This is a genomic window from Agrobacterium sp. NPDC090283, from assembly GCF_044769685.1.
In the GTDB taxonomy this organism is placed as follows: domain Bacteria; phylum Pseudomonadota; class Alphaproteobacteria; order Rhizobiales; family Rhizobiaceae; genus Agrobacterium.
Map to the genome: position 1 here is coordinate 228,425 of NZ_JBIVYG010000006.1, position 55,817 is coordinate 284,241.

Below are 55,817 nucleotides of genomic sequence, written 5' to 3' on the forward strand. Positions count from 1 at the left end.
TAAGCGGTAGATTTCATCACCATTTTCGTGGTTCTTGAGATAGAGCCACAGCGGGTCCAGCAAATAGTAGCCCGACAGATACTCATCCGTCCACTCGTAGACATTCGGACGACCGTCATGAAGGACAAGCGGGGCGCCGTTGTCCCGATACTTCAGTATATGCCCGTTGCTGAATGGTATGTACTTGGAAAGAAAAGAGAAAACGGTCACATAGAAATTTTCTCCAGGTGCGCTGGAGATGATATCCCCGATCTCGTGCGTTAATGCCCAAGGCGTGGGCATATCTAGGATGTCCAACGGGCTCCCTCCTTAGGCATACCCCATCCGAAAGATGTTGTCCGCCAATCCAATGCAATAGCCTCCCCCAAATACACATAGCGCGGGGCTGATATCAACTGCCTTGACCGTTGAAATGCCACTAAGCGTCGGTTTTGCAGGGAGGACGGGTTGACTGAGAGCACACCCAATCGTTGGAAGCGTTTCGATGTATGGGACGACCGTCCACTTCGACTCGACCGTTTTGCGGTGGAGGATCCGGAAAACGGCTTCTCCGCGACAAAGAGCCCTGCCGACCCAAAGCCTTCACTAGTTGTAAGCAATGGTCGCGTGGTCGAGCTTGATGGTGTTCTGGAAGCTGATTTCGATCTTATAGACGAATTCATTGCGCGTCATCACATAGATATCACCATCGCCGAAGAGGCCATGGCGACAGATAGTCTAGCTTTCGCAAGACGGCTTGTTGATATCAATGTCTCGCGCTCTGACCTTGTCCGCCTTTCACGTGGGATGACGCCAGCGAAGCTTGTTGATGTAGTTCAGTACCTGAGCACTGTCGAGCTAATGTTTGCTCAGACCAAGCTACGTGCACGTAAAACGCCGGGCAATCAGGCTCACGTCACCAATGCCAAGGACGATCCGCTTCAGCTTGCCGCTGATTCGGCTACGGCGGTGGCACTAGGTTTCGATGAAATTGAAACCACGATGCGCGTTGCCAGCAACGCTTGGGCAAACGCGCTCGCATGTACCATTGGTGCCGCAGTCGGGCGCGGCGGCGTGCTTTTTCAGTGCTCGATCGAAGAAGCGGAAGAACTGGCGATCGGTATGGCCGGCTTCACCTCCTATGCAGAGACAGTATCTGTCTACGGGACTGAGGGTTCGTTTATCGACGGCGATGACACGCCCTGGTCGAAGGCGTTCCTAACGACAGCCTATGCATCTCGGGGGATCAAGGCACGTTGCACTTCAGGCGGCGGCTCGGAGCTCTTGATGGGCTACCATGATGCCAAGTCTATTCTTTACCTCGAGGCGCGTTGCCTATGCATGCAGCGAGGAATGGGCGTTCAGGGCACACAGAACGGTGGCATTGACGGCGCTCCCCTCGCATATTCCGTTCCAGGCGGCGGCCGGGAGATCTTTGCTGAGAACGTACTTGCGGCCCTTCTCGATCTCGAATGTGCAAGCGGCAATGATACGCGTGCCACGTCATCCGAGATTCGAGTCGGTGCAAAGATCATGCCCGCGCTCGTATCGGGAACGGATTTTATCTCGTCGGGCTTCGGCTCGATCATGTCGTATGACAATGCTTTTGCCGCCTCTCTTTTTAACGGGGAGGAGATCGAAGATTATCTCACGCTTCAACGCGACTATGTGGTTGAAGGGGGGTTGACCCCAATCGAAGAGGGACCGGCACTTGACATCCGCCGGCGAGCGGTCGAAGCGGTTAGCGCCGTTCTCGATGAGCTCGGTCTTGCATCTCCGACAGATGCACAAAAGACAAGTGTGGTCTTTGCAGCGGGGTCTATCGATACGGACACCCTCTCCTCCGGTTTAGTGCTGGAAATCAGCAACGCGATCAAGGAAAGCATTACGGGCGTCGATGTCGTGCGAGCTCTTTACAAGCGGGGCTTCCATCACGAAGCCGAGAACGTGCTCATGATGCTTCGGTTGCGGGTGTCCGGCGACTATCTACAAACATCGGCGATCGTTCAGGACGGCAAGATCGTCAGCGCCGTCAATTCGCCTAACGATTATGCCGGCCCAGGAACCGGTCATCGGATATCGGATGAGCGGTGGGCGCAGATCGCAGCGATGCGTGGAAGCCTTGCGAGATATGATGTCATCGGCGGAAAGGGTCGTCATGACGGCAACTCTCCGTACGCGTTGACCGTGCTTGGAACTGCGGTAGTTGGCGCCGATCCATGCGAAGTTGTGATCGGGATCAGTCCAAGCTGGGGGGTGGAGATCCATCAAACGACGGCGGGGCACCACTTGTCGGACGTTATGGATGCGCTCATTTCTGGCATCACGGGTGTAGGAGGACGCTATCGCATCGTGCGTATTCGACATACTGCCGACACTTCGTTCTTGGGGCTTACCGCAGCGCGATTGTCAGGGTCTGGTTATGGGATTGGTATTCAGGCGAAGGGCACTGCCGTCATTCATCAGAAGGACCGGCTTCCCCACATGAATGTGGAGCTGTTTTCGACAGCACCCATCACCACGCTCGAACACTATCGCCGTCTTGGAGAAAATGCGGCGCGATTGGCTGCGGGAGAAGCGCCTGAGCCGGTTCTGGTCGAATACAACGGGGAGGCATTGCTGGCGAAATACCATGTCAGAACTGCCATGTTGTTCTCGATCGAAACTGCAGCGACTGATCCTAAAGCGCTGCCAGAAGAAATTCGATTGGAGCAGAAAAGATGAAGAAGTTTGCCTACCCCCTTTCCGAGGAGGCACCGGAAAACGTTCGTACCGCTCAGGGTAAGACGTTGGCTGAACTTACGTTGGAAAGCATACTGTCCGGTGAAGTCAAGCAACAGGACTTTGCGATCACGCCGGAGGTATTGTTCCATCAAGCCAACGTTGCCCGCGCAAGCGGTCGTGAGCGGCTTGCTGAAAACTTCGAACGTGCCGCGGAAATGATCAACGTCCCAAATGGGATGCTGATTGAGACCTATGAACTGCTAAGGCCTGGCCGCGCCTCAACCGCTGAGGTTTTGTTTGAGCGGGCGAGGCTTTTCCGAGAGCAGTTCGGAGCCGAGCGCATGGCCGCGTTTATCGAAGAGGCTGCGCGCGCTTATGAACGTCGCTCACTCTTTCGGGCACGATACTGAAATGGGCCCGAATTTCGACGGTAAAGCCGTCCTAGTTACTGGCGCAACGTCCGGGATTGGTATTGCCATTGCCACCGAATTTGCTGCACGAGGCGCGTCCCTTTTAATCACGGGTCGCAACAGCAAAGCAGGCGCAGAACTTCAGCAGAAGCTATCCAACACTAATGCAGCTGTAGAATTTCTAGCAGATGACGTCACTAAGCCTGGCGCTTCCGAGCGTTTGGTAGATCACGCCGCTCGTCGCTTTGGAAAACTGGACGTTCTCGTCAATAACGCCGGTATTTTGTATCGCGGAGATGCAGTCGCTTGCAGTGATGAGGAATGGGATCAGACGTTCCAGACAAATGTGACCGCTGTGTTCAAGATGTCTCGCGCTGCCGTGCGCTCGATGATGATCAGTGGTGGAGGTGCGATCGTGAACATTGCTTCAGATTGGGGACTCGTGGGAGCAAAAGGAGCGGTTGCTTACGGTGCCAGCAAGGGTGCGATTGTTCAACTGACGCGGTCAATGGCTATTGACCATGCTCGCCAAGGGATTCGTGTGAATGCGGTGTGCCCGGGAGACACTGATACCCAGATGCTTGATAGCGTGGTGGGAGGGCTAACCCGAGCCGAAGGTCTCTCAGAACTAGGTGCCCAAATACCTTTGGGACGTGTTGCGCGACCGGAGGAAGTTGCCCGCGTCGTATGCTTCGTCGCGTCAGATGACGCATCTTTCATGACCGGTTCGGCTATAGCGGTCGACGGCGGAAATAGTGCTGGTTAGGAAATATGATGACAGGAATTCTAAAAGGCAAGGTGGCACTAATTACTGCTGCCGGAATGGGAATTGGCCGAGCGGCGGCTATCAAGTTGGCAAGTGAGGGTGCGACGGTATACGTCACGGACAGAGATGGTGCCGCCGCTGCAGAAACCATTGATCTTGTCCGCCGCGGTGGATGGAATGGCGACGGCGAAGCACTCGACGTAGCAGATTTCCCGCAGGTTCAGAGCGTAGTAGCGCGATGTCATGCACTTCACGGGAAGGTTGACATACTGCACAGCCATGCGGGGATTCAACTTGCCGGAGGTGCAGAGGAGCTAACAGTTGCGGACTTCGAACGGTCTGTCGCGGTGAATGTAACCGCACAGATCGTCGCTGCTAAGGCTGTGATCCCAATTATGACAAAGCAGCGAAATGGCGGTGTCATCCTTAATACGGCGTCAAATGCGGGTGTGTTCGTCGATCGAGGAATGCTTGCTTACAACACTACCAAGGCAGCTGTTGTCACAATGACGCGGCAACTGGCGCTCGATTATGGCGCTTCAGGAATTCGAGTAAATGCTCTTTGCCCGGGATGGGTCGATACACCGTTCAACCGTCCTTATCAGGATCACTTAGGTGGTAGGGAGGCACTAGAGTCTGTCGTCCGCGACAAGGTTCCTTTGGGCCGCTTCGGAACCGTCGAAGAGATCGCGGATGCTATTCTATTCCTCGTTTCACCTATGTCCTCTTACATCACCGGACAAGCACTGGTTGTCGATGGTGGTGAATCGATTGCCGCTATTGCGCAGGTCTAGTTTTGTTAAACGCGCTCAAAGGACGAGCCGAACGAGTTTCCCCTAGCAGAAAGCATCTCCAATGAATGACGGGGCGATAAGCTTCACGAACGTAACGAAGAAGTTCGGAGACTTCGTCGCCGTACAGGACCTCACGTTCAATATTGAAGGAGGAGATTTCGTCTCGATCGTGGGTCCGTCGGGATGCGGAAAGACAACGACCCTTCGCATGATTGCCGGATTTGAATTTCCGACAGACGGCGACATATCGATTGGTGGCAGGTCCGTCGATCGTTTGGAGGCCTGCGACCGTCCGATCAATATGGTTTTTCAGAACTATGCCCTCTTTCCGCATCTGAATGTATTCGACAACATTGCCTATGGGCTGCGAAGCCGCCGAAATAAAAGGCCGGCCGATGACATCCGCAAGCGCGTTGCGGATGTCATCGGGAAAATGCAGTTGATCGGCAAGGAGCGGCACCGAATCTGGGAACTGTCGGGTGGTCAGCAGCAACGAGTGGCGCTAGCGCGTGCAATCGTCAACAACCCCAAGATTCTCATCCTTGATGAACCAATGGCCGCTTTGGACAAGAAGCTTCGGCGAGATGTTCAATTCGAGTTGCAAACCCTCCAGCGAGAACTCGGTATCACCTTTATCATGGTAACCCACGATCAACACGAAGCGCTTTCGCTAAGTGACCGAATTATCGTGATGAACAGGGGCCGCATCGAGCAGCTGGGGTCACCGGAGGACCTTTTCCACCGCCCCGCAACCCAGTTCGTTGCGTCCTTCATTGGTGATTTCAATATTCATTCGGGCTTGAAAACAGATGGCCGTGAAGCTGAGTTGGCTGGTCATACCCTCAAGTTGTTGGGCCACCGAGGTTCGCTTCCAGCCCAGGTGTCGGTGGGCTATCGACCCGATGCGTTAAAGCTAGTTCCCGCAGGGACGACGAAATGGGCCGCAACAATCTCAAACATAATCTTTCTCGGCGACAAGGCTGAGATCAAGCTCGAGGCTCCTGGCCTTGGGACACTGCTATCGCGGGTGGATATCAATGAACTGAAACAACGCCGGAACCACGTAGGCGAGGCCGTTGGCTTGAAAGTATCTGACAGCGATTTTCATGTTTTCACAAAATAGAGGGGAATAACAACATGGAACGTAAGGAATTAAGCAACTGGCTCGAACACTACAGGCTCGGCCGCATTTCAAGGCGGGGCTTTCTTGCAGTAACTGGTATTGGAAGTACCATCGCTGCACTTGGGCTTGAGCCGCGCAGCGCTGACGCACAGGCGCTCTCCGGGACGGTAACGCTGGCGACCTGGCCTAACTACCAAAACCAGAAGAACCTCGATGCGTTTACAGAAAAGACCGGGGTGACGGTAAATGTCGCAATCTTCGGATCAAATGAAGAAATGATGGCGAAGATGCAAGCGGGAGATGCGGGCTTCGACGTCGTGGTGCCGACCAACTACGCAATACAGCCGTACGCCGCCTCTGAACTGATCGAGGAACTCGATCTTAGCCTCATCCCAAATTATGATGCGAGCAGTGTTGACCCACGATTTGTCGAGCAGGGGAAAATCAACGGAACCACCTTCGCAGTCCATAAGAATTGGGGCACCAGCGGGTTTGTAATCAATACATCTTCAATCAAGACACCGTTTGCAACCGTAAGGGACTACTTTGACGGTGTTCGCGGCCCCTATTCCGGTTACGGCGTCGCGTTGGACCATCCTCTAGATACGGTAGGGTTTGCCCTCAAGTACTTCGGGTACTCGTTCAATTCGATCAATGAGAGTGAATTGAAAAAGGCTGAAGAGCTGCTTCTCGATACAAAGCCTCACCTCTATGCAATCTCGTCCGATTTCCAGGCCATGATCCGCAGTGGTGACGCTCACCTTGCTATGTGCTGGAGTTTCGACGCGAGACAGCTCAGGCGGGATATGCCAGAAGTCGAATATATCATCGCAAAGGAAGGTGGTGAAATCTGGAGCGATTTTTATGTGGTAACAAAAACTGCGCCAAATAAGGCGGCCGCGTATGCACTGATCAACCATTTGTTGGAACCGGACAACAACGTACTTGAGTTCGAGGCTCATGCCTCGGCGATCGCTGACGCGCGAGTAATAAGGCTTCTGCCTGCGGAGGCACAGACTGATCCTATTCTATATCCGGCAAAGGATCTGCTTACGCCGTTGGAATTCGGCCTCGCCGAAGCAATGTCCAATCCTCTCCGCAACGAGATCATGGCTCGTTTTAAGTCGGCGTGAGCTGCGAAACTGAGGGCGACGAGGGTCGCCCGCTTTCTCCGAGGAGACAATGGTTCAAAAACGACTAGCGCATCTACTGTTGCTGCCTGGGTACATTCTGCTTGTGGCGACACTGCTCGGCCCATTGGTGACAACGCTCGTCATTTCCTTGGGCAATCGGGCGGCAAACGGGGGCTATGATCCATCGTTCACTCTAAGCAATTTTGCAGCAGTGAACTCACGATTCAGCGCTTTTCTGAACACTATACAACTGTCGGCTCTCGGAGCCGCTGTCTGCATTACAATAGGGATCCCAGTTGCGTTTTACATAGCCAAGAAACTTACTGTATCGCGGAGATATACCGCGCTGTTCCTAGTCGTATCGCCGTTCTTTACGAGTTTTGTCGCTCGAACATATGCTTGGTACTTCGCATTGGGCGGTCGTGGCCTGCCTTCCATTGCGCAATGGCTGGGGCTTGGTCAGTTTAGAATATTGAACACCGATTTCGCGGTAATCATCGGAATCGTTTACGCTTACTTGCCTATCGTAATACTGACACTTTTTATAGCGTTCGATCGGATCAGCGATGATCTGCTTGAGGCCTCCAGTGACCTCGGCCGGAAACCGTTTGAGACATTCTTCTCCGTGGTAATTCCGCTAGCCATGCCAGGTATTATCTCTGGTTATACGCTTGTATTCATTCTGTTGTCGGGGGAATACCTGATACCTATGCTCTTGGGTGGCGGAAAAGTCTACTTCATTGGCAATGCGATCGTTGATCTGTTTCTCCAGTCGCGAAACTGGCCACTTGGTTCTGCCGTTGCAGTCGTTTTGATGCTGCTGATGATAGCCGCGGCCGTCCTTAGCCAACTCGCCCAGCACGCCTTGAACACTGACAAACGGTCCCGCTAATGCGCTCTTTTTCCCTCCTCATTTTTCTATTCTTATACATCCCGGTCGTTGTTATCGTGGTGTTTTCGTTCAATGCAGCTCCAAATGTCAGCTCATTCACGGGCTTCTCCTTGTCATGGTACCTGAAGGCTTACTCGAATCCCTTGGCGATGGAAGCACTGTTAAACAGCACAATTATTGCTGTATCGACTGCCTTGATCTCTACCGGAGTCGGGTCGGCAGTCGCTATTGGTTTATTGGGTGTTTCGAAGACAACCCGTGCAATTGTGCAAGGATCGATGATGATCGGTTTGGCGATACCGGGCATCGTCATTGGCCTGGCATCATTGGTGTTCTTCTCTAGTACATTCTCTGGAGGAGAGAGGCTGATTGCGTATTTGGCTGGGTGGCCAGAAGCGACAAAGCTCTTTAGTTTCGGAAAGCCAACGGTAATTGCTGCTCATTCGCTTTTTTGCACCGCGCTTGTCGTGGAGATCGTTCTCTTGCGGTTGCGTCAGTTGAACCCGACCTGGCTAGAAGCTTCGAGCGATCTCTACGCCACGCGCTCTGAATCCTTACGCCGAGTTGTCCTTCCTTTCCTGACGCCAGCGATGATGGCAGGTGGTTTGCTATCCTTCGTCCTCAGTTTTGATGAGTTCATTATCGCGTTCTTCGTGTCCGGCGCGAAACCAACGCTGCCCGTCTACATGTTTGCGTCGGTCAAACGCGGTGTCACTCCAGAGTTGAATGCAATTGCGACCACAACGCTCACCGTTTCGATCTTGGTCTCCGTGCTGGCCTACGTGATGATAAAGCGCTCCCAATACAAGGCCTGACGAAACCAGCTTGACCGCCAGTGAAGATCACCGCCGTATCCCTTGATGAGTCAGATAATGCAAACGCACAAAGTAGTGGTTGTCGGAGCCGGTTTCGGAGGTCTCCAGCTTGTTCACGCTCTCAAAGGTTTGCCGGTGGACATTACTCTGGTTGACCGAAGGAATCATCACCTCTTCCAACCTCTCCTCTATCAGGTCGCCACAACAATTCTCGCGACCTCCGAGATCGCATGGCCGATACGCAATCTCTTTCGTGAAAGGGAAGAGGTGAAAGTGCTACTCGATGAAGTTACCGGTGTTGATCGGGGGTCGAAGGCTGTGGTGCTCGCGTCGGGGAAGCGCCTTACCTACGACACGCTTGTAGTGGCTACGGGCGCAAGGCACGCTTATTTCGGCCACGATGAGTGGGAGAGACTGGCGCCCGGGCTTAAAACCCTCGAGGATGCAACCACGATACGCCGACGAGTGCTTCTGGCGTTTGAGCGAGCGGAGTTGGCCGAGAACGAACAGGAGAAGGCGGCTCAGTTGACGTTTGCTGTCATCGGTGGGGGGCCGACCGGCGTTGAAACAGCGGGAATGATTGCTGAGCTGGCTAAGTCGACACTGCCATTAGAGTTCCGCTCCATCGACACTCGCAGCTCGAGAATTCTTCTTGTCGAAGCTGGTTTGAGAGTTCTGCCGGCGTTCAGTGTGGAATTGTCTACATACGCAAATAATGCACTTACGAAGCTAGGCGTAGAGGTACAGCTTGGAAAGGCTGTGACTGAAATCACGGATGAGGGGGTGTTTGTCGGAGATGAGCTTGTAACGGCCAGAACCGTTGTTTGGGCCGCAGGCGTACAGGCTTCACCAGCGGCCAGTTGGGTCGGCTGCGAGACCGACCGAGCAGGACGAGCGAGGGTTACTGAACGTCTTCACGCACCGCACGACGAAAGTGTTTTCATCATCGGCGACACTGCTCTTATTGAGCGAGATGATGGCAGGCCGGTGCCTGGCATCGCGCCGGCTGCGAAGCAGCAAGGTTCCTATGTTGCCAAAGTCCTTAGATCGCGGCTGTTGGCGCAATCCGACCCGGGCCCATTTAAATACCGTCACCAAGGTAATCTTGCCACAATCGGAAGGCGTGCGGCTGTTATCGAATGGTCTCGCTTGAGCCTTAAGGGGTGGCTTGCTTGGTGGATCTGGGGTCTCGCCCATATATATTTCCTGATTGGAACTCGCTCCCGCTTCGCCGTGGCGTGGAGTTGGATTTGGATCCACTTGTCAGGACAACACAGTGCACGGCTAATTACACAGCGTGAGACCTTGAAGGACTATGCCGCACCGTCCAGCCTCATACGCCCGGTCGATGAGTAAGATTGAGTATCAAGCGACGGCGGTCTCGAAGTAGACCGCCAACTGAATGCCACTAGCTCAGCCGTTGTTGATAGCTTGCTGGCAAACATCAAACAATGAAAGCATGTTACAATGTCTGATAGTCCTATACCACCGCGCGAAATCCTTCAGTCAGTCTGGGATCGCTATGTCGAAGCCGTGAATACGAGCAATGCAATCGCCTATGGTGCGATCTTCACGAATGACGGGATTCGCGTCGTGACGGGACAAGCGCCTGAACGCGGGCGAGATGAGATTACACGCAATGAACAAGCTGACTACGATGAGGGCGACTGGACAATTGCGCCGTCTATCATCGATGCCCTGCAGATTTCCAGTGACGCGATCTACGGCCTCGCCGAAGTCGATGTCACGATTTCGCCCCACGCCGGCCGAAGCGTCGTCAAAAAAACCATCATCGCTTCGTGGTTAATCCTAAGGCAGCCGACTGGCGAATGGTTGCTATCGCGACACTCCGCCAACGTGAAATCGCCGACGCCCGACGAGGCACGCGACCAAGCCGGGTAACGGACGAGTTTGAATTTTGCACATCCGCATGTGTTGGTGTGGACGGCTCTGAGACCTCAGCGATCTATGGCATGCTGGCTATGGAATTGAGCGAGAGGAGCGCACCATGAAGCCCGTTACAAGAATCGGAATGGCACGTCAAAAAACGTATTACAGTTGCACGGCGTCGATGAAGCTGAAGAACCCGTTCTGAGACGCCAGCTCGGGCGGAGAGAAATGATCAAGTTCTTCGAGAATACGCCGCCGATTTTGGTTGCTATCAAGGCCTGACCGCATCGAAGCCGATGGCATCGAGCTGGATCGCTTGCTTCACCGCCGCATGCAGGTCCTTAAGGTCGAAGCTCTCCAACAGTCGCAGAACTTGCACATATTCCCGCCGCCCATGCTTGGCCATTCTGCCTTCCATCAAACAGCGCAGCGTGGCGAACTCGTCCGGCAGATTCCAGCCCTGCAGAGGGGCTACCTGATCCAGCGCATTGATCTTTTGCTCGATCAGCGGTAGGTAATGGACGGGATCGAAGACGACATCCTCCCGGTCCCAGCACCGCGGATGACGGGCAATGATCTCGCCACGGTAGCCGATCACCACCTTATCGACATAGCCCCGAACCCAGACGTCTTGATGGCCGTAGGCGACCGGCACGGAATAGTCGTTGGTCTTGTAGCGTAGGAGCGACTGGGTCGTCACAACAGCGCTGGCCTGGTCGCAGGCATCAAACGGCGTCGCAGGCAAGGGACGCATGGCATTCAAGTCTCGCTGAAGCTGTTCGCCGATTGTCTCGCTTTCGCCCCGCAGCTTGTCGCGCTGGTGTTTGCGGCACTGCTCTTCCAGAAAGCTATTGAACGCATCCCATGCCGGAAACTGCGGGATCGGCACCATAAAGTTGCGCCGGGCGTAGCCGACGAGGCCCTCGACATTCCCCTTATCGTTACCCTTTCCCGGCCGACCATAGCGATCCCGGATCAGGTAGTGGGACAGAAAGCCGCTGAACAGCGCTGCCCGCTTGCGTGTTGCGTCGGGCAGGATCTAGGCGACAAGGCAACGGTCATTGTCATAGACGATCGACTACGGTACGGCCCCAAGAATGCAAATGCGTGAATGTGGCCATAGACCCAAGCCTCGGCTACCGCCACCGGATAGGCACGCATATAGCAGCCGTCGCTATGCGGCAGATCGAGCCCGAAGAATCGGGCCTTCTGTTCGACGCCGCCAATCACCACCGTCGCCTCACCGAAGTCTGCCTGTGCGTGGCCGGGCGGATGCGACAAAGACACGAACACCTCCTGGCGGCTCGCGCATGTAATCCTTGATGATCGTGTAGCCGCCGGTGAACCCGCGTTTGTCCCGCAGCCGGTCAAACACCCGCTTTGCGGTATGACGCTGCTTGCGCGGCATCTCTAGGTCTTCATCGAGCCAATGCTCGATCGTCGAAACGAATGCATCCAGCTTCGGACGCCGGATCGGTGATCGCCGCTGATAGCCGGGTGGTGTCGAATACGACAACATCCTGGCCACGCTGTAGCGAGATATGTTGAAATGCTTCGCTGCCTGACGCCGGCTCATCCCTTCCGAAACAGCCAGGCGAACCCTCAGATAAAGTTCCACGGTTAGATCCCCTGTCCCTCCTGCGATCATTGCAGAAAGGAAATAGGTGGCCGGATTTTACTCCGCCCGCAGCAGGATTATCCCGCCGCTACCGCGGCCGACTTTTGCACGGCCGCTCTCACTTGAAGCGGTAGGCAAGTCGCGGTTCAGCTGAACTCACATATGAGCTTCTCAGGCCCGGTCGCGCCGCAATGGCTGATATTCTGTTCGAGCGTGCAAGGATTTTCAGATAGCAGTTTGGCGCGGTGCGCATGGCAACATTCATCGAAGAAGCTGCACGTGCCTACGAAAGACGGTCGCTGTTTCGGCAGAGATACTGCACATTGCCCAACCAAAAAAGTTTGTCCGCGCGATGTTTGATGACGGTTTCGGCAATGGTGGAAGCAGTGCTGGTTAGGAGATAAGATGGCAGGAATTCTGAAGGGCAAGGTCGCGTTCATCACGGCGGCGGGGATGGGAATCGGACGCGCAGCGGCAATCAAGCTGGCGAGTGAGGGGCCGCGGTATAGATGGCGGGGCAGCCGCCGAAACGATTGCGGTCATTCGCGCCGGCGGGTGGAATGCCGACGGGGAAGTGCTCGATGTTTCTGATTTTTCGCAAATTGATGAGGTCGTGCAACGGTGCCGCGGACGTTTCGGCACGCTCGATATTCTGCATAACCATGCGGGGATTCAGCTTTCCGGGGGGCGAAGAACTCACGGTGACCGATTTCGAACGATCCGTTGCGGTGAACGTCACGGCGCAGATCGTTGGTGCAAAGGCGGCGATCCCGATCATGAAAAAGCAGCGACTGGGCGACGTTATCCTGAATACCGCGTACAATGCCGGTGTTTTCGTCGATCTTGGGATGCTGGCTTACGACACCATCAAGGCCGCAGTGATCACCATGACACGCCAAATAGCGCTGGGCTACGGCCCGATCGGAATTCGCGTGAATGCGCTTTGCCCGGGATGAAGTGATACGCCATTCAACCGCCCCTATCAGGATCATCTCGGCGGCAGAGAGGCGCTCGAGGCGGTGGTTCTTGACAACGTGCCGCTTGGCCGCTTCGGGACGGTCGAAGAGATTTCCGAGGTAATTCTCTTCCTCGTTTCGTCCATGTCTTCATACATTACGGGACAGGCCCTGGTTGTTGACGGTGGCGAGTCGATTGCGGCGATCGCGCAGGCCTGACGACTTTCACAGGATGCGCTCCAGCATGCCCGGAACGCATCGATGAAGCGGCGGGTTGGAGGGTCTTTCGGCGTAGGCTGTGAAGCAATGCAGCATTCTTGCAATGTGACGTCATCGCCGTAAAACGGCCTGCAATCATTAAGCACAGAGAGACGATTACAATGTCTGCCAATCCGCTGCCGGGTTACGCCATTCTCCAGTCCGTATGGGATTGCTGTGTCGATGCCGTCAATACAAGCAATGCAGCTGCGTATGGTGCGCTATTCACGCAGGACGGCACCTGGGTCCTGAGCGTGGCCGGGATGAGATCATGCGTAACGAGCAGGCGGACTACGATGATGGAAACTTGACGATCGTGCCGTCGATCATCGACGTCCAGCAAATTTCTGAGGACGCGATCCATGGCATTGCCGAAGTTGATGTCACGATCATTCAGCACGCCGGTCATGGCGTAGTTCGAAAAACAATTATCGCTTCATGGCTCATCCTGAGGCAGCCGACAGGTGAAAGGCTGCTCTCCCGGCATTTGGCGAAAGTCAAATCGCAGGTATTTGAGCCGGCGGGTCGGCAAGCCTGACACGCCACTTACGCGCCGGGGCCGGAGTTGACGGATGCATGCTGCTATCGTCACCTGCCGGATGTCCTTTGCCGGATCAGTCAACAGGCCGACGCAGATGATGGCTCGTCACACGCTGGAAATTCGCGACCACCTTGAGCAGGACGTCCTCGCTGAGATGCGGACCGCAGACCTGCATGGCGATCGGCATGCCGTTGCGATCGGCGCCAACCGGGAATGTAACGGTAGGCGAACCCGTAATGTCGGCCGGAATGAAGAAACGCGTGAAATCAATGAACTGGGAATCGGCGATCTCAAGCCATTCCGACGCCTTTGGCAGCGCGCGGGGGAATACCGGTATCAGGAAGATATCCACTTCGCTGAATAGCTTCCTGTACAGCGCGGAAAAGGCAATTCTGCCGAGATTGGCGTTGACATAGTCGATGGCCGACAACTTCCGCCCCGTCTCGATGAAGTTAGCAAGCACCGGCCCGTATTCGTCCTTGCGTGAGGGATAGAATTCCTGGTGAGCGCGGGCTGTCTCAGGCGAGCACAGGGCAATCCAGTCGGCGACGGCCTTGCGCCATTCAGGAAAGGTGATGTCCCGCGTTTCGGCGCCAAGCGAGCAAAGCACATCAGCGGTATACTGCCATGCGTTCGAAATCTCCTGCTCGGTATTCTCGCAGGCAAAGGCTCTCGGCATGCCGATACGAAGCCCTTGAATGCCGGCTGCGCATGCTGACAGGTAGTCGGGAACGGCGGCCCGCAATGCGGTCGGATCGTTGGAATCCTGGCCGGCGATCGCGCCCAACATGATCGCGGCGTCGACCGCCGATCTGGCCATCGGGCCGATATGGTCGAGCGAATCCGCGAGCGCGAAAACGCCGTGGCGGCTGACGCGCCCCCAGGTCGGCTTCACACCCGTTATATTGTTTGCACCCGAAGGTGCTCTGATCGAGCCGCCGGTGTCGCTCCCGAGCGAGCCATACGCTAAGCCGTCTGCGACGGACACGCCCGACCCGGAAGAGGAAACGCCGGAGTAATATTCCTCTCCAAAGGGGTTGACGGCCGCTTTCACCGAAGGATGGTGGTCGGCAAAGGCCTGTTCCGTAGTGGTGAGCTTGCCGAGGGTGACTGCGCCTGCAGTCTCCAGCCGGTTCACCACCGTGGCGTTGAACGTGGGACGGAAGTCCCGGTGTATCGCCGTTCCAGCCGTGGTCTTGGCAAAATCGGTGTAGATGATGTCTTTGATGCCCAGCGGCACGCCGTGCAGAGGGCCTCTCCATAGGCCCTGGCTGATCTCTTTGTCGGCTACCGCCGCTTGCTGCATGGCGCGCTCGGCTGTCACCGTAATGTAGCTGCAGCTTTTTGCATCTCGGATGGATATCCTCTCCAATATTCTGGACGTAACTTCCGAGGAGGTTATTTTTTTCCTCATTATTTCTTCGGAAATCTCAGAAATACTTTTGAAGTGCATGGATTGTTCCCCATGATGCTGATTCTTGCCGGGACGCGCGCCAGACAGGGCGAATTCTAACAAGCCAGATGAAACAGGCTTGACCGCGCTTGCCAATGAACTTGTTTCAAAAAGTCAGATGAACGAGGCGCGAATTGGAATTGGCCCGCGCCATCGTCCAGGCCCCGAAATGCTTTACAAGCACCTGAATTGACGCTATCAATTTTGACTAAGTGGCCTGTTTGACAATAGGGTCAGCTGCTTACTGCCTGCATCGACAATAGCGTCGAGCTCTGTTTCTTCGCATGCGCCGGTCCAAGATGTGGGGTGGCCGTATTGGTCGCGCGAGCGATCCTTCGAAGGAAGCAACAAGGGGAGCGAGGAAGTCCGCGCCCCCATTCTCTCAAGTATATTTGTAAAGCTGCCGAGAAATAGGTGGAACGTGAGCGATGCGTCACGATCAAAAAAGGGAACCAAAGGAATTCACATGAGCGACGAGCACCATACCAAGCCACCGGCGGATATCGCCCTGCGTGTGAGGGCACTGGAATCCCTGCTGGCCGAGAGAGGGATTCTGGAAACTGCCGCACTTGACGAACTTGTGGACACCTATGAGCACCGCATCGGCCCAAGAAACGGCGCCAAGGTCGTCGCGAGAGCCTGGACTGATGCGCAGTTCAAGGAACGGCTGCTGACACACTCGACTGAAGCGATCGCAGAGCTGGGTTTCGCCGGCGTACAGGGCGAGGATATGATGGTCGTCGAGAACACCCTGGATGTCCATAATATCGTGTGCTGCACGTTGTGCTCTTGCTATCCTTGGCCGACACTGGGGCTTCCGCCGGTGTGGTACAAGGCGGCTCCCTACCGTTCTCGTGTCGTCATCGATCCGCGTGGCGTGCTTGCCGAGTTCAACGCCAGCGTGCCGGACACGACGGAAGTACGCGTCTGGGACAGCACGGCCGAGCTTCGCTACATAGTTCTACCGATGCGTCCGGACGGTACCGAAGGTTGGAGCGAGGAGCAGCTCGCCGAGCTCGTCACACGCGACTCCATGATTGGAACAGGTTTTCCTCGCTCACCTGCAGAATTGGGAGGCTGATATGAACGGTGCTCACGACCTGGGTGGCATGCACGGCTTCGGCCCGATTGCCCCGCCGAAATCCGAACCGGTTTTCAAGCACGACTGGGAGCGCCGCATGTTTGCGATCCATGTGGGCCTCTGCTTCGCGGCTGCCTACAATATCGACGAACATCGGCATGGCTGCGAGCGTATGAACGGTTCCGACTATCTTTCGACGACCTATTACGAGCACTGGCTGCACGCAAACGAGGTTCTGCTTGTCGAGAAGGGCGTCTTCACACAGGAAGAATATGAAGCCAAACTGCAAACCTTGAAGGATGAAGCCTGATGCGCACCGTAACCAAGGAGCTCGTCGAAGCCATCGTTCCCGTTGGTGCGTCGACCCACAGGGATTCCGACACGCCGCCGGCATTCAAGGTCGGAGACAGGGTTCGGGCAAAAAACGTCAACCCTGTAACCCATACGCGTCTCCCGCGTTACGCCCGTGGAAAAATCGGTGAAATCGTCATTCAGCATGGGGTCTTTACCCTGGCTGACAGCATGGCCCATCTAAAGGGGGAACAACCCCAGCATCTCTACAATGTCATGTTCACCTCGCAGGAATTGTGGGGCGAGGACTCGACGACGAAAGACAAGGTCTACATGGACCTTTGGGAATGCTACCTTGAGGGCGTCAGCGGATGAGTGACGATAGCGATTTCCAATCCCTGAAACTTCCCAGGGATGAAGGCGGCCCGATTTTTGATGAACCATGGCATGCCCAGGTGTTTGCGGTGACCGTGGAACTCAGCAAACAGGGCAAGTTTTCATGGTCCGAATGGGCGGAGTGCTTCAGCGACGAGATTAAAGCTGCTCCCGCCAAAGAAGGCGAAACGGTGAACCAGGCCTATTATCGTCAATGGGCCACCGCGCTCATTGAGATGACCGAGGCTCGGGGACTTATACCAAAAGGCGATGTTGTCGAGCGCACGGAAGAATGGCGCCGGGCTTATCTGAACACGCCCCATGGGCAGCCTGTTCTTCTGATGAATGCCGCATGCCTGCCGTCTCATAATGACCATGGTGACGATCATCACGACCATGACCATGACCATGACCACGGCCATCACCACCATCATCATCATAGCCATACGCCAAAAAGAGAGCCGGTGATGGTTAGTCCGGCTGTTCGCTGAATTTCAAGCTCTCAATTTGGTCGCGTTTCCAGATTGAGAGCCGTCTGCATCAACAACATCGATGTTGCGACAATGCCATTGGCTGATCCGGAAAGTTTGCGATGAAGCATCTGTCGACTATCCCGAAGACCGGGAACGGGACAAAACTGCCTGTCGGCCTTTTGTTTTCGAAAGAAAGCATCACCGCGCCGCACGAATTGACACAAAGGCTGGCCACGCTTCTGGCCATAAAGGAAGTGAACGAAAGCGGTGGGATCTTCGGTCGCGAGATAGTGCCGGTCGAAGTCTCGATCGGCGCAACTCCCGAAAGCTATGCGGCGGCAGCGCGCTTTCTTTGCGATGATCACGGCGCGAGGATATTTTTCGGCACCCACTTGTCCAGTTCCCGAAAGGCCGTTCTTCCGATCGTTGAGGCGAAACACTCGCTTTTATTCTATTCAACCCTCTATGAGGGTTTCGAGTTCTCGGCCAACTGCTTTTACTCGGGTGCGGCGCCGAACCAGAACGCAGTCCAACTTGCCCGCCATACCTTTCGCAACCACGGGACGCGCATTTTTCTCGTCGGAACGAACTATATTTTCGCGCACGAAAGCAACCGGATCATGCGGGATCTTGCGCTGCAGGCCGACGGTGAGGTTGTGGGCGAAATCTATCTGTCATTCGGGGCGGCGGATGAGGAATTCGCAGATGCCATTCGCCGGGCGGAAGACGCGGCCCCCGATGCGGTTTTCTCGACCGTCGTCGGTCGCGATATTCCGCAATTGTACCGAGCGTTCGATCGCACGCGCATGCGAAAAAACGGCGTTTCCATTGTCAGCCTTGTGACGACGGAGACGGACGTGAGGGATATTGGCGCAGATGCCGCAGAAGGGCATATCTCTTCTGCTCCCTATTTCAGAAACATAAAGACCTCTGAAAACCGGCGGTTCGTTGATGATTTCGAGCGCGAATTCGGCGATCTCCATCCCCCGACCTGTCACGCTGAAGCGGCGTACTTTCAAGTAAAGATGCTGGCTGCTGCGGCTTCCGTCGGCACGTCTGATGGAATCGATCAAGTGCGCGCGGCTGTGAAGCGGGCTTCGGTCGTTGCGCCGCAGGGCGCTGTCGCCATCGATGCCCAAACGCATCACACGAGTTTGTGGCCGAGAATCGCGCGTGTGAATGCGATCGGTGAGTTCGAGATACTTGAAGAGGAAAAGCTAGCCATTTCCGCATCACCCTTCATGATGTGGCATACGGTCGATGACGCCGTTGCCTGAGATGGGGAGGATGCATTGCGACCGCCGCGCCTGAGTGACCTGAACGGTATTCGTGTCGGTATCTTTCTGCCGCATGGGGCGGAAAGTCATTTGCTGACGGAGCATCTAAGGCGCATCGGGTGCTTTCCCTCGACGTGCTGGCCGCCGTCAGCCGCTATGCTCAGGGATCTCGATATTGGCATCGTGAGTGTCGATCCGGAATTTCGTGATCAACTCAGATTGCTAGGCGGTGCGCTGGAACGATCCTCACCTCCTTTGATCGCGATCGCGGGATATGAGGACCCTTCCACGCTGCAGGTCATCATGGAGCTCCATGTCGCAGCCGTGATCGAGCGACCGTTAAAGCCATTCGGGCTGCTCACAAACCTCATGATCGCCAGGGAATCGCGGCGTCACAAGAGCGGTGAAGCGGACGCCGTGCAGCCTGCGCACGAACACGATGTGTCGATGGTCGCACTCGCGAAAGTCATCCTGCAGCATCAGGCGGATGTTTCTTCCGCCGATGCTCATAAATTATTGCAGAGGAAAGCCATGAACGGGCGCATCACCCTGAATGTCGCAGCCAAGCAAGTCATTGGAATGGCGGCGGGAGGAGCCTCGATAGTGGGAGCGTTATCCCAACTCCTGCCGGATCCGGACAAAGATCGGCAGTCTTGAAGCTGCCGTCTTCATCGAAGTCAAAGGCTACCGCGATAGAAGCGCGGTAGCGATCGGCATTATTTCACTAGGTCTTCTGTTTTCGTAACTTTTGCATAGGCAAAGTTCAGCGCTGACATGAAGGCGTCGTGGACGAAAGAGGCTGGTACAGTGCGGCCTTCAAATTCCATATCCCTCGTTGCACAGGCATCGTGCACCAGCGTTGTTGTGTAGCCAAAATCCACGGCTGCGCGCGTGGTCGCATCAATGCAGATATGGCTCATGGCACCGACAATCGTCAGATCGCGGACGCCCTTTTCTTCGAGAATCTGCTTGAGGCTGGTTTCGCGGAACGAATTGGGGAAATGTTTCTCGATCACGAGGTCTCCGTCCAACGGAGATACCGCCTCGATAATTTCGATTGCCGGCGTTCCGGCTGTGAAGAAAGGTGCTGCCGGATCTGGCGAGACATGGCGAATGAAGATGATCGAATGACCTTGCTCGCGGGCCCAGGCAATCACGGCTGCGGCATTCGACACCGCCGCTTCGATGCCGACTAGGGCAAGCTTCCCATCGGGGAGATATTCATTCTGTAGATCGACGACGATGAGGGCATTTGACGACATTTTCTTTCTTCCTGGTAAAGAGACGGTGATGTGATACGTCACCCTCACGTTTGCAATCAGATGGCCTGCTGCCTCAGCAAGCGGACCGCTGTCACGGCAACAATCAGCGCCACCCCCTGAAATATCGGGGCAACATAGAAGGGGAGCCCTAGCAGCTGAAGGCCATTGATCCCGATTGCCACCGTGAAGACAGCGAAGATCGTGCCGAGAACGTTAAATCTGCCGATGTAGATGGCAGTGGCTCCAAGAAACGCCGCCGCAAATGCAGGAAGAAGAAACGGAGGGCCGACGTTCGGATTTCCTGAGCCGAGTAGTGCTGCCTGCAGCACCCCGGCCACTCCGGCAAGAACACCAGCCAGAACGAAAGCAAGGATCGTCAGATTGTCGACATTGAGACCCGATAGCCTGGCGGCATCCTTGGAACCACCGATCGCGTAGAGATATCGGCCAAGAGGCGTATGCTGCAAAGCATACCATGACGCAAATCCGACACCGATCAAGAAATATGCGGGTGTCGGGATGCCCAGGAAGTCGGTTTGCGCGAGCATCGGGAGGGCTTCGGGAATACCGGAAAATATCACATTGCCGTCAGTATACCAAAACACACTGCCAGTAATGATTACACCTGTCCCCAGAGTCGCCACCAGTGCATTGATCCGAACTTTTGCGACCAGGATTCCGTTGACCAGTCCGATCAGCCCACAGGTGGTGACCGCGATCATGATCGATGGAAGGAATTCCAGTCCCTGCAAGGAAGGGAGACCGGTTACCAATATTGCGCTAAGTCCAAGGTTTGCACCGACCGAAAGGTCGAACTCACCAACAATCAGCGGAAAGAGCAGGGCGATCGCTAAAATCGCTGACACTGACTCCGTGCGTAGGAGCGTCACCGCAGTCGTGGATGTTGCAAACGTATCAGGGGCGAGGATTGAAAACAATACAATCAGCGCAACCATGAAGAGCGGCAAGAACAATCCCGCATACTTTATGAGCGTAAGGGTCGCGCGCTTTTGCACAGGGGCTGCAGCAGTTGACTTCATTGGAGAGATTCCTTGGATAGATACACAATCTCGGAAAGACGGCTCGGGGTTTTCTCGCTACCGCTGAGTTCAGCAACGATTGAGCCCTCTGTCATCACAAGAACCCGATCGCAAAGACGGCATAGATCTTCGAAGTCGGAGTCCACCAACAAGATAGACATTCCATCCTTCGCAGCGTTCGCAATAATCTCGTAGATCTCCGTTTTTGAACCGATGTCAATGCCTTGTGTCGGCTCATCGAGGATCAACAGCTTGGGGTTCAACCGCATCGCCCTTGCGATGATTGCTTTTTGCTGATTGCCTCCTGAAAGGGTGGAAAAGACAGCATCAGATTGCGGCGGCCGGATGTTGAACCGACGAATGACATCCTTGGCGATTGCATTCTCTTTCGATTTGGAGATACCGCTCCCGTTCCATACGCTTTTCATATCGGGAAGCAGAATATTCTCCGACACCGTCATCCTACCGACGCCGCCTTGCCCCAATCGATCTTGAGGCACATATCCTACGCCATTTCGCAGGCCGTCAGCCGGTGTGTTCAGCTGCAATTCAAGACTGTCCAAAGAAACCGATCCTGCGCTTCTCTGTTGCGCTCCAAACAACAGCCGCCCAAGTTCGCTGCGGCCGGATCCGAGAAGACCGGCAACGCCAACGATCTCGCCGTGCTGAATAGTGAAATCGGCGGATTGGACTCGATTGCCGGTTAATCCTTGCACTTTCAGCAGTTGCCTTTGGTCGGGGGTACGCTCAATCTTGGGATAGTAACTGTCAAGTGAACGGCCGATAATGAGCTCAACGAGGGAACGTTCCGTGAGACCGGCAATAGGTCGCGTGATTATACGGCGGCCATCTCTCATCGCGGTCACTCTATCGCACAGCTCGAGGATTTCGTTGAGACGATGCGAAACGTACACGATACCGACGCCCTTCGCGGCAATTTCGCGGAGCATTTTGAAAAGATGCTCTACTTGATCCGATGGCAATGCCGCTGTTGGTTCATCAAGGACAAGAAGCCCGCCTTTTTTGTCGGGGTCCTGCATCCCGCGAGCAATCGCCACCAGCGTTCTATCCGCCTGTGGGAGATCTCTGACCAGCGCATCAGGATCGATGTGGTCACCGAAGCCTTCCAAGGCCCTCCTAGTGCGGCGTCGCTGTTCGGACCAGTTTATCCTCCAGCCTAAACCGCGGTTGAAGCCTTGAGATAGGGCGAGGTTCTCTGTAACGCTTTGGGTGAGCACCAGTCCAAGATTCTGATGTATAAAACTGAGACCATAATCGCTCGCATCCGCTGGCGAATAAGGGAGGTGAAGGGGAGTGCCGAGAACATTGATCTCCGCACCGGCATCGGGTTCGTGAAAGCCCGCAAGACACTTTATGAAGGTCGACTTGCCGCATCCGTTCTCGCCAACAAGCGCATGGATCTCACCGGGTATCACTTCAAAGCTTAGATCGTGCAAAATTGTGCGACCAGAAAAGCTTTTACTAAGATTTTTAACCACGAGCAGGGGCGCAGTTTCTGATTTCTCTATTTGAACGCAAGCCATATTAGTAAATCCCAACGCCTGACCGCTATACACGGTCAGGCGGACAAGATGTTGAAAATGCAAGCAGTCTGTTTCGTAATGACTATTTTTTAGCCCACTGCTTCTCATAGAAAGGCTTGTAGTCCACGTCGCCCACGAATGCACCGCTTGCAGGTACGTTGTCCTTGGTCAGAAGCTTCGTGTGCACGCCTTCGTCCACTGGCTGCTGCCCGCTGAAGAGTCTGTTAAGGGACGACGCTTGGCAATAGCCAATCCAGGGGGGAGATGCGGCAGCGGTAGCTCGCTGGAATCCACCTTTGCGGATTATTTCCAAGTTAGGCGCACTGCCATCGAAGCTGACGGCAAACCCTTTCGATGTCAGACCTGCCGCTTGAAGTCCTTGAATCATGAAATACAGGCCCGCGTCATACCCCGCCCACAGGACGGTGAAATTCGGATGCCTCCGTACGAGGTTAACCGCTTGCTGGGGCACGCGCGTGGTCAGGTCTGTGATAAGGTAGTTTTCAGACGCAAGGATTTCGCAGTCTCCGCCAGCGGCTTTACACTCATTAATAAACTTATCTGCGCCCTTCACGCGAGCCGCCACAACGCCATATTCGTCGGCACGCATCTGGATCATTTTCAAGGAATATCCGGCTTCTTTATAGGCGTAAGCTGTTATGAAGTAACCTTCCTGAAAGGTTTCCGTTGATCCATCCGTCGTGGCCCAGTCGGCGTTCACTGGGCACGAGACGTCGATCAGACCGTCCTTGTTCAGCGACTGGTAGGCAACGATCTTGATGCCGGCCTTCTTGGCCTGCGCGAGCGGACCGGCGATCACGCCGGCATCGATCGCCTGGATGGCGATGCCATCCGCGCCGATGCTGATTGCTCTTTGCACGGCATTTGCCATTTTGGAGGGGTCACCCGCGCCGTCAATCAGTAGCGCCTCCCATCCAAGCGTTTTTGCTGCCTCCTGAAGAGCACGGGCTGGGGCTGCGCAACCCTCACCACCCATGGAGCATGGAATAATGACAATTTTCTTCCCTGTCACCGGCGCCGGCCACTCGCTTGGTGGTGTCGTTGATTGCTTCGCGGCGGCTTCGGCAACAATGGCATCAACGCGAGCGTTGAAGTCCTTTAAACTTTCCGCACCCGCTGATGTTGATATGACTGAGCTAGCCATCAAGCCCGAAAAGATTACCCGGATAATGCCTTTCGCAAACGTTGAATTTTTCATGACTTCCCCTTTTTTTTAACACTGAGCGGATTGACGTCTCTTTGACGCAAATCGCCTTCTTAGGCTGTGAACCGACATGAAGCTTAGAAAGTCATCTTCGCCCGTGCTTGACTACTTAGGTCATCGCATTTGTCTCAAACTGACAAGGCTGAGCGGCTAGATGTGAGCAGCTCCAGCATCGATTGTGATGTGACGGTTCGTGCCGAAATTGATTCAACATCCATGTTGAAGAGGCGGATGGTGGCGCGGGCACTGGATGACGATCTTCGATTGCGTTTGCTGGAAGCGTCTGCGGCGGGCTTCGGCACGGTAGCCGCAGCTCGCTTCGAGGTAGGTTTTCCACGGCGATCCGGTGGATCGGGAGCGAAGGACGGTGAGCCAACCTCCCGACAGCAGGGTTGAGGCGACCTCCGCATTCGATGTACACGAGGAATTCGTGTAAGACCGTATGTCCGTCTTCGTGCCTGAGGTGGCTCGTCCTCCTGTGATGAGGATCGGCTCGGCCTGTCCGAGCAACCCTCGGAAGACCAGTGTAGGGCGAGCCACCTCAGGCACGAAGACGGACATACGGTCTTACGAATTCGTCATCGAGTTGATCGAAGAACGGAAGGATGTGACGTGGACTTTCTTCGGAACAGTGACGAGGCAATTACAGATCAGGCGGCCAGCCTCTCGAACTGTGCGGGGCTTAGGTTGTCAAGCGCCGAATGCCGCCGGGTTGGATCGTAGAAGCCATCGATGTATTGGGCAATGGTGATTTCTGCTGTCTGCGGGTTTGATAGGCGGCTCTCCAGATCAGTTCTGATTTCAATGTATTGAAGGACGTCTCGACCATGGCGTTATCGTAGTAATTGCCCTTTCCTGACATTGAGATCCCGATGCCCTTGCTGCGCCCACGACCGCGAGATACAGCCACCCCTCACGGGTCCAGACATAGGAAATATCGACACCCCATTTCTGGTTCGGCCCGGTTGCGGCAAAATCATGATCGATGATTTTGGGGGGCGACCGGGAGGGCATGCTGGCTATCCGTTGTGCGCTTGAACCTGCGCTTTTGCAGGGCATGCAGGCCATTCTCACGCATGAGCCGGGCTGTTCGACTACGACCGATGGCAAAGCCGCTGTCCTGCAATTCCCGCGTCATGCGTGGGCTGCCATAAGTTTCGTGAGACAGCATATAGGCTGAGCGCACATGCGCCAGCATCACCATGTCCTCCCGCTGGCGACGAATTGCTGGCCTGTCTTTCCAAGCAAAATAGCCACTCTGGCTGACGCCCAAAACCTTGCAGAGACGATGTGCGGGGAACTCTTGTCTCGCCTGATCGATGAAGCGGAACCTCATCGACTTCCCTCCTTGGCGAAAAAAGCGGTCGCCTTCTTCAGGATATCCCGCTCCTGACGCAAGACCTCGTTCTCTCGACACAGCCGTTTGAGTTCAGCCGCCATATCTTCATCGCCTTCACGACGTCTGGGATCATCCATAGCTACATCCTGGCTTCGGCTAAGCCATCGCGTCAGTGTCGACAGCCCGATTCCAAGATCGTCAGCAATCTCGCGCCGCGTACGCCCGCTCGTCTGCGCCAAGCGAACAGCCTCACGCTCGAATTCTTTCGTAAAGGGTACTTTCTTTCGTCATAGCGGTTTTCTTTCAACTAAAGAAAACCTCTCCACTTTTCCGAAGCAAGTCCAGAATCACCGCCAATTGGTTGAAGTTCGTTCTCTCTACAAGGCGCGAACGCACCCGATGCAGCGGTTGGATATCCAACTGCTCCGGGCTCTTGAGTTCGACAAACCGCATTGTCGGTCGTGAGGCGGCTTTGGCGACTCCCTCAGCATCGCAGTCATCGTTCTTCTGAGCCTTGATATACGGAGGAACGTATTCCGGCGACGTTAAGCGGATCTGGTGGCCTTGCTCTGCATACAGCCGCCCGAGATGATGCGCGCCGCAGCATGCCCTATCGCAATTACACAGACGGGAAGCTTCACAACAAGGTCGATCAGCGTTTGCCGACGCATCGTTCGAGGAACGACTACAGTTCCCGCCGCGTCGACGCCAACAATGCTGCAGGAGCTCTTGCCCAAATCAATTACACGGATCGCAATGGGCATTGGCTCGTACCTTGCTCTTTCCGGATATCAGCATTGTACTCGATGCTGAGTGAAAGGGCGGGCCATTCCACAAGTCCGCACATTCACTGGACCAAAGCCGGCCGGATGTCCTGAAGCGCAGGCGCGCCTGGTTAAATGGCCAACTCGATCTTGATTCGGAGAGGGTGATCTTTATCGAAAAACCGGTCTTTGACGAAGATGGCACGCTTGTGTGGACGGGCACCGCGCGGTGAACGTTTGCCGGCCGCGTGTCACATGGTTACTGGAAAACGGCGACTTTCACCGGAGCGCTGCGCCTCACCGGAATGACCGCGCCATTCGATGGCGCGATGAACGGCAACGTCTTGCTGGCTTATGTCGAACATGTGTTGCTGCCGACGCTTCGCGCCGGCGATACAGTGGACATGGACAAGTTGCCGGCACACAAGATACCTTCTTTGCGCGATGCCATTGAACGTGTCGGCGCAAGCCACATGTTCCTCCCGCCCTATAGCCCCGACTACAAGTCTATCGAGAACGCATTCTTAAAATTGACAGCCATGCGACGAGGGCGGGCAGAACGAACGATCGATGCTCTGTGGGATGCGGTGGGTGATTTGGTGCACTGCTTCACATAGAAAGTGCGCGAATATGTAAGGGCAGCGGGATATAAACCGGATTTTCTCTGAACAGCCAACCCCACAATGGTATCTTGTTGGCACGAAACTTGCTTCGCCTTTTGGCGTAGCGAACAACTTCGGCTACCAGCCGCATCCCACCGTCCGAAACCTCTTGTAGAGCAAGCGTTTTGTGGGTAGCTTTTGTGATGGAGGATACTTGATGGGTACTGTTGATGTTACAACTAGGCACAAAGGGGAAAAACTGTACCTCTCTACATCGGCCTATGCTGAGAAACAACGTCTCTCTTTTTGGCAGGATGTCATCAGGAGGCATCTTTCTCCGTCGGAATTCAAACTTTCTACACCCGCCGACCTGTTTAATGCGAAGCTCAAGTCCACGACGATAGGCAAGTTCACCGTATGTGAGGTGTCTTCTGCTCCTGTGATCAATGTCCGTGACGAACGGTGCCTTAAGAAACTGCCGGACGACGATTATTTTGTGGCGCTCAATCTACAAGGCCGCAGCCAGTTGATTCAGGATGAACGTGTTGCAAATCTGGAGAGTGGCGACGTTGTACTTTATGAGTCCGCCAGGCCATTCAGATGGGAGCATTCCAGCCCGTCTGAAATGATATTTGCGCGTATTCCGCGTCGTTATATGCTGGCACGTTTGCCCAAGGCGGAGAAACTCACAGCGAAAGTCATCAAAGGTAACGATCACCTAGCCTCGCTCATCAGCAGCACAATGAGAGAAATGGCTATATTTAGGGCAGACCTAGATGAAAGGACATCATCCCGTCTGGGAAATGCTTTCATGGAAATCGTAACCACCTCCATCGAGGCGAAGTTGGCACTTCAGGAGAACGACAAAGGGGGGGATGTGCTGGCGCGAGCCAAATCCTATTTGCGCAAAAACTTGGATGATTTCGACATGGATTTGCAGGCGCTTGCTGATCACCTTGGTGTCTCACCGCGGACAATAGCGAGAGCGTTTGCTGCCGATCAAACAACACCAATGCGCTGGCTTTGGGAGGAACGACTGACCGAAGCCATGGCGGTTTTGAGCAGTGGGGGCGCCGATAATGTTAGCTCCGTAGCAATGCAGTGTGGATTTAACGACTTCTCACATTTCAGCCGTTCATTTCGATCGAGATTCTCTGTGACGCCAAAGAGCGTACTGCGCGCGGAACGTGCGTAGACGCCAGCAGTCTAATCGCTAGCCGATTGTAGCTCGTAGTTTTATCCGAGAAGCAGCGCATGCCATGTGCATTTCAGCGGCTGCTCAAGAGACGATCGCTTAACGCGATGGCCGAGAATGGAGATGCGTTTCTGACGAACTGGCCGACGAGCTCATGTCTTTCCGGGTTCGCGACTGTATGACCTCAACGTCATCGCCAGTCCGCGTCACCCGTGGCGGTTCGAGCCCGATCCGGCGTATGCCTGGATTTGGGGCGCTACACGCCGAATTCATGTGCAGAAAGCAATGGGGGTTTTGTTCAGGGTGCAAATGGAAACATCCGGCGCTTGGCTTTTGCTATTCCTGAAGACCTGCTCCGGCGAAATCGATACCCAGCGCATGACGGATCGCGTCGAGTGTCTTCATCGTGTCGAGTGACGCATCCAGCGGCCGGCATGGGCTCTCCAGTCCGCCCCGCGCAATCGTGCGGGCGATGCCTGCGGCTTCGTGGTAGAGACCTTCAAAATGCGCGCCGCGTGGTTCCTCGTATGTCAGCCGTGTCGAACCATCCAGCGACCAGACCTCGAACGACCCCGGCAGGTGGAACTCGGTCATGAAGCGGATTGACCCTTTCGTGCCGACGATTGCCGCATTGGCCGGCGTGAAGCCGTAAAGCGTCGTCGCCATCGTGCCCTGCGCACCGTGGTCACTGATCATCGCGACGGCCAGTTGACCGTTCACGCCGGCCGGATCGGACGTGGCGATGCCGACGACCCGGGACGGCACGCCAAGAAGCCTCGTCAGAAGCGAGACTGGGTAGGTGCCGAGATCGAGTAGAGGGCCGCCCGCCAGACGTGCATCGAAAATGCGATGATCGCGCGGCAGGTACTCGCCGTATTCCGTGTAGACCGACATTATGTCACCGATCATGCCGTCATCGAGGACCTGCTGGATGACATCGAATTTCGGAAGGAAATAGGTCCATAGCGCCTCGGCGAAAAACACGCCCTTGCTGCGGGCGGCGGCCACCATCTCGGCGGCCTGCGCATGGTTCAACGCGATAGGTTTTTCAACCAGCACATGTTTGCCCGCTTCGATGGCCAGAAGCACATGACGGTGATGTTCGCCATGCGGCGTCGCAACGTAGATGATGTCTATGTCCGGCGCCTGAACAAGGGTGTCATAGCCGCCATAGGCTTTGTCGATGTTCCACTCGTTTGCAAAGCGGTCTGCCGAAGTCTGTGATCGGGAACCGACGGCGGCAATCACTTGTCGCGTATGCGCCTTGACAGATTCGGTAAACTTGGCGGCGATCCAGCCGGAGCCGAGGATGCCCCACCGCAAGGGGGGAGCCTCCCGCGCCGGTTCCAGCCGCGATTGCGGCAGAGATGTGGGAAAGGACATCGATAGTCTCCTTGTTCGAAGTTTTGCGATCAGCGCGCAGTCTGCTCCCAGTTTCCGGTTTTCAGCGAGCGTTCCATGGCGTCGATGATGCGTTCGTTGGCAAGGCCGAATTCGAAATTCGGGTAGCAGTCCGCATCGTGCATGATGCCTTCGATCAGGTCGCGCACCTCGATGACCTTCACGTCGAAATACCCGAGCCCCCCTCCGGCAAAATCGAAGCCGAAAAAGGCGGAGAATTGCGGCACCTGGCTGCCGGCAAGGACCGTCTTGAAGCCGCGATCCGGTTTCGGATCATTGAAACGCGAAATCTTCAGTTCATTGAAGCGTTCGCCGTCCATGATCAACGTACCCTCGGTGCCGGACACTTCCCAGTACACACCAAAAACCTTGCCGGCCGCGACACGTGACGCCTCGATCGTGCCGCCGGCCCCGGACTTGAAACGGACGAGCGTCTGGATCTGGTCCTCGTTTTCTACCGTGGCGCGTGGCGCGTTTTCAGTGGCCTTGGCGCCATAGCCGGAACCGCCCTGCGGCACGGGGCGGGTGGGGAAAAACGTCTGGCTTTGCGCCACCACGCTCTCGACATCGCCCATCAGATACTGGGCGACCGAAATGACATGGCTTCCAAGATCACCCAGCGCACCGGACCCCGCTTGCATGCGGGTGCAACGCCATGAGAACGGCAGTTCCGGATCGTTGAAAAAACCCTGATCGAACCATCCGCGAAAACGCATCGGCTTGCCGATCTCACCGCGATCGATGATCTGCTTCGCAAGCATTGCGGCCGGTGTCTTGATGTTGTTGAAGGCCACCATCGTCTTCACACCCTTCTTTCGGGCGGCTTCGGCCATCTCTTCAGCTTCGGCCAGCGTCACCGAAAGCGGTTTTTCGCAATAGACGTGTTTGCCGGCGGCAATCGCCGCCAAGGCCATTTCATGGTGCATGGCATTGGGAGAGGTGATGTCGACGATATCGACATTCGGGTCCTCGATTAGCTTTCGCCAGTCGCCGGTGCTTTTTTCGAAGCCATAGCGGCTCGCTGCATCCGCAGCCAGGTCATCATTGGCGTCGGCCAGCATATAAAGATGCGGGACGGCGGCGAGATCGCGATAAAGCATGCAGGCGCGGCGATAGGCGTCGGCATGGGCCTGTCCCATGAAGCCGGAACCGATCAGGCCGATACTGAGCGTTTTTCTGACCATCTGTCTTTCCTCCGTGATCCGTTCAGGCTGTGAAAATGTCGTGCAAGTGAAGGTAGCCGCGCGTGATTGCCGGCTTTGGCGGCGCCTTGGCGGGGTCCTGTTCGGCTTCCACCACCAGCCAGCCGCGATAGCCGCCGGCTTTCACGAAACGGGCGATCGGTGCGAAATCGACAGTGCCGTCGCCAGGCACGGTGAACATGCCCTCGCGAACGCCCGCGTTGAAGCTCAGGTCCTTGGCGCGTACCGACGCCAGCACCTGAGCACGCACATCCTTCAGGTGGATATGAACGATCCTGTCGCCGAAACGGTCGATGAGGCGAGTATAGTCGAAGCCGCCGGCGACGGCATGGCCGGTATCGAGCAACAGTCCCGCCTGCGGTCCGGTGGTGTCGAAGATTGCAGAGATCTCGTCAAACGTTTCCGCCACCATCATCAGGTGGTGGTGATAGGCCAGCGTCAGCCCGAACTCGCCGTCGAGATACCTGGAAAACTCGGTCAGGCGTGCGGCGTAGCCACCGACGTCGGATGAAGGCATCAGACGCCTGGCCGACAGTTGCGTGTCGAGCGGTGCGCCCGGCGCCATCATGGCGACCTCGCCATAGACCATCACCCGGCACCCCATGTCGCGCAGGAAACGGGCATGAGCTTCAACTGCGACCTTCTCGTCGGCAACATCGCTTTCGGCGAGGTTTCCCGAATACCAACCGGAGGCAAGAGCAAGGCCGCGCTGCTCCAGCATGGGCTTGAGAATGGCCGGTTCGCGCGGGAACTTGCGGCCGAGTTCTACGCCCTGATAGCCAGCGTCGGCCGCCTCATCGAGGCAGGTCTCGACGGTTACGTCTGCGCCCAGATCCTCGAGTACGTCATTTGTCCAGGACAGCGGGCTGACGGCGATGCTGACGCCGGATGGAAGAAATGTGGTGTTTGTCGTCATGGTTTTCTCCTTATCGGCGATCAGGGCTGCCAGTTCGCCTCGATGTCGATCGGCATCCGTCGCGTCATCGAGGCGATTGCTGCTTCAGCAAGACGTTGCGCCTCCAACCCGTCGCGTATGCCTGCCAGCGGTGCGCGACCGGTCTCAATGACATCCACGAACGCGGACATCTCGGCCCGATAGGCATCGGCAAAACGTTCGATGAAATAGTTCATGGGTGGAGACGTATGGAAGCCACCGGCATCGGCAATGGTGACGCCCCGTTGCGGACGGTTTTCGACGTAAAGCACTTCACGCGAGCAAAGTGCCTCCAGTCGCTGGTCGTAACCGAACGGCGCACGCCGGCAATTGACCATCTGCACGAACTTGCCGGAACGGGAGGTGAGGGTGATCATTGCCGTATCGATATCGCCGGCCGCAGCGATGTCCGGGTCGATCAGCGAATTACCGACGGCATAGACTGTGGCGATTTCCTCGCCCAGCAGATAACGCGCCATGTCGAAATCATGGATGGCCTGGTCGCGAAACATGCCGCCGGATCGCTCGACGTAAGCCCGCGGTGGTGGCGACGGGTCGCGTGTATGCATGACGACATGTTCGAGCTTTCCGGCATCGCCGCTGGCGATCCGGTCGCGCACGAAACAAAAATTGGTGTCGTAGCGCCGCTGGAAACCGAGAAGGCAGGGGATGTTGGATGCCTCGACCCGCTCGACGACATGCCGTACCGTCGCAAAATCCAGGCTGATCGGCTTTTCGCAGAACACCGCCTTACCCGCCTGCGCGCAGCGCAGCAGGATATCCGCATGCGTATCCGTCGAACTGGCAATGACCACGCCTTGCAGGGTGCTGTCGGAAAACACGGTTTCGGCATCGACGATGGCGGCGCCCGTTGCCGCTGCAAGGCGGGCGCGATCGGTGCTTTCAATCGGGTCCACGATATACTTGAGGCGGATGGACGGATGCGCTGCGGCATTGGCGGCATGCACCTGGCCAATCCGACCCGCACCGAACAGAGCGAGTTCGATCATGATTTTTCTCCCGTATCGAACGCCTTCTCCCAAGCGTCCGGTTGTCCGTGAGAATACTCATATGCTAATGATGTCGTACTTCATTTTTGAAGAGATCTCTTCAAGGTGTGCGTGAGATGAGCAAGGCGACAGCCAGGGATATTGCGCAAGCGGCGGGCCTTTCCCTGTCCACGGTCGACCGTGTTCTCAACAACCGCGGCGGTGTTTCGCAGGACAAGGAACGGCGCGTCCTCGAATGGGCGCGACGCCTGAATATCGACCGGGCGCTCAATCAGCGCGTGTCAAGAACGCTGCGTATCGCCGTGTTGCTGCAGCCCCCCGAAAATCCGTTTCATGCGTCGGTTCAGCGCAGCTTCGAGGAGGCGACCCGACAGTTTTCCCGGTTCAATCTGCAGTTCAGCATCCACCATATCGATCCGGGCCGCCCCGAGACGACCGTGGCCCTGATCCGGCGTCTGATGGAGCGTTGCGACGGTCTGGCCATCGTCAGCGCGCAGGACGAGGAGGTGGCCGCCGCACTGCGTACGTTCACGGCATCGGGAAAGCCTGTCGTGACGCTGGTCACCGATATGCAAGGCGCTGACCGTTTCGCTTATGTCGGGCCGGACAACAGGCGCGCCGGACGCGTCGCCGGTGATCTGATGGGGCGTTTGTTGGGCAAGGGCGGCGGCGATGTCGTGATCATTTCCGGCATGCTCAGCATGATCGGCCATGAGGAGCGCGAGATGGGCTTTCGCGCGGTTTTGCGTGAACGTTATCCGGCATGCCGGGTTGCCGAAGTTCTGGAAAGTCGCGAGCGGGCGGAACTGGCTGGCGATCTGGTGTTCAGTGCCTTGAAAAACAATGACGGCATCCGGGGCATCTACAATGCATCGGCAGGGGCCTTGTCGGTGGTGAAAGCGATCAGGACGCTGGGAAGACGCGATGACATCACCTTCATCACCCACGAACTGACGGAGGATCGCAGGCAGCTTCTGCGCGAAGGGTTGATCGATGTCATCATCGATCAGGACCCGGCATTCGAGGTGAAAACCGTGGTCGAAGTTTTCGCGCATCATTTCGGCCGCAGCGACGAAGCGCCGGCATCCCTGATCACGCCGATCCATATCCACATGATCGAGAACGGTTGACGCAAGGCAAGACCAGCGATCTCTGCCTGTTGCAGGGTGTCATTCGACATGCGCCCTGATTGCGTCGAATGCCGTGTCAGGCAGATCGTGAATTTATTGCTCTCTCGCTAACCCTGAAGTTTTTGCGAACGCGACATCGAGGCATGCAAATGCCGCGGGAACAAGCGTTTCCGCCTTTGTTTGTTGGTTGCATGTGTGGAGGATACGTTTGTCGACTTCCGGCAGGAGGTCTATCGCCCAAGCCAGATGTTTCTCATGGCTGTGGCGCGCAGCCATGCGGTGCTGTTGACCACACGCATGGTGCGCGCGGCCCGTTCAGGGTATTCTTTAACATTGTCGGCAAGAGCATCGAGGACTTCTAGGCCGAACGCCGCATGCCAACCGACAACCATGTCTTCCGTGATGGCGAAATAACAAAAAATCCGTTTGGAAATGGCTCTGGCAAGAGAGATGTGCTTGATGATCAAACGGTGCAAGCGCGTTCTCGTCAATAGAGTTCGCGAGAGTATCAATCTCAAGTTCCTGCACCGACGGGTATTATCGGATCGAATCGGATTGAAAATTTGTTTGGCACAATACGTTGAGGTTGACACTACGTGCCGATTGTGGCGTTTTGTGCATAAGATCGTTCACCTCAGGGATGATTATTTGCAACCGCGAACGCTACCAACAACGCCTGCGACCGGGGGCATGTCCTTCCGCACAGGGTGAGATGTACGGGTGGAGAGAATGAACGCATCGTCGGCGAGGCGCTCAGGCCAGTTTGTCACAATCTCGTTATCGCCAATAAGTTTGGCGGAACGCGAACTTTCTAACAACAGCCTGCGCAATCTCGATGTGGATCTTGTTGATGTCTTTTTTCCAGCCAAATGCGCAAATCCTACCAAGTATCCGTCATATTGGTCCCAAGGGGCGGATGCCAGTTAACATCTCCGGCGCCGATACAGTTGCCTTTCCTGAGCGCATTGAGTTGATGAACACGAACAAACCGTTGGCTGTCGCCTGCGGTACCGGCCCATCCGAGCCCGTGCTCGGTACTTAACCGCAGTGAATAAATTCAACGCATCTACAACCACAAGCTTAGGCGCTTCCAAACAAGATATGTCTGATAGTGGGCAACCATCAATCTCATAGCTAAAGGCCGCCAAGTGTCTGCGGTAGAACGCTGCTTGTCCCATTACGAAGACAAGGGACGGTTCAATTGTGTACAACGCATTTGCCCACAAGAACGGAGTTCCATTTACTGAAAGTTCCATAATATAGATTACGCGATCTACATCGTCCATAAAACCGACGTGGGAGCTGCCTGCAATTTTTCACCAAACGGCGTCACGCGATCATGATCGTGCAACACCAGCCCCCTGACGAACCGGTCACCAACAGCCTCCTGCAGTTGGCGCAATCCACGGAAATCTTGCGCCCTCACCGTCGCCGATGCCTTAACCTCGATTCCGATAATACGACCACGCCGATCTTCGATAACGACATCGACTTCATCCTGATCCTTCGTCCTGTAGTGAGAGAATGAAACACGCCGCTCGCTCCAGGACGCCAATTTCATCAACTCCGACACAACAAAACTCTCCAACAAGGCACCAAAGCGTAAGCGATCCTGCCGTAACCGTTCGGCTTCGTCTTCTCGCATGCTTGCCAGCAATCCCGTGTCGATGAAGTGCAGCTTCGGCGTCTTGATCAGACGGCTAAGTCGATTGTTCGACCACGGAGGTAATGTCTTTATCAGGAACAAGCGTTCAAGGATCGCAACGTATTTCTGTGTCGTGACACTCGATAGCCCGAGAGCCGAGCCAAAGCTGGAATGATTGACCAGTTGTCCGGCGTGCTCGGCCAATATGTTCAGAAGACGGGGCATCCGATCGAGTTGATCAATATTGGCGATGTCTCGCACGTCACGGTCGAGAATGAGCGCAACATAGTCCTCAAGCCAGGCAGTCCGTCGAGCCGGTGTCGGTCTGCGTATTGCCTCAGGGTACCCGCCTCTTAAAACGATGTCGATCAGATCCATTCCAATGGTGGCGGCCGTCTCTACAACGGGCGCCTCTCCCGCAAACAGCCGATCCAGAAGGCGGCCCGGTGCAGATTGAATCTCCGCCTGCGCTAAAGGTAGCAGCGGAATGACTGCCATCCTACCCGCCAGGGAGTCGGCTATCGATGGGATGGCCGTTAGATTTGCAGAACCCGTCAGCAAGAAACGTCCTGGTGTTTCGTCACGATCAACACTTTCCTTGATCGCCAACATCAGTTCCGGAGCCCGCTGCACCTCGTCTATCACAACGCGGTCGACGCCTCTTATGAAACCGACAGGATCGGTCCTTGCAGCCTGCAGCGTACCCACGTCGTCCAAAGTGAGATAGGCCCGGTCGGGGCCTTCAAATTGCCGCGCAAGTGTCGTTTTCCCCGCCTGTCTCGGGCCGGCAATAAGAACGACGCGCGTATCGGATAGCGATGTCTCAACCAGAGAATACGCTTTGCGCTCGATGAGTATTCGGCTGGTTCGTAGTCGGTCCATCATCCGTCTATTATTAATACACACTTCGGCCAATTTAAAGCAGAAAAACGTCCAATATGCATTGAAATGCATCCCCGATGGGTGATTGATCTGCACTCACGCAGGATGCCAAAATCGCTCATGATCCTCGTTGTCAGCCCCGCTCGCCCACGACAGACGGTGTTCTCGTCCGAATTGGAAAGAACAGGATACTTCACTCTAGTCGCCTATACAGATATAGGCGTGGCGCGGTTGCAAATGCTTTCCGCTTAACGCCCGACGGAGCTTCCGGAGTTCCCATGCCACAAAATCTCAAAAGAGGCTGGCATTGATCGGTCATCTAATTCATACAACCTGCAGTAAAATAATAATTCGAGGTCAGATCTGCATATGAAGCGCCTTGTGTCCACAATCGCCATCACTCTTTTTTGGGGACTATCTCTTTCCAGCTGCACCGAATCCGCGCCGGAAATGAGCGATGATCAAATCCTCTTGTTATTTTCTTCCACCTCCCTGTTCTCGACAAGTGCCGATGCGCCCAAAACGATCCCCAAAAAGGCCGAGGAATGCGTACGCCTTCTTTCAGGGCTGGAAGAGGCAGTCTTCAAAGATATGCCACAGGAAATGCTTGGCCAACTGAAGACCGAATGCCGCCAGACGATCAGCGAGCGCCTGCGTGATCCAGCTCTGAACCCTAAAAACTTAAAGCTCGAACACGTTGAGACAGCAGAATTTGCCCGGCGGCTGACCACCGTCCGCGCAAAATCACAGGAAGAAGCAAAGGCATTTGCCGCGCGTGAGAACGAGCGCCGTGAGGCCGAACTTGCCAAGCAGGAACAAGACCAGCAGCGGAGGCGAATTCAGGAGGCCGCAGAGGCGATCAAGAATGCGCAGACTCAGTTGGCGTCGATAAAGGATGACTTGCCGAAGAGGCTCACCGAGGCGGCAACCGCATGCGCCGAATTCGACCAAGCAAAAGAGGACCTCCGTAAGCGCGACAGGCGATCTCCAGTCCTCAATCGCGCGTGGCGTCCCAACGTTTGTCAGAAAAACTATGCAGAGCGGGCCAGCCGTCAGCTTCATCAAATCGAGCAGGCGGTCGAGAAAATGGCTTCGGATAAAAACTCACTCTTTCTCCCCAGCATGCCGTTCCTCGGTGAGGCCGATCCGAACAAAATCACGGCGGAGATCGAAAAGATGCAAGAAACGATCAGGGATATGAAGAACGCTTGATCGTTGCGACCCCGACATACACCGAATGATTGATTACGTCCGGCTCAATCCCATCTTGATGGGTGCGGACTGCGCCTAGACGCCTTTCGTGAAACCGCCGAAAATTGGCATTGATGAGAGCAATCTGATTATTCGTCTAGGCACGGAAGGATCTGCCGGAGATACGCCGGAAGCTCGGCAGTTGCAGTTCCGCCTCACCAACTCGTTTGAGCGAGAATCTTTACACGACTATTTTCATCAAGTTTATTGACATGGATACCATCCGTCTCTTTTATGCGCCCGCACAAATTGAAAAACGGGCCTGCGCCATATGGAAGTTTCAACCAAAAATCAAAGTTGGCCAAGTGAGCTTTCAAAAGCAGATATGGGCAATCGCCGCTCCGTTCCGCCTGCCCTGTTGCGTGCGCCCGCCCCATCCGATGAAAAACTAAACGATATCCTGATGCTCGCGAGCCGCGTCCCAGATCACGGTAATTTGGTGCCATGGCGGTTCATTCTTGTAAGAGATCATCAGGCTAGCGATCTCCTGGAAGAGTTTCTTCGCGCGCACGATGCTGAAGAACAGAACGAAGGCGTGAAATCGGCAATGATCTCCCGGTTGAGGGCGTGGCTGATCGGACCGCCGGCTACAGTGTTTTTGGTTTGGCGTCCCGATAAAGCGGCGCCATTCCCCGAACTGGACCAACTGCTTTGCGCAGGTGCGGTCGCGACGACGTTTTTACACGCTGTCCACGCGGAAGGCTTCGGCTCGATCTGGCTTACTGGCTGGCCCTGCTCCTCGGAACGGGTCAGGCAGATCATGGGTCTCGATCCACACGAACGGCTGATCGGTCTTTTTCCTTTGGGCACTCCAACGCGAAGGCCAGCCGAACGAGCCAGGCCGAATGCAAATAACCTACTGAGCGAGTGGCGCTCGTAACAGCCATCGAATTATGGGGGACTTATCATTGCTATCCAAGACTTTTTTGTTTTCAATTTCGGTATCCACACTTGCCTTGTGCAGCGCAACTTTCTCGGCATTCGCACAAGATAACGGCGGCGACACCGTCCTTGCGCCAATTACGATCAAGGCCGATCGTGTTGGAAATGCTCCCGAGAGCCTGACCCGCAACGTCACGATTCTGGAAAAAGAGGATATCGAAAAACTCCTCACGACGTCGCACAGTTTGCCGGATCTTCTGGGAAAAGCAGTCCCTGGTCTGGCGCTGTATACCGGTGCCTTCACCACATACGGTCAAGGTCTACGCGGGCGCAGCGCCCTCGTCGTTGTTGATGGTGTTCCCCAGAAACTCAACCGTGACACCTCCCGCGATCTGTTCAATGTTGACGTTTCCGCCATCGAGAAGATCGAGGTCGTCCATGGGGGCTCCGCTCTCTACGGCAATGGCGCGACAGGCGGCATCATTTACATTACGACGCTCCAGGGCGGCGGCGAGACACGGTTTAAATCACGCCTGGAGACCGGCAACAGCCTCACCAATTTCGGCGGTCAGGGGGCGAATGCGCGCTTTTCGCAATCTGTGCAAGGAAGCTCGGGGGACACCAACTTTGCTTTTTCGGCATCAGGTGACTTCAACCGCGGGCTATTCGACGCCAAGGGTGACCGCATAGCGCCTGAGCCCAGCCAGGGCGATCTTTTCGATACTGTCTCCGGCAGCTTTTTCGGGCGGGTACGCCATCATTTCGATGATCAGAGCCTTGGCGCTTCGCTGATTGTCAAGAAAATCAGGCAGGACAGCGATTATGCGGCCGACACAACCGTTGCAGGCTTGCCGCCCGGTACTGTTCCTGCTCGCGCCGTGAAAGGACTGTCACTCGACGAACAGGGCGGACTGTTCAATATTCAAGGAACGATAGACTACAGACACGAGGATATTCTCGGCGGAACACTGGATGCCCAGGCCTTCGCCCGCAGAGCGGAATCGCGATTTTATCCTTCCGATGCGCGCGCCATTCGCAATCGCGCGGCGATCATCCAATCCTATTTCGAAAGTGACATTTACGGCGGAAGCGTTGTTTTCAACACGCCCATTCCTCTCAGTGACGAACTTCCCGTCAATCTGATGTGGGGGATGGATGCGCAATTGGAAAGCTCCGTCGGCCCAGCCGATCTTTTTGATGGTACGGCTTTTGACCTTAGCAGGGGAACTGTCTTCAATCGCACGCGAACGACGCTCTGGACACCGCCTTTCGATCTCGACCAGTATTCGCTATTTGCCCAGCTTGAGGTCAAACCGACAGATCGCGTCACGGTGCGTGGCGGTGTGCGACAACAATGGGCCCATTTCTCCGTAGACAATTTTACAACGATCATCGGCGATCCGATTGCAGGCGGCAGCCTCGATTTTTCCAGCGCGCTCTATAACATCGGCGTGAATTACGAGTTCATCGACGGCATAAGTTTGTTTGCCGATTTTTCCCAGTCCTACGATCTCTCGGACATCGGCCTGCAGCTTCGCCAGGCCCCGCGCGGTTTCAATCTCACGGGCAGCAACATCCGTCCCCTCAGCTACGACAACTACGAAGTCGGCATTCGGGCGTCGGTCGGAGATTTCACCGGGAGTGCCGCAGCCTTCCTGAGCAAGTCTGAGCTGGGCGCCCTGCGCACGGAAAACTTCATTCTCATCCAGGACCGGGATCCCGAAGAAATCAGGGGCATCGAACTGGCGGCCAGTTACCGCTTCAACGACCATTGGTCGGCCGGGGGAACGTTTACCTACACGCATGGTGAACGAACGACCGCAACCGGACGCGAGATCGCTTTGGACGGTTTCCGCATTCCGCCGATCAAGGTTACAGGTTATGTCGAGTACATGCCGACAGATTGGTGGTCGTTGCGCCTCGACGGCGTCTACAGCGGATCTCGCGACGACGCTTTCAACGACCGCGTGGCATTTGGCGGCGCGAAGGTGGAAGACTTTGCGATTTTCAACCTTGCAAGTGATTTTAAGCTGGAGCGCGGCAAGCTCAGTCTCGGTATCGACAACATTTTCAATGAAGATTACTACAACGTCTATGCGCAGCTGTTGAGAAATTCGAACAACACGAGCCATATCAAATCGCCGGGTACAACGTTCAAAATCGCATATGAGGTTGAATGGTAGCCGCATCTTATCAGGTCAGCACAGCCGAATGTTCCTCGGGCGCGTCTTTGGTCGGTTCCGGGCTTTCGTTCGTCGCCGGCGGTCGCACCATTCTCAATGAGGTCATCTGCGAGATACCGGGAGGGAAAATCACGGCTCTGGTCGGTCCGAACGGCTCCGGCAAGAGTTCCCTGATGAGACTTCTGGTGCGCCTGGAGCGACCCACAACCGGGAAAATTACCCTTTCAGGTCGTGATGTTACGTCCTTCAGTCGCCGCGACTTCGCGCGGTGGCTGGCGTTTCTTCCACAGGATATGCAGCCGCCCGCAGCGCTATCTGTCCGCGATCTTGTCGCCTGCGGAAGGCACCCTCACCGTGCCATATGGCGGCCCGAGACCAAGCGAGACAGAGAGGTCATTGAGGAGGCTCTCGTCGTCACCGATCTCACTGATCTTTCCAGCCGCCCCATAGGAGCGCTTTCGGGAGGCGAGCGTCAGCGTTCGCTGATTGCCATGGCACTTGCGCAAGAGACGCAGATCCTGATGCTCGATGAGCCGACAACGTACCTGGATCTTCGTTATCAGATTCAGATACTGGAGCTTGTTCGCAAGCTTCAGATTGAACGGCAGTTAACCGTCTGCTGGGTTCTGCACGATCTGAACGAGGCAGCGGCCTATAGCGACGACGTCATTGTTCTTTCGAAGGGGCGCTGTGTCGCAACGGGGTCGCCCGAGCGCATCCTGACGCCCGAGTTCATACGTGGTGTTTTCGGCATCGACATGTTGCGGCTTGCTCACCCTGTCGACGGAGCGCCGCTCCTCGTTCCGTCGCGTGGCTGGGCTCCCAATCATCCAAGAGAAACGACATGATCGCCCTCAATCGACGCAAATTTATTTCCGCTCTTTCCTGCGCCGCCTGTGCCTCGGCCTTCCGCCCCGGGCGACTGATCGCAGAAATGGCGCTGCCGCGTGTCGTCGCCCTTGAATGGCGTTATGCTGATCATGCTCGTTCGCTCGGATTGCCTCTCGTCGGTGTCGCCGATCTTGCGGAGTATCTTGGGCAGACTTCATCCGACGCGCAGGAATTGGCAGCAATCGGAACGGCGGATATGGGACGCCGGCAGGAACCCTCTCTTGAGGCAATCATCGCGGCGAAACCCGATCTTATCCTGGGTGTCAAGTTTCGACACGAGCGCATCCAGCCGCAACTTTCAAAGATCGCCCAAACGGTCCTTTACGACTATACCCGGACCGGCAAGGAGAACGGCGACCAGCTCTCCCTTATGATTGACGAACTACGGTTGCTTGCCGAAAAAGTTGGACGCCGCGATGCCGCAGACAATGCGGTTCGCGGTCTTGACGATTTCCTCGCCAAGGGGGCCGGACGACTCGCATCAGTCCCTGACCTGTCGCGGCGGATCGTATTTGCCCAGTTTCCGTCCGGGGTTAACAATATTCGTCTTTTCACCTCGAACTCGCTTCCCGTCCGCCTGCTGGAGCGACTGGGACTTCAGAACGTTTGGAACGGGCCATCGGAAGGTTTTGGCTTCACGACAGTCGGTCCAGAGCGGTTGCTGGCTCTTGGTGATGTAACGTTTCTGGGCGTCGCGATCGGTGCGGATAACAGCCTTACGAGGCTTGAAAGAAACCCGCTCTGGCAAAGCATGCCATTTGTGCGTGCTGGCAGATTTTTTGGCCTGACCGACGTGGTTTGGCCTTTCGGCGGCATTCCGGCGGCCGAGGCCTTTTCCGCGAAAGTGGCAGAAACGCTCAAGCAGGGATGATCGCTTCCTCAAAGAATAAGTGGCTATTGGTAACGCCCGCAGTTGTGATCGCAACCTGCGTGTCAATAGCGCTGGCGCTTGTACATCTACACGCTTCGGTCGGCATCGAAGCGTCGATATCGACTATCCTCCGTAGCATTTTATCTGCATCGGCCGATGATCCAGCGAGTATGATGCTGCACTATCTTCGGCTTCCTCGGACACTGGCGGCCATTTTGACCGGCGCGTGTCTCGCGGTAGCCGGAACGCTCTTTCAAGCAGCCACAAGCAATCCGCTGGCATCGCCGGGGATTCTTGGTGTGACGGCGGGTGCACAGCTGTTCGTTGCACTCGTTACTGTTGTGCCCGCCCTCGCCCTCTTCGTCCCACACGCCGTGGCAGCCACCGTGGGTGGGGTTCTGGCAGGCGGGCTCACCTGGACAGTTTCCGGGGCCAGTTCCGGGCCGGTCAGGATTGCCTTGTCGGGGATGGCGGTATCGCTGATGGCAGGAGCGATAGCAGCGGCGATCTCACTTTTGAATGAAACGGCTGGCGCGAGCCTCCATCTTTGGGGCGGAGGAAGCCTCATTCAAACGGATTGGCAGGCAGCAATCAGCGCTCTGGCCGGTTTCTGTCCGGTATTTCTGGTGGCGCTAATGCTTGCGAGACAATTCGATATTCTTAGCCTCGGCGATGATACCGCGAGAATGCTCGGGCAGAACCTGCTTCTGATACGCGGAATAGCGCTTGCTCTCGGCGTCTGGTTGTCCGCGCTCGCCGTCACGCTCGCCGGACCGGTCGTATTTGTCGGGCTGGTGGCGCCCAACTTGCTACGTCTGGCGGGAATATCCAAACACCTCCTTTTGCTGCCTGCAGCCGTGATCGTCGGGATAGCGTTGACAGTCGGGGCCGATCTTCTTGTGCTGAACCTGTCGGCCAGCACAATCGAATTGCCGGTCGGTGTGCCGATCGCGCTCGTCGGGGCGCCGGTTCTCATCTTGCTGGCCTGGCGCCATGCACAGGAAAATCGCACCACATCGGAATTTTCCAGCAGATACCAGGCAGCTCCTGCCCTGCGCGGATTATCTCATCCCGCCTTTCTTGTCATCCTGCTCCTCCTTGCGGGCATTGCGGGGCTTGTCAGCGGTAATCGCTTCATCTCGCCGTGGAGCGCCCTGACCTTCCTCGCCGGGGTGCCCTCCACAGACCTGCAAAGCATCCTGGAACTCCGCACATTGCGCGTTGCCGGCGCGGCATTGGGTGGCGCGCTTCTCGGGCTTTCGGGCCTCCTTCTTCAGGGGGTCGTTCGCAATCCGCTCGCAAGTCCGGAACTGATCGGCATCACACAAACATCCGGCCTTGCCGCTGTCGCCGTACTGCTTTTTTTTCCCGAACTTGGCTTTCCCGGCGTTCAGGCAGGAGCAGTCGCTGGCGGTCTTGCCGCCACGGTTTTTGTTGCCAGCCTCGGGCTTCGGCGAAATCTCGCCCCGTCGGCGATGGCGCTCATCGGTCTTGGGCTGGCGGCATTTGCGGCCTCCGCTTCAACCGCCTTGGTCATCATGGCTGGTTTTCAGGCAAGTCAGGCCGCGACCTGGCTCGCCGGATCAACTTATGGCATTGGCAAAACTGACCTGACGGTTCTTGCCGGCGCCCTGATTTGTATCGTGCCTGTTTCCTATCTGCTGTTGTCGCTTACGGACATAATGGCACTGGGCCGGCCGAAAGCATCAAGTCTCGGGCTGAATTTTCGGGCGGCGGAATTGGCCCATCTCCTGGCCGGGGCATTGTGCGCCAGCACGGTTGCCGCGGTCTTCGGCCCCGTATCGTTCGTTGGGTTAATGGCGCCACATGCGGCTCGCCTCCTCGGTCCGGGGCGATATCGCGACCTGATGGCCGCCAGCGCTCTCATCGGAGCCATATTGATGATCATCGCCGATTGTCTCGGACGGACCCTGTTTGCGCCGGTCGAAATACCCGTCGGCTTGATGACGGCCATCATTGGGGCTCCCTTTATATTGCTCGTTCTACGCCGGGCATGACAAGCTGATGCAACGGAACCGGCACGACCCGAACCGGTGGAAACACATGGCGCGTCGATTTATGCGGAAACAGAATGCCGCGCCGGGCGCGCTCGACGATCTCGTCGGGTTCGAATGACATGTCGGGCCGCCAGCTCCCCAGCCGCACGTTCTCATAGTCGAACGTGACGACCGGCACGAGCGTTAGTCCGAGACGTAACGCTGCGGCGTGACGATGGTGCCCGTCCATGATGCATCGGCTTGTGCGCTCAATGCAGATCGGGCTGGTCCAGCTTTGATCCCGGATCAGAAGATCTGTCACTTCAGCGACGCGATCGGGAATGATTTCCTCATGGGGAGAAAGGGTCGATGGCGGCACCAGGAGCAACTCTGAATAGGTCATGCAATCAGCCTTTCGTCACCGTTGGAGACAGACTCGTTCAGGAATATCCTTTCCGGATGAGCATTGCTCAGGAAGTCATGGTGGGAAATGTCCCAACCATAGGCACCTGCGGCCAGAAAGCAGACGATATCGCCGACGCCAAGGTCGTGAACCTCTTCATTTCGCAGCAAGACGTCCTTCGGCGTGCACAGTTCACCGGTAAACGTCACAACTGCTTTCCCGGTCGTGGGACGCGGCCATGACCGTCGCCAGGCGCGACCGTTGAGAATTTTATGCGGGTGGCGATGCTGCCAGGCCGAGGGGAGCCTGAAATGATGTGAACCACCCCGCAGCAACGCAAAAGTTTCACCATGAGTTGTCTTCACATCTATGACCTCGGCAACGTAGACCGTGCAATAGGCGACGACGATGCGCCCGCATTCGAACTGCAGCACGGTGTTATCGGCAGGGATGCTGCCGGCAAGCTGTTCAGTGAGGTGGCGGAAGTCGAATCTTCGGTCAAGATTGGCATAGTCCACTCCCCAGCCGCCACCGAGATTGACGACGCGCGCCTCAAGCCCATTTCGCATGGCCCAATCGCGCGCCCTCAATAACGCCTCCTTGCAGAAGATGGCATGCGCATCGGCATCCAGATTGTTGGAGATGGTGTGGAGATGGAAGCCATCGAAGCGCAGGTGCCGGCATGACTTGACGAGCTGAAGCGCCTCATCGACCTGCGCCTCATCGATGCCGAATTGCGTCGGCTGCCCTCCCATCGTAATCGTGGCGCCCGGAACGGGGCCGGCCATGTTGATTCTCAACAGAACCGGAAGCCTTATGCCGGCCCGGGCCGCCACCATGTCCGCCAGATGGAGGAGATGAAGACTCTCGATATGGACCCGCTCGACTCCATGATCGATTGCGGCGATGAAATCAGTTTCCGTTCGCCCCGGCCCGCCCATGATGATACGGACCTTTGGGCCGGCGGTTTGCCGCACTTTGCGGATTTCTCCTGCCGAAGCGACTTCGAAGCCGGCGACGATCGGCGCCAGCGTCGAAAGTACCGCCGGATCGCTATTCGCCTTGATGGCGTAAAAGAACTCGCTCTGCGCTGGCAGGTTCGACACGATGTCGCGGGCGTGCCTCGCCAGCCCGTCCAGATCGTGGATATAGGCGCAGGCGGGAAGGTCCTGCCTGACCAGCGACTCGACAAGCTGAAGCGAAGGGTTGAAATACGTCACGATACGTTCTCCTTGGAAATTTGAACCTGTGAGAGGCACTTGCTGCGCCAACTCCGATCGGACCGCGTCAATGCCTGGCGCAAAATTCCGCGATCATTGGCCGCGACAATACCCAGCGCGCCTTGGGTGAGTTGACGCTCCACGTCCTCGTCACGGCGAGGAATGACGAAGAAATGCTTGCCTGCGGCTTTCACCGCGCCAGCCACCTTTGCCTCGGCGTCAATGACTTCCGGAGCGGTTGTCTGCCACGGAAGGCCGATGGATTGAGAATAGTCAGCAGCCCCGAGAAGGATTGCGTCGATGCCTTCAATCCGCGCGATATCGTCCACGGCGTCCAGACCCGACCGGTCCTCGATCATCGCGATGATCAAGGTCTCGCGATCCAGCTTGTTGATAAACTCCACGAGGTCGCAATCTCCAAACCGGCCCAGACGGCCCGCATTCAGACCACGCGAGCCGAGCGGCGCGTAGCGTGCTCGTGCCACCGCCGACCTGGCATCTTCAACGCTGGAGCATCGTGGCACCACGATCCCAGCCGCCCCGGCATCAAGAACCTGCAAGATGCGATCCGAGCGCGCGTCCGGAACGCGTACCAACGCGCTGATGCCCGATCGGTCCGCTGCTGCCAGCAGGAATTCAAGCTCTCGCCCGTCGATCAGCGTATGTTCGAGATCGATGAGGACGAAATCAAATCCTGCGACAGCAGCCACCTCAACGATGGTCGGTGCGGGGACCGACAGGAACAACCCGCCCGCCGCTTTGCCGTTATCTAGGAGATTGCGCAACCTTGTTCGCCCGGTCAGCATCGCGCGTCCTCACCGCTTGCACCAGCATGGATCAGTGGGTTCGGAACGCCTCGAGGGGGGACTTGTCCGGTATCGAGCCGGCGCCGCGCCAGATCTTCTACAAGGACTTCATCGTCAAACAGGCCAAACGAAACTGCACCTTTGCCTGCCGATTCGTTATTTTGAAGGTGTTCATGGATGACACCGGCAGCCATGCGCCAGAACGCGCGTTCGTTAAATTCGAAGTGTCTTTCGAGAAAGAATGCCAGCTCGGCGAGATTGACCCCGAAGAGCGCATCGAACATGAAGTCACGCACGTCCCTGGGATCTTTTGCCTCGACATATGAATTTGGATTGACCATGGCATGTTCGGCTGGCGTCGCAACCAGGGCCGGCGCTCGGGCACGCAGCCGTTCCGGTATGAAGCGAACACCATCATGGAAGTCCTTGAGAGCAACTCTCACGGGCCAGCCGTTTCGATGAACCAGGAGCATGTTCTGCTGGTGGCTCTCCAAGGCGATGCCATGGGCCGTCAGCAGATGCACAACGGGGACTGCCGAAACACGCAACAATTCACGTGTCCAGTTCTCCATGCCAAAGGCGTCAATCCAAGGCTTGATGGAGGGGCGACCGTCAACGTCGAGATGGGTCAGCATCGAAAAGGGCGATGCCGCTTCGGTTTCTACGCGAAGATATTTATGTACCGGATCCCGCCAGATCGCCGCCATACCGCCGCGAAGATCTCCGCCCCTGTCCAGCACAAGCGGCGCGGTCACCGTCGTCCCCATACGCTCCAGCAGAAGAATCGTGCCCGAAGCATCAAGATATGGATCACCGCGCAAAACATCTTCCAGCCAGGCGCTGATGATCGGAGCATTAAGGACGGTGTGAGCGGCCAGCGTCCGCGCCGTCGAGGTATTGCGAATGGAAAGCGCAAGCTTGAGGGAGGAAGCCCCCGGCAAAGTCTGATCGGCAAGGGTCCGGATCGACTGCTGAGCCAGATAGTCGTGCCGTGCTTCTCCAAGAAAGACGATCTGGCCAGTGGCACGTTCGACAATCGTTGCAGCTTCGATCACCCGTTCCCATTGCCATGGATGAACCGGCAGGATGTGAAAATCCTCATCAAGCATGGGTGCATCTGCGGAAGCGAGCAAAAGTCGGTCCTGGTTTCCAGGCACAGCAATGGACGAGCTGGCGCAAAAGTCCCTGTGCACTCCCAGCCAGACCGGCTTGATAGCGTTGGCAAACTCCGGACCGTAGCTTCTGTTTTCCTTGGGTGAAAAACCTGTTCGGGATTTGAAGCTGGGATGATAGCGATGGCCATCGGTAAGATTGGCCTCCGCTGCGTCATAACTTTGCGAGGCAAGCGCTCCTCCCCGACGCCGACTGGCAATCAACGCTTCGGTGTGGTTGAGAAATGTCCTGCGGATTTCGTCGCGGAAGCGTTCGTGGGTCGAAGCGTCGCCGACGACGAGAGGCAACAGGTCATCCAGAAGCAGCAGAGGATCGTCGCAGCGGGTGCCGTCTTGCGATTTCAGCCGCCAGACACTGCCGTCCTCCACCAGCCATCGGTCATAGGCGACGGTTCTCCTGACAAGAGCGCGATAGACGATCACCCCGTCGGAGGCCTGTATCGATACTTCCCCTGTCCCGCCGGTTGCGGGAGCGACTAAAATCGCGGCATCCGGCAAGAGGCCTTCGGTGAGAAAGGCGCTCAGCGTCTGCGACACAACCCGGCTCCCCGCAGCATGCAGGGCATCCGGCAAGGCATGGGCAAAGACTTGTGCTGTTTTCGCCTGGAACTGGATCGTCATGGGGTCGCCTCCTCAAATATAGTGTGACGGATATCGGAAGGTGCTGTGGTCTTCCCTGTCAGCAAGGGATTGGGTACAGGGACGTAACTCGGCGTATCGGCGTATCCACCGAGGCAACTCAACAGGTTGGCTTTCGCAGGGAGCTGGCTGCTCGCCAGAAGTTCGCCGATGGCCGCCAAGTCGGAAACCTCTTCCAGAACCCGCCTCGCCTTGCCCCATAGATCGCTTTCGTCAATGCCGGAAACCTCGGCTGCCGTTGCGACGACGTGGGAGAAATGGTTGACGACCACGTAGTAGAGGAACCGTCTCCAGACCGTCTTGCGATCATAGAAGAGGGCATGATCCAAAAGTGCAGCGTCTTCGCCGCTGAAGCGGCGTTCGAACGCACTCCGATCGACCGCTATACCCTCCAGATCGCGGATGAAGAGATGGTCTGGCCAACCATCCACGAAGCGCACAAGACTGTTTTGGCTATGCGCCTCCAGCGCGATGCCGGTATCGCTGAAAAGGCGCAGCAAGGGGATGAGCGATATCCGCATATACGCCGTCAGCCAGCGATGAGTGCTTTCGCGGTCCTGCAGGTAATGTCCGCTGACTTCTGCCAGATTTGGCTTGCCGTTAGCCGGGTTGGCCTCCAGGAGGCCGGCAACAACTAGAGGGGACGGGCCTTTGCCAAAATCAGCGTCCCTCAGCAAATATCCCGTCTCGGGATGATACCGGAAACCACCACCTGCCTTGCAGCTCTGCACAATACGCCCGACCGGCTCGTCCAGCACAGTTAATCCGGCCCGCGCGACGGCTGGCCCGACCGCTGTAATTGCCCGTGCGCCTGCCACGCTGCGAGCGATTTGCTCATCGGTATTTACACGAGGAAAGTTCGTAATCCGTGCCTCGATTGGCAGTTTGACGAAGAGATTTTGATCCGAAAACCAAACAGTACGCACCGAAGAGGTCGGAACGGCCGCATCGCCCGTGGCTTGCGTGATCCTGATTTCTCCCGATCGTATCCGGTCTGCAAAGTCCGGGTTTCCTTCCAGGCGCGCTGCCTGCCAGGGATGACATGGAAAGAGGATATCGTCGCGCATGTCGCTTGCCGACAGGCCCGAGGCAGCCCGCAGGCGTAAATCCATGGGAGCGAGGCGCTGGCGGTCACTCTCGAATTCCGCAACATGACGACGCTTCACCAGCAGCCAGCGAAGCTGGAAGCGGGTTGCGCGCTCAGGCGCATATTTTTCCGTGTCGGCTTTCGTGAAACCACCTACGCTTTTCGCAAGCGGATGAAACGGATGCCCAAACCACAGCGATTGCTCCAGTGCGACCGCAGAGATGCCGGCCTTTGCGGTCGACAGAAAGATCGCATGCTCGCGGCTTGCTAACGAAGAGCGGCCGATCCGGTAAAGGATATCTTCGATGTCTTCGCTCGATGCGCCTCGCTGCGTCTTCAAAAGAATGGCAGCGAGCTCGGAGGCGTCTTCAATCACTCGCAATCCGCTCTGGTCGTTGACGGTAACCCGCTCGCCGAAGCGATGAAAACCAGCCGGCGAGAAATGCTCGCATTTCGCGGTGATCACCACATCGCCAGCGGCGATTTCGACCTCGTGCCCGACGCGGATCGTCTGGAGAAGGTCGGGCCGAAACTCCCGTAACCACGTGTTGAGAAGCCTGTTGCGCTCACGGTGCATTGCAAGTCTGATCGTCATGTCATTCAACGTCATGGCGTCTAGCCTCCGGCTGTAGGTAGAGAAGAATTGATGCGAGAAGAGTAAGTAGAGCCGCAGCGAGCAATGCGCCGTCGTTCCCGGCAGCAAATACGGCGAGCCCGCAGATCGCCGGACCGATGACCTGGCCAAGAGTAATGGCGGTGCGCCCCGCCGCGAGATTGAGGACGCGATGCCTGGAGCGTCCAAGAGAAGAAAAAAGCGACGGAGCCAGGCCCGCGTTGAAGGCTCCGTGAACGATCCGCGACAGGGAGATCGAAACAATGGTCGATCCTGCAAGCAATGAGAGAAGCGCAACCAGGGAGCCCGCGGTGGACAGGCGCATGACCGCTCTTTCCCGGCCCGCATCGATCCAGCGTCCCCACAGCGGAAGCACGACAAATGCCGCTGCCCAGCTTCCGGCATGAAGCAAACCGACCAGGCTTGCCGTCAGAACCGCGCTTTCCCGCTCCAGCGCCCAGTCGGCGAAAAACGGCATGAAGCCGAAAGCGCCGGCGGTTGCAAGAAGACCGGAAAGGACAAGCGTACGGCTGGCAGTTGGTGGCAGCCGCCCGTTAAGAGCAGGGGAGCGCGTGTCATCCTCGACAAGTCCTGCATCATGGAACGCACGTCCGCATAAAATGCTCAGGGCGACAAGCAATATGCCAAACCCCATCAAAAGACCCTGAAGCGCATCATGCTCAAATGCCCATCCTCCCAGGAGGGGTCCGGCTATGCAGCCTGCAGCCAATGCCTGCTGCAAACCCGAATAGCCTTTTCGGCCGGTCGTACGGTTATGCTCAACCGCAAGAAGCAGAAGGACACCGATCCCGGTCAGTCCCTGGATGCCGCGGCCTAGCGCAAAAAGCACCACAGTGCCTGCCTGCGCCTGGAGGAAAGCGCTGAGCGCATTCAGCAGGCATGACAGACCCATCAGTCTGCCGAGGGGATAGGAGGAGGCGAAGTGAGCCCAGACGGGCGTAGACAAAATTGCACCGACCGCGGGGGCGGCCGCGATCGCCGCGGCCCAGAGTGCAATATCTTTGGTCCCTGCCCCCGATAGTCGCTGGAGGTGCAGGGACAGGAACGGCAGCACGGCCAGAGGCGCAGCGACGGTCGCAAACTGTACGGCGAGCACAAGCCACCAGGATGCCCGCTTGAATCTGGTTGCGATCATCGGTTCACTCGAAATCGCGAAGCGGATTGCCGGCGAGACCCAGGCGGCTCGGCATGCCAAGTCCGAGCTCTGTCATCGCGAGCAATGGGGTCAGTATCTGCTTGAATGGCCAGTCAGGCTGCTCGAGCAAGCTAAATCTCAGCCGATCCCGCATCTCGGACGGCATTTCGATGTGCTTGAGATGATGCTCTACGCTCGTGCGCAGCAGGCGGCGTGATTTTGAGAGTTCGAGTGCACCGGTCCGGTCCAGCTCCGTACAAATCGCACGCAAGGCCACGTCGAACAGCAGGGTTTGACCGTATGCAATGAGGTCTTCGGGCTGCGATAGTAACATGGTTGCACGGCGTGGATCTTTAATGATGTAATCGGGAACCGGAAGTCCGCACTCTGCAAGACCTGCGGCATGGCACCGCACTGTATCGTGATCGCGCAGGATCACTCCCGAGGGCCGTCCGTTCGAAATCTCCACGAGCACGTTTTGCCCGTGCATTTCGGGAATGAAGCCGCTGGCGAGCGCTTCAATTGCAAACCCGGTCAGGAGGTCGAAGAGTTCGACGACGAAACCCTCGAGCGTATTGTCGCGGCGGGCTTGCAGAACGGCTTCGATAGCGGGAGGAATTCCGCTAGCTGGCGCAACTGCAAACGCGGCAAGGGGGATGAGACTCGCACCGTCGCTGATCGGGAAGATGCGGACCGCACAGCCAAGATAAGCGGTCCTGGGTTCCAGGACATCTCCCGACAATTCTGAGAAAGTCCAGAACTGCGTTTCGTCGGCAAGCCGCGCTGCCCGGCCAAGACCGGGCCGGGTTGCCAGCGCCAGGGTCAGGAGGTCCGCACCCTTCAGGCCATTGCAAAGGGACTGGGCGCTTAGCAACCTGCGAACACCCAGGGTTTCTACATCAAGAGGGAGCTTCAGGTGGCATCCGGGCTTGCCTGGAATCGTGACGCTCCGCAGCGACGACGTCGCGGCAACCAGGGGGCCTTGAAAATCCAGCATGGTGATTCGTCCATCGGCGAGTTCCTCAGAAAATTCTCGCGGAACGATATGGTCGGCTTGCCAAGGATGGAGTGGTAAGGCTTGGTGTGTCGTGTCTATTCCCAGACAGGCCAGCTCCAGATCAAGCAGGGCCAACTGGGTGGCGTCCAGAATGGCGGCGGCAGGTCCACCCCTCTCGACACGCGGCGACGCAAAAACATGGCTTTTCTCCACGGCGCACCAGCGCAACGGAAAATACCTGCCAAATTCGGCGCCATAGTCCTCGATCTCTCGGGCGCCCCAGCGACCACGGCAATGCGCCAGGGGATGGAAGGGGCGATCCCGCCACGCTGCCATTCGCTCCCATAGAAGATCGTTCTCCAGCGCACCGGCCTGCCTGCCCGCATTTGAAAGGGACGAGCCTGTGGCCTGAACGAGATCTGCATTCTTCTCACTTTGGCTGAGTTGCCTCATCGTCCTGTCAAGGACCGGCACACCAACTTCCGGAAGAGCGTTCAGGACCAGCCAGAGCAACTCGCAGGGATCGAGGGTTTTGCACGTCTGCGCATGCTCAATGCCCAACGGCCGCCACCCGCCGCGCCAGCGATCGGGTTGCAGGCGGATTGTGATTTCCTTCCCGCCGATGACGACTGTGGCATGACGATCTTGCCGCGATGAAAGAGCTTGGCTACGCAAGCCGGCGACATCTTCCGTCCAGAGCAGATCGAGGAGATCGTCGAGGATCGCATTGCTATCCTCTTTGTGTTTGGGAATCTGGGATATGTAGTTCATCAAAATAGATCCACCAGTATCCCTGCATCGGCAGCCTCCGCCCGACGCAGAATGGCACGGGCGCAGACGATATCGTCGATCGCCATCCCCATCGGATTGAGCAGGATGATCTCGTGATCATTTTCCCTGCCCGGTTTGTGGCCGCTGACGATTTCCCCAATTTCCGCATGCAGCTTTTTGCGAGAGAAAGAGCCTTCCTCGACAAGCTGGTTGATGATCTTCTTTTCACGATTGCACTGGTCCCAGTCGTCCACGACCACCTTGTCCGCGCGTAAGAAAACCTCCTTTTCAACATCCATGATGGAGATATTGGAAAGAAATGTACCCGGTCTAAGCCATTCGAACCTGAGATAAGGCTGATCGGTGACCGTGGCGGTGACGACGACGGTGGCCGCCTCAACCGCAGAGCGTGCGTCGGGATGCGGAACGGCCTGCACCACAGGAAAAGCTTCGGCCAACCACTCGGCCAACCCGGCCATTGCCTCAGGCTGACGATCAAAGATATGGATTCGCCTGACATTCGCGAACTGCTCGCAGAACATCTGGATTTGCGTACGCCCGATTGGTCCGCAACCGATGAGCGTCACGTCGGTGAAATTCGGCCGCGCCAGATGCCTGGCAGCGACCCCGGTGACCGCAGCGGTACGCAGCGCGCTGATGCGGGCCGCTTCCAGGACGGCAATCGGGAAATGCGTTTCATTGTCGTTTAGCACAATCACAGCACTTGCCCGATCAATGGAGCGGCGAGATGGATTATCGTGTTTCGAGCCGATCCATTTCAGCCCGGAAATGGGATCTCCGCCGCCAATCCAGGCTGGCATGGCGATGATGCGATCGGCGATGTGCCCGGAGTTCGGGTTGCGGAGATAAGGTTTCAAAGGTTGAGCGTAGTCACCTTTGGCGTGGAGGCGGAAGCCTTCTTCGACGGCTTCCATGTAAAGATCCGAGCGGTCGCCGCCAACCGCAGCAATATCCCGTCGTGACAGGAAGCGAAGACGAGCGCCGACGCCCTCCCGTGACCGGATGGTTTCAATCATGTTCATTTTGGTCTCCTGGTAGATTTAGGACGCAGATGCCGCCGGTCAGGAGGCGTTTTGTAAGAGAACCGGATCCCGTCTCAGGACGACGTGGGATGATTCAAGGGGGCGATGAACCCGTTCTCCTGCGGGCAACCAATCCGGATTGTAGACACTGTCAAGATAGCGCTCACCCCGATCCGGCAGGACGGTCACGACAACTGCGTTACTCGGTAACTGCGGAGCCAGTTTCTGAATTGCCGCAATAACCGAACCCGAAGATCCTCCGGCGAGCAGGCCCTCTTCCCGAACAAGGAGACGGCATGCCTCGACAGATTCGAAATCGTTGACGAGAACGACTTCATCTATCTCACTGAGCTCCAGTTGCTCAGGAACACGACTGGCCCCGATCCCTGGAATGCGCCTGCGATCGCGCGAAGGACCGAAAATGACGGAACCTGCAATGTCCACGGCGATGATCCGGATTTTCGGCCAGGCCTCGCGCAGCCGACGGGTAAGGCCCATGATAGTACCGCAGGTGCTGACGCATATGAAGGCATGCGTCGGTTCGACAGGCATTTCGCCGACGATTTCCGCTCCAGCGCCATGGTAGTGGGCAGCAGGGTTATCGGGATTGGCATACTGGTTGAGCCAGACCGAATTTGGCACCTCTCGCAGCAACGTCTGAACGCGCCGAATTCTGGTATGAAGATAACCACCCTCCTCGTCTGTCTCCGTGACAAGTTCTGTGAACGCTCCATACGATTCTATCAGGGCTCGATTGGTACTGGTGATATTGGGGTCAATAACCGCCGTGAACTTGAGCTTCATCTGTTGCGCGATCATCGCCATCGCGATCGCCAGATTGCCAGACGAGCTCTCGATAAGATGCACGCTTTGATTGATTTTCCCGGACTGGATAGCTTGGCTTACCATATGCAGGGCGGGACGATCTTTGATGCTTCCACCTGGGTTGAACATTTCCAGCTTCGCAAAGATACGAAACTTGTCGCTAGAAAAAGGTAGTTCCAGCTCAACCAAGGGGGTATTTCCAATAAATTCAGAAAGATTTGGCTTCATGCGCGTCTCCTGACTATCAACCGTACAAGCACGAAAAATACATGTTTACGTTGCATTTCATCATTGCACCAACAATGAGAAATTAACAGGAGTAAAATTGTCATGTTTGAGTTGCATTGAGTTTTTCGTTAATCAACGCCTAAGCGTGTCTCAATGAGATACATGTTGTTGTCAGTCGCTAAGAAACGAATTGCGTATTGGGGTCGGGACAAGAGCAGTCCGCCGTCGTGCTTCGGTGCATTGGACCGTTAGTAGCAGCACGGAACACCTGGAGTAACTCCAGCCCCGGTGGCACCCGCGACGCACTGAGACTAACGGAAGCCGATTTCATAAAAATAAAGGACGGCAAGTTCTGGGCCGATATGTGATGAAAAACACCTAAGCATGAAGGTTCTCTTTGCGCTCTCTGACGCTACCGCGAAACGAGGTCCGCCCCAAACCACTTGAGGCTCATCTCTTTCAATGTGCCGTCCTTCGCTATCGCCCAAATGGCGTCGGTGAATCTATCAGCAAGCTTCTCGTTCTTTTTTTGCAAACCGCGCGCTCGCAGAGCGCAGTACCGACGATGTCAAATCCCACCGGTTTTCCAGAAGTATTGACCGCATTCCAGGGCGGGAATGCCCCTCCATCGCTATTCTGATTATTTTGACGGCTTCAGCATGGTGTTGATTTTCGCTGAGAACTGATGGAGTGGATGCCCCCTCCCGACGGCATCGCAATGTGCCAGAGTGATGTTCGCCAGAACGTCACTCAGAGGA

The 55,817-nt window shown here is 56.4% G+C and carries 46 protein-coding genes and 7 pseudogenes (1 of these 53 cut by a window edge); 29 read left to right on the forward strand and 24 right to left on the reverse strand.

The window, feature by feature from the left end; translation table 11 throughout:
- Positions 1–297, reverse strand: partial view of a helix-turn-helix transcriptional regulator gene (locus ACIQUH_RS11860; RefSeq protein WP_400815095.1) — the beginning only. It extends 531 nt beyond the left edge of the window; the window shows 297 of its 828 coding nt (coding positions 1–297); it begins with the start codon at positions 295–297; the stop codon falls past the left edge of the window.
- Between the two features lie 150 nt (positions 298–447).
- Between ACIQUH_RS11860 and ACIQUH_RS11865 the strand changes: the two genes are divergently transcribed.
- The 11 genes and pseudogenes from ACIQUH_RS11865 to ACIQUH_RS11915 form a co-directional block, all read left to right on the forward strand.
- Positions 448–2,703 carry a propanediol/glycerol family dehydratase large subunit gene (locus tag ACIQUH_RS11865; RefSeq protein WP_400815098.1) on the forward strand — a complete coding sequence of 752 codons (2,256 nt, stop codon included), beginning with the start codon at positions 448–450 and terminating at the stop codon, positions 2,701–2,703.
- Positions 2,700–3,113 (forward strand): diol dehydratase small subunit, encoded by a 414-nt coding sequence (locus ACIQUH_RS11870; RefSeq protein WP_400815101.1) that lies wholly within the window; start codon positions 2,700–2,702, stop codon positions 3,111–3,113. Before ACIQUH_RS11865 ends, ACIQUH_RS11870 begins: the two co-directional genes overlap by 4 nt.
- Before the next feature lies 1 nt (position 3,114).
- Positions 3,115–3,879: an SDR family NAD(P)-dependent oxidoreductase gene (locus ACIQUH_RS11875; protein ID WP_400815103.1), complete on the forward strand. Its 765-nt coding sequence runs from the start codon at positions 3,115–3,117 to the stop codon at positions 3,877–3,879.
- 8 nt (positions 3,880–3,887) lie between these two features.
- Entirely contained in the window at positions 3,888–4,673 is a 786-nt protein-coding gene (locus tag ACIQUH_RS11880; protein ID WP_400815105.1) for an SDR family NAD(P)-dependent oxidoreductase, read from the forward strand.
- 61 nt (positions 4,674–4,734) lie between these two features.
- Positions 4,735–5,796 carry an ABC transporter ATP-binding protein gene (locus ACIQUH_RS11885; RefSeq protein WP_400815107.1) on the forward strand — a complete coding sequence of 354 codons (1,062 nt, stop codon included), beginning with the start codon at positions 4,735–4,737 and terminating at the stop codon, positions 5,794–5,796.
- A 14-nt stretch (positions 5,797–5,810) separates the two neighbouring features.
- The gene (locus ACIQUH_RS11890) at positions 5,811–6,929 is read left to right on the forward strand and encodes a PotD/PotF family extracellular solute-binding protein (protein WP_400815110.1); all 1,119 of its coding nucleotides are present in this window, start codon (positions 5,811–5,813) and stop codon (positions 6,927–6,929) included.
- Positions 6,930–6,978: 49 nt separating this feature from the next.
- The gene (locus ACIQUH_RS11895; RefSeq protein WP_400815112.1) at positions 6,979–7,821 is read left to right on the forward strand and encodes an ABC transporter permease; all 843 of its coding nucleotides are present in this window, start codon (positions 6,979–6,981) and stop codon (positions 7,819–7,821) included.
- Positions 7,821–8,636: an ABC transporter permease gene (locus tag ACIQUH_RS11900; protein WP_400815114.1), complete on the forward strand. Its 816-nt coding sequence runs from the start codon at positions 7,821–7,823 to the stop codon at positions 8,634–8,636. The genes ACIQUH_RS11895 and ACIQUH_RS11900 overlap by 1 nt, the downstream gene beginning before the upstream one ends.
- Before the next feature lie 57 nt (positions 8,637–8,693).
- A complete protein-coding gene (locus ACIQUH_RS11905; protein WP_400815116.1) occupies positions 8,694–9,992 on the forward strand; it encodes an NAD(P)/FAD-dependent oxidoreductase in 1,299 nt (432 codons plus the stop codon).
- A 111-nt stretch (positions 9,993–10,103) separates the two neighbouring features.
- On the forward strand, positions 10,104–10,538 hold the full coding sequence (locus ACIQUH_RS11910; protein WP_400815118.1) for a YybH family protein: 435 nt from the start codon (positions 10,104–10,106) through the stop codon (positions 10,536–10,538).
- Positions 10,539–10,644: 106 nt separating this feature from the next.
- A pseudogene (locus ACIQUH_RS11915) lies at positions 10,645–10,805 on the forward strand (IS110 family transposase); the annotation flags it as partial.
- On the opposite strand, the pseudogene istA reads toward ACIQUH_RS11915, so the two are convergent.
- A pseudogene (istA, locus tag ACIQUH_RS11920) lies at positions 10,804–12,102 on the reverse strand (IS21 family transposase); the annotation flags it as partial. The pseudogenes ACIQUH_RS11915 and istA overlap by 2 nt on opposite strands.
- 616 nt (positions 12,103–12,718) lie before the next feature.
- Here istA and ACIQUH_RS11925 point away from each other — a divergent pair.
- The 3 genes and pseudogenes from ACIQUH_RS11925 to ACIQUH_RS11935 all read left to right on the forward strand — a co-directional run.
- Positions 12,719–12,763 (forward strand): annotated as a pseudogene (locus ACIQUH_RS11925) (hypothetical protein); the annotation flags it as partial.
- A 43-nt stretch (positions 12,764–12,806) separates the two neighbouring features.
- Positions 12,807–13,319: pseudogene (locus tag ACIQUH_RS11930) on the forward strand (SDR family NAD(P)-dependent oxidoreductase).
- 310 nt (positions 13,320–13,629) lie between these two features.
- Positions 13,630–13,896, forward strand: a complete 267-nt coding sequence (locus ACIQUH_RS11935) for a hypothetical protein (RefSeq protein WP_400815120.1) — start codon at positions 13,630–13,632, stop codon at positions 13,894–13,896.
- A gap of 76 nt (positions 13,897–13,972) precedes the next feature.
- Here ACIQUH_RS11935 and ACIQUH_RS11940 read toward each other — a convergent pair whose 3' ends face one another.
- On the reverse strand, positions 13,973–15,352 hold the full coding sequence (locus tag ACIQUH_RS11940) for an amidase (protein WP_400815122.1): 1,380 nt from the start codon (positions 15,350–15,352) through the stop codon (positions 13,973–13,975).
- A gap of 466 nt (positions 15,353–15,818) precedes the next feature.
- On the opposite strand from ACIQUH_RS11940, the gene nthA reads away from it, so the two are divergent.
- The 6 genes from nthA (at position 15,819) to ACIQUH_RS11970 (ending at position 19,506) form a co-directional block, all read left to right on the forward strand.
- A complete protein-coding gene (nthA, locus tag ACIQUH_RS11945; RefSeq protein WP_400815124.1) occupies positions 15,819–16,433 on the forward strand; it encodes a nitrile hydratase subunit alpha in 615 nt (204 codons plus the stop codon).
- Position 16,434: 1 nt separating this feature from the next.
- On the forward strand, positions 16,435–16,743 hold the full coding sequence (locus tag ACIQUH_RS11950; RefSeq protein ID WP_400815126.1) for a hypothetical protein: 309 nt from the start codon (positions 16,435–16,437) through the stop codon (positions 16,741–16,743).
- On the forward strand, positions 16,743–17,099 hold the full coding sequence (locus ACIQUH_RS11955) for an SH3-like domain-containing protein (RefSeq protein WP_400815128.1): 357 nt from the start codon (positions 16,743–16,745) through the stop codon (positions 17,097–17,099). Before ACIQUH_RS11950 ends, ACIQUH_RS11955 begins: the two co-directional genes overlap by 1 nt.
- Complete coding sequence (locus tag ACIQUH_RS11960; protein WP_400815130.1) at positions 17,096–17,590, forward strand: nitrile hydratase accessory protein; 495 nt, start codon at positions 17,096–17,098, stop codon at positions 17,588–17,590. The genes ACIQUH_RS11955 and ACIQUH_RS11960 overlap by 4 nt, the downstream gene beginning before the upstream one ends.
- Before the next feature lie 101 nt (positions 17,591–17,691).
- Positions 17,692–18,849 carry a transporter substrate-binding domain-containing protein gene (locus ACIQUH_RS11965; RefSeq protein WP_400815132.1) on the forward strand — a complete coding sequence of 386 codons (1,158 nt, stop codon included), beginning with the start codon at positions 17,692–17,694 and terminating at the stop codon, positions 18,847–18,849.
- 15 nt (positions 18,850–18,864) lie between these two features.
- Positions 18,865–19,506, forward strand: a complete 642-nt coding sequence (locus ACIQUH_RS11970) for an ANTAR domain-containing response regulator (protein WP_400815134.1) — start codon at positions 18,865–18,867, stop codon at positions 19,504–19,506.
- Between the two features lie 59 nt (positions 19,507–19,565).
- Here ACIQUH_RS11970 and ACIQUH_RS11975 read toward each other — a convergent pair whose 3' ends face one another.
- From ACIQUH_RS11975 to ACIQUH_RS12000, 6 genes and pseudogenes are all read right to left on the reverse strand, one after another.
- A complete protein-coding gene (locus tag ACIQUH_RS11975) occupies positions 19,566–20,111 on the reverse strand; it encodes a cysteine hydrolase family protein (protein WP_400815136.1) in 546 nt (181 codons plus the stop codon).
- Between the two features lie 56 nt (positions 20,112–20,167).
- A complete protein-coding gene (locus tag ACIQUH_RS11980) occupies positions 20,168–21,151 on the reverse strand; it encodes an ABC transporter permease (RefSeq protein WP_400815139.1) in 984 nt (327 codons plus the stop codon).
- Complete coding sequence (locus ACIQUH_RS11985; protein WP_400815142.1) at positions 21,148–22,758, reverse strand: sugar ABC transporter ATP-binding protein; 1,611 nt, start codon at positions 22,756–22,758, stop codon at positions 21,148–21,150. Before ACIQUH_RS11985 ends, ACIQUH_RS11980 begins: the two co-directional genes overlap by 4 nt.
- A gap of 19 nt (positions 22,759–22,777) precedes the next feature.
- Positions 22,778–23,914 (reverse strand): sugar ABC transporter substrate-binding protein, encoded by a 1,137-nt coding sequence (locus ACIQUH_RS11990; protein ID WP_400815145.1) that lies wholly within the window; start codon positions 23,912–23,914, stop codon positions 22,778–22,780.
- A gap of 656 nt (positions 23,915–24,570) precedes the next feature.
- A pseudogene (locus tag ACIQUH_RS11995) lies at positions 24,571–25,498 on the reverse strand (IS3 family transposase).
- Between the two features lie 103 nt (positions 25,499–25,601).
- Positions 25,602–26,023 (reverse strand): annotated as a pseudogene (locus tag ACIQUH_RS12000) (IS110 family transposase); the annotation flags it as partial.
- A 74-nt stretch (positions 26,024–26,097) separates the two neighbouring features.
- Between ACIQUH_RS12000 and ACIQUH_RS12005 the strand changes: the two are divergent.
- Positions 26,098–26,691: pseudogene (locus tag ACIQUH_RS12005) on the forward strand (transposase); the annotation flags it as partial.
- 151 nt (positions 26,692–26,842) lie between these two features.
- Entirely contained in the window at positions 26,843–27,820 is a 978-nt protein-coding gene (locus ACIQUH_RS12010) for a helix-turn-helix domain-containing protein (RefSeq protein WP_400815148.1), read from the forward strand.
- Between the two features lie 336 nt (positions 27,821–28,156).
- Here the strand turns inward: ACIQUH_RS12010 and ACIQUH_RS12015 are convergent, their stop codons facing one another.
- Genes ACIQUH_RS12015 through iolG form a run of 4 tightly spaced genes read right to left on the reverse strand, consistent with a single transcriptional unit; the run spans position 28,157 to position 32,367 of the window.
- The gene (locus ACIQUH_RS12015) at positions 28,157–29,203 is read right to left on the reverse strand and encodes a Gfo/Idh/MocA family protein (RefSeq protein WP_400815151.1); all 1,047 of its coding nucleotides are present in this window, start codon (positions 29,201–29,203) and stop codon (positions 28,157–28,159) included.
- 29 nt (positions 29,204–29,232) lie between these two features.
- The gene (locus ACIQUH_RS12020; RefSeq protein WP_400815153.1) at positions 29,233–30,405 is read right to left on the reverse strand and encodes a Gfo/Idh/MocA family protein; all 1,173 of its coding nucleotides are present in this window, start codon (positions 30,403–30,405) and stop codon (positions 29,233–29,235) included.
- A 22-nt stretch (positions 30,406–30,427) separates the two neighbouring features.
- Positions 30,428–31,339, reverse strand: a complete 912-nt coding sequence (gene iolE, locus ACIQUH_RS12025) for a myo-inosose-2 dehydratase (RefSeq protein ID WP_400815155.1) — start codon at positions 31,337–31,339, stop codon at positions 30,428–30,430.
- A 20-nt stretch (positions 31,340–31,359) separates the two neighbouring features.
- On the reverse strand, positions 31,360–32,367 hold the full coding sequence (iolG, locus tag ACIQUH_RS12030; protein WP_400815157.1) for an inositol 2-dehydrogenase: 1,008 nt from the start codon (positions 32,365–32,367) through the stop codon (positions 31,360–31,362).
- 116 nt (positions 32,368–32,483) lie between these two features.
- On the opposite strand from iolG, the gene ACIQUH_RS12035 reads away from it, so the two are divergent.
- The gene (locus ACIQUH_RS12035; protein ID WP_400815160.1) at positions 32,484–33,497 is read left to right on the forward strand and encodes a LacI family DNA-binding transcriptional regulator; all 1,014 of its coding nucleotides are present in this window, start codon (positions 32,484–32,486) and stop codon (positions 33,495–33,497) included.
- 230 nt (positions 33,498–33,727) lie between these two features.
- Here the strand turns inward: ACIQUH_RS12035 and ACIQUH_RS12040 are convergent, their stop codons facing one another.
- Both ACIQUH_RS12040 and ACIQUH_RS12045 read right to left on the reverse strand, forming a co-directional pair.
- Positions 33,728–33,973: a hypothetical protein gene (locus tag ACIQUH_RS12040; protein ID WP_400815162.1), complete on the reverse strand. Its 246-nt coding sequence runs from the start codon at positions 33,971–33,973 to the stop codon at positions 33,728–33,730.
- Between the two features lie 797 nt (positions 33,974–34,770).
- Positions 34,771–36,024 carry an ATP-binding protein gene (locus tag ACIQUH_RS12045; protein WP_400815212.1) on the reverse strand — a complete coding sequence of 418 codons (1,254 nt, stop codon included), beginning with the start codon at positions 36,022–36,024 and terminating at the stop codon, positions 34,771–34,773.
- Between the two features lie 369 nt (positions 36,025–36,393).
- Here ACIQUH_RS12045 and ACIQUH_RS12050 point away from each other — a divergent pair, with 369 nt between their 5' ends.
- The 6 genes from ACIQUH_RS12050 (at position 36,394) to ACIQUH_RS12075 (ending at position 44,120) form a co-directional block, all read left to right on the forward strand.
- On the forward strand, positions 36,394–37,236 hold the full coding sequence (locus ACIQUH_RS12050) for a hypothetical protein (protein ID WP_400815164.1): 843 nt from the start codon (positions 36,394–36,396) through the stop codon (positions 37,234–37,236).
- A gap of 310 nt (positions 37,237–37,546) precedes the next feature.
- Entirely contained in the window at positions 37,547–38,155 is a 609-nt protein-coding gene (locus ACIQUH_RS12055; protein WP_196379981.1) for a nitroreductase, read from the forward strand.
- 28 nt (positions 38,156–38,183) lie between these two features.
- Positions 38,184–40,340, forward strand: coding sequence for a TonB-dependent receptor (locus tag ACIQUH_RS12060; protein ID WP_400815166.1), 2,157 nt, complete (start codon positions 38,184–38,186; stop codon positions 40,338–40,340).
- Positions 40,334–41,188, forward strand: coding sequence for an ABC transporter ATP-binding protein (locus tag ACIQUH_RS12065; RefSeq protein ID WP_400815169.1), 855 nt, complete (start codon positions 40,334–40,336; stop codon positions 41,186–41,188). Before ACIQUH_RS12060 ends, ACIQUH_RS12065 begins: the two co-directional genes overlap by 7 nt.
- Positions 41,185–42,102: an ABC transporter substrate-binding protein gene (locus ACIQUH_RS12070; protein WP_400815171.1), complete on the forward strand. Its 918-nt coding sequence runs from the start codon at positions 41,185–41,187 to the stop codon at positions 42,100–42,102. Before ACIQUH_RS12065 ends, ACIQUH_RS12070 begins: the two co-directional genes overlap by 4 nt.
- Entirely contained in the window at positions 42,099–44,120 is a 2,022-nt protein-coding gene (locus tag ACIQUH_RS12075) for an iron ABC transporter permease (protein WP_400815173.1), read from the forward strand. The genes ACIQUH_RS12070 and ACIQUH_RS12075 overlap by 4 nt, the downstream gene beginning before the upstream one ends.
- Here ACIQUH_RS12075 and ACIQUH_RS12080 read toward each other — a convergent pair.
- From ACIQUH_RS12080 to sbnA, 9 genes are read right to left on the reverse strand one after another with little or no spacing between them, the layout of a single operon-like run.
- Positions 44,092–44,502, reverse strand: coding sequence for a ParB N-terminal domain-containing protein (locus ACIQUH_RS12080; RefSeq protein ID WP_149744324.1), 411 nt, complete (start codon positions 44,500–44,502; stop codon positions 44,092–44,094). The genes ACIQUH_RS12075 and ACIQUH_RS12080 overlap by 29 nt on opposite strands.
- Positions 44,499–45,773, reverse strand: coding sequence for a type III PLP-dependent enzyme (locus ACIQUH_RS12085; RefSeq protein WP_400815176.1), 1,275 nt, complete (start codon positions 45,771–45,773; stop codon positions 44,499–44,501). Before ACIQUH_RS12085 ends, ACIQUH_RS12080 begins: the two co-directional genes overlap by 4 nt.
- Complete coding sequence (locus tag ACIQUH_RS12090; RefSeq protein WP_400815178.1) at positions 45,719–46,528, reverse strand: HpcH/HpaI aldolase/citrate lyase family protein; 810 nt, start codon at positions 46,526–46,528, stop codon at positions 45,719–45,721. The genes ACIQUH_RS12085 and ACIQUH_RS12090 overlap by 55 nt, the downstream gene beginning before the upstream one ends.
- Positions 46,522–48,321 carry an IucA/IucC family protein gene (locus ACIQUH_RS12095; RefSeq protein ID WP_400815181.1) on the reverse strand — a complete coding sequence of 600 codons (1,800 nt, stop codon included), beginning with the start codon at positions 48,319–48,321 and terminating at the stop codon, positions 46,522–46,524. Before ACIQUH_RS12095 ends, ACIQUH_RS12090 begins: the two co-directional genes overlap by 7 nt.
- Positions 48,318–50,036, reverse strand: a complete 1,719-nt coding sequence (locus ACIQUH_RS12100; protein ID WP_400815183.1) for an IucA/IucC family protein — start codon at positions 50,034–50,036, stop codon at positions 48,318–48,320. Before ACIQUH_RS12100 ends, ACIQUH_RS12095 begins: the two co-directional genes overlap by 4 nt.
- The gene (locus ACIQUH_RS12105; protein WP_400815185.1) at positions 50,023–51,195 is read right to left on the reverse strand and encodes an MFS transporter; all 1,173 of its coding nucleotides are present in this window, start codon (positions 51,193–51,195) and stop codon (positions 50,023–50,025) included. Before ACIQUH_RS12105 ends, ACIQUH_RS12100 begins: the two co-directional genes overlap by 14 nt.
- Positions 51,196–51,199: 4 nt before the next feature.
- Positions 51,200–52,963 carry an IucA/IucC family protein gene (locus ACIQUH_RS12110; protein ID WP_400815187.1) on the reverse strand — a complete coding sequence of 588 codons (1,764 nt, stop codon included), beginning with the start codon at positions 52,961–52,963 and terminating at the stop codon, positions 51,200–51,202.
- Complete coding sequence (gene sbnB / locus ACIQUH_RS12115; RefSeq protein ID WP_400815189.1) at positions 52,963–54,006, reverse strand: 2,3-diaminopropionate biosynthesis protein SbnB; 1,044 nt, start codon at positions 54,004–54,006, stop codon at positions 52,963–52,965. The genes ACIQUH_RS12110 and sbnB overlap by 1 nt, the downstream gene beginning before the upstream one ends.
- Before the next feature lie 39 nt (positions 54,007–54,045).
- Complete coding sequence (gene sbnA / locus ACIQUH_RS12120) at positions 54,046–55,059, reverse strand: 2,3-diaminopropionate biosynthesis protein SbnA (protein WP_400815191.1); 1,014 nt, start codon at positions 55,057–55,059, stop codon at positions 54,046–54,048.
- Positions 55,060–55,817: the final 758 nt, after the last annotated feature.

Coding starts and splice junctions, on each gene's coding strand:
- ACIQUH_RS11940 (WP_400815122.1), bottom strand. CDS start 15,352: ATGCACTTCAAAAGTATTTCTGAGATTTCCGAAGAAATAATGAGGAAA.
- ACIQUH_RS12095 (WP_400815181.1), bottom strand. CDS start 48,321: ATGACGATCCAGTTCCAGGCGAAAACAGCACAAGTCTTTGCCCATGCC.
- ACIQUH_RS11875 (WP_400815103.1), top strand. CDS start 3,115: ATGGGCCCGAATTTCGACGGTAAAGCCGTCCTAGTTACTGGCGCAACG.
- ACIQUH_RS11965 (WP_400815132.1), top strand. CDS start 17,692: ATGAAGCATCTGTCGACTATCCCGAAGACCGGGAACGGGACAAAACTG.
- ACIQUH_RS12105 (WP_400815185.1), bottom strand. CDS start 51,195: ATGATCGCAACCAGATTCAAGCGGGCATCCTGGTGGCTTGTGCTCGCC.
- ACIQUH_RS12090 (WP_400815178.1), bottom strand. CDS start 46,528: ATGCTGACCGGGCGAACAAGGTTGCGCAATCTCCTAGATAACGGCAAA.
- ACIQUH_RS11890 (WP_400815110.1), top strand. CDS start 5,811: ATGGAACGTAAGGAATTAAGCAACTGGCTCGAACACTACAGGCTCGGC.
- ACIQUH_RS11900 (WP_400815114.1), top strand. CDS start 7,821: ATGCGCTCTTTTTCCCTCCTCATTTTTCTATTCTTATACATCCCGGTC.
- ACIQUH_RS12070 (WP_400815171.1), top strand. CDS start 41,185: ATGATCGCCCTCAATCGACGCAAATTTATTTCCGCTCTTTCCTGCGCC.
- ACIQUH_RS11975 (WP_400815136.1), bottom strand. CDS start 20,111: ATGTCGTCAAATGCCCTCATCGTCGTCGATCTACAGAATGAATATCTC.
- ACIQUH_RS11910 (WP_400815118.1), top strand. CDS start 10,104: ATGTCTGATAGTCCTATACCACCGCGCGAAATCCTTCAGTCAGTCTGG.
- ACIQUH_RS12075 (WP_400815173.1), top strand. CDS start 42,099: ATGATCGCTTCCTCAAAGAATAAGTGGCTATTGGTAACGCCCGCAGTT.
- sbnA (WP_400815191.1), bottom strand. CDS start 55,059: ATGAAGCCAAATCTTTCTGAATTTATTGGAAATACCCCCTTGGTTGAG.
- ACIQUH_RS11905 (WP_400815116.1), top strand. CDS start 8,694: ATGCAAACGCACAAAGTAGTGGTTGTCGGAGCCGGTTTCGGAGGTCTC.
- ACIQUH_RS11950 (WP_400815126.1), top strand. CDS start 16,435: ATGAACGGTGCTCACGACCTGGGTGGCATGCACGGCTTCGGCCCGATT.
- ACIQUH_RS11955 (WP_400815128.1), top strand. CDS start 16,743: ATGCGCACCGTAACCAAGGAGCTCGTCGAAGCCATCGTTCCCGTTGGT.
- iolE (WP_400815155.1), bottom strand. CDS start 31,339: ATGACGACAAACACCACATTTCTTCCATCCGGCGTCAGCATCGCCGTC.
- ACIQUH_RS12045 (WP_400815212.1), bottom strand. CDS start 36,024: ATGGACCGACTACGAACCAGCCGAATACTCATCGAGCGCAAAGCGTAT.
- iolG (WP_400815157.1), bottom strand. CDS start 32,367: ATGATCGAACTCGCTCTGTTCGGTGCGGGTCGGATTGGCCAGGTGCAT.
- ACIQUH_RS11885 (WP_400815107.1), top strand. CDS start 4,735: ATGAATGACGGGGCGATAAGCTTCACGAACGTAACGAAGAAGTTCGGA.
- ACIQUH_RS12010 (WP_400815148.1), top strand. CDS start 26,843: ATGGGTACTGTTGATGTTACAACTAGGCACAAAGGGGAAAAACTGTAC.
- ACIQUH_RS11980 (WP_400815139.1), bottom strand. CDS start 21,151: ATGAAGTCAACTGCTGCAGCCCCTGTGCAAAAGCGCGCGACCCTTACG.
- ACIQUH_RS11960 (WP_400815130.1), top strand. CDS start 17,096: ATGAGTGACGATAGCGATTTCCAATCCCTGAAACTTCCCAGGGATGAA.
- ACIQUH_RS12080 (WP_149744324.1), bottom strand. CDS start 44,502: ATGACCTATTCAGAGTTGCTCCTGGTGCCGCCATCGACCCTTTCTCCC.
- ACIQUH_RS12020 (WP_400815153.1), bottom strand. CDS start 30,405: ATGGTCAGAAAAACGCTCAGTATCGGCCTGATCGGTTCCGGCTTCATG.
- ACIQUH_RS12065 (WP_400815169.1), top strand. CDS start 40,334: ATGGTAGCCGCATCTTATCAGGTCAGCACAGCCGAATGTTCCTCGGGC.
- ACIQUH_RS12015 (WP_400815151.1), bottom strand. CDS start 29,203: ATGTCCTTTCCCACATCTCTGCCGCAATCGCGGCTGGAACCGGCGCGG.
- nthA (WP_400815124.1), top strand. CDS start 15,819: ATGAGCGACGAGCACCATACCAAGCCACCGGCGGATATCGCCCTGCGT.
- ACIQUH_RS12110 (WP_400815187.1), bottom strand. CDS start 52,963: ATGAACTACATATCCCAGATTCCCAAACACAAAGAGGATAGCAATGCG.
- ACIQUH_RS11880 (WP_400815105.1), top strand. CDS start 3,888: ATGACAGGAATTCTAAAAGGCAAGGTGGCACTAATTACTGCTGCCGGA.
- ACIQUH_RS11895 (WP_400815112.1), top strand. CDS start 6,979: ATGGTTCAAAAACGACTAGCGCATCTACTGTTGCTGCCTGGGTACATT.
- ACIQUH_RS11935 (WP_400815120.1), top strand. CDS start 13,630: ATGCGTAACGAGCAGGCGGACTACGATGATGGAAACTTGACGATCGTG.
- ACIQUH_RS12035 (WP_400815160.1), top strand. CDS start 32,484: ATGAGCAAGGCGACAGCCAGGGATATTGCGCAAGCGGCGGGCCTTTCC.
- ACIQUH_RS12100 (WP_400815183.1), bottom strand. CDS start 50,036: ATGACGTTGAATGACATGACGATCAGACTTGCAATGCACCGTGAGCGC.
- ACIQUH_RS12050 (WP_400815164.1), top strand. CDS start 36,394: ATGAAGCGCCTTGTGTCCACAATCGCCATCACTCTTTTTTGGGGACTA.
- ACIQUH_RS11990 (WP_400815145.1), bottom strand. CDS start 23,914: ATGAAAAATTCAACGTTTGCGAAAGGCATTATCCGGGTAATCTTTTCG.
- ACIQUH_RS12055 (WP_196379981.1), top strand. CDS start 37,547: ATGGAAGTTTCAACCAAAAATCAAAGTTGGCCAAGTGAGCTTTCAAAA.
- sbnB (WP_400815189.1), bottom strand. CDS start 54,006: ATGAACATGATTGAAACCATCCGGTCACGGGAGGGCGTCGGCGCTCGT.
- ACIQUH_RS11870 (WP_400815101.1), top strand. CDS start 2,700: ATGAAGAAGTTTGCCTACCCCCTTTCCGAGGAGGCACCGGAAAACGTT.